Source organism: Enterococcus sp. DIV1421a (assembly GCF_051711025.1).
Classification (GTDB): domain Bacteria; phylum Bacillota; class Bacilli; order Lactobacillales; family Enterococcaceae; genus Enterococcus_B; species Enterococcus_B hirae.
In genome coordinates this window covers 1,855,074-1,912,744 of record NZ_JBIOLU010000001.1, presented here as the reverse complement: position 1 = coordinate 1,912,744, position 57,671 = coordinate 1,855,074, and the positions used below count along the sequence as shown (strand labels likewise).

Annotated in this window: 50 protein-coding genes, 1 other RNA gene and 6 pseudogenes (2 of these 57 cut by a window edge); 42 read left to right on the top strand and 15 right to left on the bottom strand. The window is 34.5% G+C overall.

Going from position 1 to position 57,671, the window contains the following annotated elements; genetic code table 11:
- Positions 1-1,178, top strand: the final stretch of a protein-coding gene (locus IGK21_RS08640; protein ID WP_274456562.1) for a sensor histidine kinase. 1,405 nt of this gene lie to the left of the window's left edge; 1,178 of the gene's 2,583 nt are visible here — the last part of the coding sequence; its start codon lies beyond the left edge, outside the window; its stop codon occupies positions 1,176-1,178.
- 10 nt (positions 1,179-1,188) lie between these two features.
- Entirely contained in the window at positions 1,189-1,875 is a 687-nt protein-coding gene (locus tag IGK21_RS08635) for a response regulator transcription factor (RefSeq protein ID WP_010718443.1), read from the top strand.
- Between the two features lie 176 nt (positions 1,876-2,051).
- Here IGK21_RS08635 and IGK21_RS08630 read toward each other — a convergent pair whose 3' ends face one another.
- The gene (locus IGK21_RS08630) at positions 2,052-2,609 is read right to left on the bottom strand and encodes a pentapeptide repeat-containing protein (protein WP_232622377.1); all 558 of its coding nucleotides are present in this window, start codon (positions 2,607-2,609) and stop codon (positions 2,052-2,054) included.
- A gap of 260 nt (positions 2,610-2,869) precedes the next feature.
- On the opposite strand from IGK21_RS08630, the gene IGK21_RS08625 reads away from it, so the two are divergent.
- From IGK21_RS08625 to IGK21_RS08615, 3 genes are all read left to right on the top strand, one after another.
- Positions 2,870-3,631, top strand: a complete 762-nt coding sequence (locus IGK21_RS08625) for a DeoR/GlpR family DNA-binding transcription regulator (protein ID WP_034700802.1) — start codon at positions 2,870-2,872, stop codon at positions 3,629-3,631.
- 10 nt (positions 3,632-3,641) lie between these two features.
- On the top strand, positions 3,642-5,048 hold the full coding sequence (locus tag IGK21_RS08620; protein WP_034700800.1) for a M24 family metallopeptidase: 1,407 nt from the start codon (positions 3,642-3,644) through the stop codon (positions 5,046-5,048).
- 266 nt (positions 5,049-5,314) lie between these two features.
- The gene (locus IGK21_RS08615) at positions 5,315-5,674 is read left to right on the top strand and encodes a MerR family transcriptional regulator (RefSeq protein WP_010718439.1); all 360 of its coding nucleotides are present in this window, start codon (positions 5,315-5,317) and stop codon (positions 5,672-5,674) included.
- Positions 5,675-5,910: 236 nt separating this feature from the next.
- On the opposite strand, the gene IGK21_RS08610 is transcribed toward IGK21_RS08615, so the two are convergent.
- Positions 5,911-7,050 (bottom strand): trans-sulfuration enzyme family protein, encoded by a 1,140-nt coding sequence (locus tag IGK21_RS08610; RefSeq protein ID WP_034700797.1) that lies wholly within the window; start codon positions 7,048-7,050, stop codon positions 5,911-5,913.
- 266 nt (positions 7,051-7,316) lie between these two features.
- Here IGK21_RS08610 and IGK21_RS08605 point away from each other — a divergent pair, with 266 nt between their 5' ends.
- The 3 genes from IGK21_RS08605 to IGK21_RS08595 are packed head-to-tail and all read left to right on the top strand — an operon-like array spanning position 7,317 to position 10,449.
- Entirely contained in the window at positions 7,317-7,670 is a 354-nt protein-coding gene (locus IGK21_RS08605) for a Rid family detoxifying hydrolase (protein WP_010718437.1), read from the top strand.
- Positions 7,671-7,687: 17 nt separating this feature from the next.
- A complete protein-coding gene (locus IGK21_RS08600; RefSeq protein ID WP_034700795.1) occupies positions 7,688-9,016 on the top strand; it encodes a CoA-disulfide reductase in 1,329 nt (442 codons plus the stop codon).
- Positions 9,017-9,030: 14 nt separating this feature from the next.
- The gene (locus tag IGK21_RS08595) at positions 9,031-10,449 is read left to right on the top strand and encodes a cation:dicarboxylate symporter family transporter (protein WP_034700793.1); all 1,419 of its coding nucleotides are present in this window, start codon (positions 9,031-9,033) and stop codon (positions 10,447-10,449) included.
- Between the two features lie 254 nt (positions 10,450-10,703).
- Here the strand turns inward: IGK21_RS08595 and IGK21_RS08590 are convergent, their stop codons facing one another.
- A complete protein-coding gene (locus IGK21_RS08590; protein WP_034700791.1) occupies positions 10,704-11,369 on the bottom strand; it encodes a helix-turn-helix transcriptional regulator in 666 nt (221 codons plus the stop codon).
- 203 nt (positions 11,370-11,572) lie between these two features.
- Between IGK21_RS08590 and IGK21_RS08585 the strand changes: the two genes are divergently transcribed.
- The 9 genes and pseudogenes from IGK21_RS08585 (at position 11,573) to IGK21_RS08545 (ending at position 19,010) form a co-directional block, all read left to right on the top strand.
- Entirely contained in the window at positions 11,573-11,686 is a 114-nt protein-coding gene (locus tag IGK21_RS08585) for a putative metal homeostasis protein (RefSeq protein WP_010718433.1), read from the top strand.
- A 116-nt stretch (positions 11,687-11,802) separates the two neighbouring features.
- Positions 11,803-12,297: a GNAT family N-acetyltransferase gene (locus IGK21_RS08580; RefSeq protein WP_034700789.1), complete on the top strand. Its 495-nt coding sequence runs from the start codon at positions 11,803-11,805 to the stop codon at positions 12,295-12,297.
- A gap of 170 nt (positions 12,298-12,467) precedes the next feature.
- A complete protein-coding gene (alsS, locus tag IGK21_RS08575; protein WP_034700787.1) occupies positions 12,468-14,132 on the top strand; it encodes an acetolactate synthase AlsS in 1,665 nt (554 codons plus the stop codon).
- A gap of 12 nt (positions 14,133-14,144) precedes the next feature.
- Positions 14,145-14,855: an acetolactate decarboxylase gene (gene budA / locus IGK21_RS08570; RefSeq protein WP_034700785.1), complete on the top strand. Its 711-nt coding sequence runs from the start codon at positions 14,145-14,147 to the stop codon at positions 14,853-14,855.
- Positions 14,856-15,017: 162 nt separating this feature from the next.
- Entirely contained in the window at positions 15,018-15,503 is a 486-nt protein-coding gene (locus tag IGK21_RS08565) for a GAF domain-containing protein (protein ID WP_025480112.1), read from the top strand.
- Between the two features lie 158 nt (positions 15,504-15,661).
- Positions 15,662-15,925, top strand: coding sequence for a hypothetical protein (locus IGK21_RS08560; RefSeq protein WP_010718428.1), 264 nt, complete (start codon positions 15,662-15,664; stop codon positions 15,923-15,925).
- 150 nt (positions 15,926-16,075) lie between these two features.
- A pseudogene (locus IGK21_RS08555) lies at positions 16,076-16,617 on the top strand (DNA cytosine methyltransferase); the annotation flags it as partial.
- A 108-nt stretch (positions 16,618-16,725) separates the two neighbouring features.
- Positions 16,726-16,864 (top strand): annotated as a pseudogene (locus IGK21_RS08550) (putative holin-like toxin).
- 622 nt (positions 16,865-17,486) lie between these two features.
- On the top strand, positions 17,487-19,010 hold the full coding sequence (locus tag IGK21_RS08545; RefSeq protein ID WP_181918606.1) for a DNA/RNA helicase domain-containing protein: 1,524 nt from the start codon (positions 17,487-17,489) through the stop codon (positions 19,008-19,010).
- Here the strand turns inward: IGK21_RS08545 and IGK21_RS08540 are convergent.
- Positions 19,005-19,547 (bottom strand): recombinase family protein, encoded by a 543-nt coding sequence (locus IGK21_RS08540; RefSeq protein ID WP_220381023.1) that lies wholly within the window; start codon positions 19,545-19,547, stop codon positions 19,005-19,007. The two genes, IGK21_RS08545 and IGK21_RS08540, sit on opposite strands and share 6 nt — an antisense overlap.
- 242 nt (positions 19,548-19,789) lie before the next feature.
- Here IGK21_RS08540 and IGK21_RS08535 point away from each other — a divergent pair, with 242 nt between their 5' ends.
- Both IGK21_RS08535 and IGK21_RS08530 read left to right on the top strand, forming a co-directional pair.
- Positions 19,790-21,205 (top strand): ATP-binding protein, encoded by a 1,416-nt coding sequence (locus IGK21_RS08535; RefSeq protein WP_181918605.1) that lies wholly within the window; start codon positions 19,790-19,792, stop codon positions 21,203-21,205.
- 81 nt (positions 21,206-21,286) lie between these two features.
- The gene (locus tag IGK21_RS08530; RefSeq protein ID WP_181918604.1) at positions 21,287-22,477 is read left to right on the top strand and encodes a hypothetical protein; all 1,191 of its coding nucleotides are present in this window, start codon (positions 21,287-21,289) and stop codon (positions 22,475-22,477) included.
- 45 nt (positions 22,478-22,522) lie between these two features.
- Here IGK21_RS08530 and IGK21_RS08525 read toward each other — a convergent pair whose 3' ends face one another.
- Entirely contained in the window at positions 22,523-23,269 is a 747-nt protein-coding gene (locus IGK21_RS08525; protein ID WP_258925202.1) for a recombinase family protein, read from the bottom strand.
- Between the two features lie 835 nt (positions 23,270-24,104).
- On the opposite strand from IGK21_RS08525, the gene IGK21_RS08520 reads away from it, so the two are divergent.
- Positions 24,105-29,231: a Cna B-type domain-containing protein gene (locus IGK21_RS08520; protein ID WP_438719226.1), complete on the top strand. Its 5,127-nt coding sequence runs from the start codon at positions 24,105-24,107 to the stop codon at positions 29,229-29,231.
- Between the two features lie 250 nt (positions 29,232-29,481).
- On the opposite strand, the gene IGK21_RS08515 is transcribed toward IGK21_RS08520, so the two are convergent.
- From IGK21_RS08515 to IGK21_RS08500, 4 genes are all read right to left on the bottom strand, one after another.
- Positions 29,482-29,748: a bacteriocin immunity protein gene (locus IGK21_RS08515; protein ID WP_207432527.1), complete on the bottom strand. Its 267-nt coding sequence runs from the start codon at positions 29,746-29,748 to the stop codon at positions 29,482-29,484.
- Between the two features lie 4 nt (positions 29,749-29,752).
- Positions 29,753-29,917, bottom strand: a complete 165-nt coding sequence (locus IGK21_RS08510) for a leucocin A/sakacin P family class II bacteriocin (protein ID WP_207432557.1) — start codon at positions 29,915-29,917, stop codon at positions 29,753-29,755.
- A 92-nt stretch (positions 29,918-30,009) separates the two neighbouring features.
- Positions 30,010-30,207 carry a hypothetical protein gene (locus tag IGK21_RS08505; RefSeq protein ID WP_438719224.1) on the bottom strand — a complete coding sequence of 66 codons (198 nt, stop codon included), beginning with the start codon at positions 30,205-30,207 and terminating at the stop codon, positions 30,010-30,012.
- A 1,134-nt stretch (positions 30,208-31,341) separates the two neighbouring features.
- Positions 31,342-32,016 carry a dihydrodipicolinate synthase family protein gene (locus IGK21_RS08500; RefSeq protein ID WP_438719222.1) on the bottom strand — a complete coding sequence of 225 codons (675 nt, stop codon included), beginning with the start codon at positions 32,014-32,016 and terminating at the stop codon, positions 31,342-31,344.
- A gap of 381 nt (positions 32,017-32,397) precedes the next feature.
- On the opposite strand from IGK21_RS08500, the gene IGK21_RS08495 reads away from it, so the two are divergent.
- The 6 genes from IGK21_RS08495 to IGK21_RS08470 all read left to right on the top strand — a co-directional run bounded on the left by IGK21_RS08495 (position 32,398) and on the right by IGK21_RS08470 (position 36,818).
- Positions 32,398-32,817 carry a MerR family transcriptional regulator gene (locus IGK21_RS08495; RefSeq protein WP_002332330.1) on the top strand — a complete coding sequence of 140 codons (420 nt, stop codon included), beginning with the start codon at positions 32,398-32,400 and terminating at the stop codon, positions 32,815-32,817.
- A 76-nt stretch (positions 32,818-32,893) separates the two neighbouring features.
- Entirely contained in the window at positions 32,894-33,760 is an 867-nt protein-coding gene (locus IGK21_RS08490) for an aldo/keto reductase (protein WP_438719221.1), read from the top strand.
- Entirely contained in the window at positions 33,757-34,380 is a 624-nt protein-coding gene (locus IGK21_RS08485) for an NAD(P)H-binding protein (RefSeq protein WP_438719219.1), read from the top strand. Before IGK21_RS08490 ends, IGK21_RS08485 begins: the two co-directional genes overlap by 4 nt.
- A 229-nt stretch (positions 34,381-34,609) precedes the next feature.
- Positions 34,610-35,128 (top strand): flavodoxin family protein, encoded by a 519-nt coding sequence (locus tag IGK21_RS08480; RefSeq protein WP_368016339.1) that lies wholly within the window; start codon positions 34,610-34,612, stop codon positions 35,126-35,128.
- 24 nt (positions 35,129-35,152) lie between these two features.
- On the top strand, positions 35,153-36,451 hold the full coding sequence (locus tag IGK21_RS08475; RefSeq protein ID WP_438719217.1) for an MFS transporter: 1,299 nt from the start codon (positions 35,153-35,155) through the stop codon (positions 36,449-36,451).
- A 244-nt stretch (positions 36,452-36,695) separates the two neighbouring features.
- Positions 36,696-36,818: a hypothetical protein gene (locus IGK21_RS08470; protein ID WP_278250207.1), complete on the top strand. Its 123-nt coding sequence runs from the start codon at positions 36,696-36,698 to the stop codon at positions 36,816-36,818.
- 46 nt (positions 36,819-36,864) lie between these two features.
- On the opposite strand, the gene IGK21_RS08465 is transcribed toward IGK21_RS08470, so the two are convergent.
- The gene (locus IGK21_RS08465) at positions 36,865-37,302 is read right to left on the bottom strand and encodes a MerR family transcriptional regulator (RefSeq protein WP_207494146.1); all 438 of its coding nucleotides are present in this window, start codon (positions 37,300-37,302) and stop codon (positions 36,865-36,867) included.
- 107 nt (positions 37,303-37,409) lie between these two features.
- On the opposite strand from IGK21_RS08465, the gene IGK21_RS08460 reads away from it, so the two are divergent.
- The 4 genes and pseudogenes from IGK21_RS08460 to IGK21_RS08445 form a co-directional block, all read left to right on the top strand.
- A complete protein-coding gene (locus IGK21_RS08460) occupies positions 37,410-38,387 on the top strand; it encodes an alpha/beta hydrolase (RefSeq protein ID WP_368016338.1) in 978 nt (325 codons plus the stop codon).
- Between the two features lie 49 nt (positions 38,388-38,436).
- On the top strand, positions 38,437-39,177 hold the full coding sequence (locus tag IGK21_RS08455; protein ID WP_368016337.1) for a carboxymuconolactone decarboxylase family protein: 741 nt from the start codon (positions 38,437-38,439) through the stop codon (positions 39,175-39,177).
- Between the two features lie 11 nt (positions 39,178-39,188).
- Entirely contained in the window at positions 39,189-39,773 is a 585-nt protein-coding gene (locus IGK21_RS08450; protein WP_438719214.1) for an acyltransferase, read from the top strand.
- A gap of 351 nt (positions 39,774-40,124) precedes the next feature.
- Positions 40,125-40,379, top strand: a pseudogene (locus tag IGK21_RS08445) (hypothetical protein); the annotation flags it as partial.
- Between the two features lie 145 nt (positions 40,380-40,524).
- Here the strand turns inward: IGK21_RS08445 and IGK21_RS08440 are convergent.
- Positions 40,525-40,911: a hypothetical protein gene (locus IGK21_RS08440; protein WP_207413709.1), complete on the bottom strand. Its 387-nt coding sequence runs from the start codon at positions 40,909-40,911 to the stop codon at positions 40,525-40,527.
- 67 nt (positions 40,912-40,978) lie between these two features.
- On the opposite strand from IGK21_RS08440, the gene IGK21_RS08435 reads away from it, so the two are divergent.
- The 4 genes and pseudogenes from IGK21_RS08435 to IGK21_RS08420 form a co-directional block, all read left to right on the top strand.
- Positions 40,979-41,599, top strand: a complete 621-nt coding sequence (locus IGK21_RS08435) for a VanZ family protein (protein WP_438719212.1) — start codon at positions 40,979-40,981, stop codon at positions 41,597-41,599.
- A 212-nt stretch (positions 41,600-41,811) separates the two neighbouring features.
- Positions 41,812-42,060, top strand: a complete 249-nt coding sequence (locus IGK21_RS08430) for a hypothetical protein (RefSeq protein WP_207413714.1) — start codon at positions 41,812-41,814, stop codon at positions 42,058-42,060.
- A 546-nt stretch (positions 42,061-42,606) separates the two neighbouring features.
- Entirely contained in the window at positions 42,607-46,104 is a 3,498-nt protein-coding gene (locus IGK21_RS08425) for an immunoglobulin-like domain-containing protein (protein ID WP_438719210.1), read from the top strand.
- Between the two features lie 121 nt (positions 46,105-46,225).
- Positions 46,226-46,369 (top strand): annotated as a pseudogene (locus IGK21_RS08420) (WXG100 family type VII secretion target); the annotation flags it as partial.
- 89 nt (positions 46,370-46,458) lie between these two features.
- Here the strand turns inward: IGK21_RS08420 and IGK21_RS08415 are convergent.
- A pseudogene (locus tag IGK21_RS08415) lies at positions 46,459-47,321 on the bottom strand (transposase).
- A gap of 251 nt (positions 47,322-47,572) precedes the next feature.
- On the opposite strand from IGK21_RS08415, the gene IGK21_RS08410 reads away from it, so the two are divergent.
- The 4 genes from IGK21_RS08410 to IGK21_RS08395 all read left to right on the top strand — a co-directional run bounded on the left by IGK21_RS08410 (position 47,573) and on the right by IGK21_RS08395 (position 51,326).
- Positions 47,573-47,977 carry a MarR family winged helix-turn-helix transcriptional regulator gene (locus IGK21_RS08410; protein ID WP_010737892.1) on the top strand — a complete coding sequence of 135 codons (405 nt, stop codon included), beginning with the start codon at positions 47,573-47,575 and terminating at the stop codon, positions 47,975-47,977.
- Between the two features lie 27 nt (positions 47,978-48,004).
- Positions 48,005-48,643: a nitroreductase family protein gene (locus IGK21_RS08405; RefSeq protein ID WP_010718426.1), complete on the top strand. Its 639-nt coding sequence runs from the start codon at positions 48,005-48,007 to the stop codon at positions 48,641-48,643.
- 15 nt (positions 48,644-48,658) lie between these two features.
- On the top strand, positions 48,659-48,946 hold the full coding sequence (locus IGK21_RS08400; protein ID WP_010718425.1) for a putative quinol monooxygenase: 288 nt from the start codon (positions 48,659-48,661) through the stop codon (positions 48,944-48,946).
- Between the two features lie 490 nt (positions 48,947-49,436).
- On the top strand, positions 49,437-51,326 hold the full coding sequence (locus IGK21_RS08395) for a MucBP domain-containing protein (protein ID WP_252703141.1): 1,890 nt from the start codon (positions 49,437-49,439) through the stop codon (positions 51,324-51,326).
- 356 nt (positions 51,327-51,682) lie between these two features.
- Here IGK21_RS08395 and IGK21_RS08390 read toward each other — a convergent pair whose 3' ends face one another.
- Positions 51,683-52,162: a hypothetical protein gene (locus tag IGK21_RS08390; RefSeq protein ID WP_010718422.1), complete on the bottom strand. Its 480-nt coding sequence runs from the start codon at positions 52,160-52,162 to the stop codon at positions 51,683-51,685.
- 615 nt (positions 52,163-52,777) lie between these two features.
- Here IGK21_RS08390 and IGK21_RS08385 point away from each other — a divergent pair.
- Positions 52,778-52,999 (top strand): hypothetical protein, encoded by a 222-nt coding sequence (locus tag IGK21_RS08385; RefSeq protein WP_034700775.1) that lies wholly within the window; start codon positions 52,778-52,780, stop codon positions 52,997-52,999.
- Positions 53,000-53,847: 848 nt separating this feature from the next.
- Complete coding sequence (locus IGK21_RS08380; RefSeq protein ID WP_181915181.1) at positions 53,848-55,197, top strand: DUF3329 domain-containing protein; 1,350 nt, start codon at positions 53,848-53,850, stop codon at positions 55,195-55,197.
- 259 nt (positions 55,198-55,456) lie between these two features.
- On the opposite strand, the gene ssrA is transcribed toward IGK21_RS08380, so the two are convergent.
- Positions 55,457-55,824, bottom strand: a transfer-messenger RNA (tmRNA) gene (gene ssrA, locus IGK21_RS08375).
- 189 nt (positions 55,825-56,013) lie between these two features.
- Positions 56,014-56,787, bottom strand: coding sequence for a Cof-type HAD-IIB family hydrolase (locus IGK21_RS08370; RefSeq protein WP_010737850.1), 774 nt, complete (start codon positions 56,785-56,787; stop codon positions 56,014-56,016).
- 142 nt (positions 56,788-56,929) lie between these two features.
- Between IGK21_RS08370 and IGK21_RS08365 the strand changes: the two are divergent.
- A pseudogene (locus IGK21_RS08365) lies at positions 56,930-57,287 on the top strand (SdpI family protein).
- Positions 57,262-57,671, top strand: the 5' portion of a protein-coding gene (locus tag IGK21_RS08360; RefSeq protein ID WP_010718417.1) for a response regulator transcription factor. 307 nt of this gene lie beyond the right edge of the window; 410 of the gene's 717 nt are visible here — the first part of the coding sequence; its start codon is at positions 57,262-57,264; its stop codon lies beyond the right edge, outside the window. The pseudogene IGK21_RS08365 and the gene IGK21_RS08360 overlap by 26 nt, the downstream one beginning before the upstream one ends.

Genomic DNA, 57,671 nt, shown 5'->3' with positions numbered 1-57,671 from the left:
GTAACTTAATGGTGCGGTTAAAAAAACAAGCAGTTTATTCTATGGAAAAAGAGCATCAAATGGAAATTCTTTATGAATTGAATAAACAATATGTGTTAGCACAAGATCAACAACAAATTTTTGATATTACTGCGACGTATCTTTCACGTTTGTTAGATCGGGAAGTGGTTCTCTTTGATTCTGAAGGACAAGTGAAAAGTGTGCATCGTGTCGATCGGAAAAAATCAAGACTTAATATCAGTGAAGAAATTGCAGTAGCTGTTTGGACAGCAAAAAATCAACAGGAAGCAGGAAATGGAACCGATACCCTCGGAGGAGCAAAAGGATTCTACTTACCGATCCTTACTAATGGAAAAGTCGTAGCTGTTTTAGGAATGGAACGAAGTCATTCCCACGATTTACAAAATGATCAACTAAACTATTTAAAGTTGCTCATTACACAACTGGCAACGATTCTGGAACAAAATCAATTGAAAAATGAGAAAGAGCAAATCGAACTTGAGAATGAACGAGAAAGAGTCCGCAGTAATTTGCTCCGAGCGGTCTCACATGATTTGCGGACACCATTAACGGCAATTTCAGGGATTGCAGAGACATTAAACAATGAAAAAAGTGTATCGAAAGAAACCCAACAAAAATTATTGCAAGACATTCAAGATGAGTCCCAATGGTTGATTCGGATGGTGGAAAATTTATTATCGATTACACGGATCAATATGAATACAATGAAAGTGAATAAATCAGCGGAACCGATTGAAGAAATTATCGAAGCTGTGTATAGTCATTTGAAAAAAGTGTATCCAGATAGCCAATTAGATGTCGTATTACCAGAAAACATGCTATTCATCCAAGCAGATCCTATTTTAATTGAACAAGCTTTGTTCAATTTGATTGAGAATGCTTTGAGACACGGTGAAAAACAGCAACCTGTACGATTGACTGTGAGCCAAAATGGAGAAGAAACGAGGATTGAGATTAGAAATAAGGGTGAGATTCCTATCGAACAATTTCAAAAAATCCAAAATAATCTGACTCAACCAAATGAGGTGCCTGTTGATTCTAAAAACGGATTGGGAATTGGTTTAAGTATTGTCAACACGATCATTCGTGCTCATAACGGACAAATGGAGATGATTGCCGATAATGGGGAAACGATTGTCCGAATCTATTTAAAGTAAGGAGTTTTTTATGAATAAGATGATCTTATTGATTGAAGATGATCCCAATATTACCGACTTCATGGAAGTGGTTTTTGAGCGAGAACAATATAGATTAACGGTAGCAGCAAATGGGATGGAAGCTTTAACTGCTTTACAGGCAGAAACATTTGATGTCATTTTACTTGATCTAGGTTTACCGGATATTGATGGAATGGATCTCTTGAAAATATTGAGGAAACGGATGGATCTTCCGATCGTGGTGATCTCTGCACGAAAGGACGAAAATGAAAAAGTAGCCGCCCTTGATTTAGGAGCAGATGATTACGTCACCAAACCTTTCGGGACTAACGAACTTCTAGCTCGTATAAGAACAGCTTTACGCCATAAGAAAACCAAAGAAGAACAGACGTTGATCGTAGTAAATAATGCATTAAAAATCGATTTTGATAAGCAGTTGGTTTATAAAAATGACCAAGAAATCCATTTAACAAAAAATGAATATCGATTACTTAAATGTTTATTTGAGCAGATTGGTAAAGTAGTCACTTACCAAACATTAATGACCCAAGTATGGGGACCATACAGCGAAGATTCCCAAATTTTGCGAGTCAATATGTCAAATATCCGCAAAAAAATTGAAACAAATACGTTGAAGCCTGAATATATCATTACTGAAATTGGTGTTGGTTATCGTTTACGTGATTACCGCTCGTAAACATAAAGATGAAACAGTGAAGTCTGTTTAATAAGTATTAGATCCAAGAAAGATAGTTCAAAAAGGTCATGAAAGAAACAAATAGCTCCGAACAAACCAGAGCTTACTGTATCTTTCATGACCTTTTTATGGTGTTCATCATATTACTTCTAGGGAATTAAACCTAGGTTATTCACTTACTCTTTTATAATTAGACCTAACAATGTAGAGAATTTTAAGGCCTGGTAGGTTGAGACCTGGCAACCTTTTAATTCATTGATCGTAATGCTTAATGTTTCAAAATTAGAGGAGCTTAAATCAACGCCTTTTAAAGAGGTTTGCTGAAAATTCGCTTCGTTCAATTCGCAATTGTCAAAAATGATTCCTTTGAAGTGACAATGATAAAGATCGGCGTTTTCCAGTGAACAATGGCAAAATTGATTATTCTCCATTTTAGCATAGCCAAAAGCAGCTAGATTGATTAGACAATCTTTAAAAGTAACGTTTTTAATCGTTGATTCTTGAAAGGTTGTCCCAAGTAGTTTGCAATTGATAAATTCTACTCGGTGGATAGAGGCTTTTGTCATATTGACGTTGGAAAGATCACAATTTGTAAAGCGAACATCTACGAACTCGACCTGACTAAAATCGCTATTTGTAAATTGACAGTGATCAAATTCCATATTGTAAAAACGTGGACGATCGAAAAATGCTTCGATTGCTTCGTCATTGACTACTTTGCACATTTCAAGCATTGGTTCCTCTTCGGAATAGATTGTAGAAAAGGGCTTAAGTGGTAATGTGGGAGAAATTTTTGGAGGAACGATTTTCATAGATTCATCTACTTTCCTATATAAGATTTTTTCATATCAGTAACGGAATCATCGTTGTCTGCTTATTATAGCACAAATCATTTGATTGCATTTGGCGATTTTTTTGCGACAAAATGCGATAAATTGCAAAATATTGCAAAGTGTTGCAAACTGTAGTAAAGTGACTTAAGGGAGGCGGTTTCATGCTGAGGGAAATTCGTTTGAAAAAAATAATCAAAATCATGAAAGAAAAACAAAATGCTGCGATTGATGACTTAGCAGAACAGCTGGAAGTATCTAAAGACACGATCAGGCGTGATTTAATGAAGTTAGAAGAAAAAAATATAGTTCGCAGAACACACGGCGGAGCGATTTTATTAGAAAGAGAAGCAACTATTTTTGATTATGAGCAACGTTCAACTAAATTAAATGGAGTGAAACTTCAGTTAGGAAAAACCGCTGCAGCTATCATTAAAGACAATTCATCGGTTATTTTCGATTCCTCCACTACTGTAGAAAGTGTGATCAATCAAATAGGGATGAAACCTTTGACAGCTATCACTAATTCTTTGACTCATGCGATGCTGTTGGCAAAAAGGTCAGCAACTACGATTACGCTATTGCCGGGAAAATTGCACAAAACACAACTTTTTTTACATGGCGCAGATACTATTGAGAAATTAAAACAATACAGTGTAGACTATACATTTTTAGGTGTTTTTGCTTTATCGTCTGAGGGGATATTCATCCATACGGAAGAAGAAGGACTTGTCAAACGCCAAATGGTCAAACAGGCAAAAACGGTGGTTGCTTTAGCAGATCATACAAAAATGGATAAAACCGGTTTTTTTAAGGTTTGTGATTTAAAAGAGATTGATTTTCTAGTAACAGATCAACCTCCCAGCAAGCAGTTGCAACAAGCTTTGATAAATAATCAGGTGGAATGTCTTATATTAGATCAATAAAGGAGTAAGTATGGAAAAGAAAAATGTAATTTTAGATGTGTTGACTGAGCCGAAAACATTTGCAGATGTCTCACCGGTTTTTTTAACAGATGAAACGATTGAAATGAGAAAAAAACGAATGATACAAAGGATGAGAGAAGAAGCGATTGACACACTAATCATTTATGCAGATCGTGAGCATGGTAGCAATTTTGAATATTTTACGGGATTTATTCCACGGTTTGAAGAAGGATTATTTGTTATGGAAGATAGTGGAAAAAGTACCTTGATTTTGGGAAATGAAAATCTAAAACTATGTAAACATGCACGAATCCAATCAGAATTGGTTCATTATCCACCTTTTTCATTGCCGAATCAACCAATGGATCACGAACAACCTTTAGAACAATTATTTACCTCGTTAGGGTTCGTTGAAAAGAAAAAAATCGGGGTAGTTGGTTGGAAAATGTTTACTACACGGAAGAAAGAAGCGACCAAGCTATTCGATGTTCCTCACTTTATTATTGAAGCAATCGAAAAAGCAAAAGGTGAAACGACTGAACTACTAAATGCTAGTTCGCTGTTGATCGGGGAAAAAGGAATACGGAGAACAAATAATGCCAATGAGATCGCTCATTATGAATTTGGTGCCAATCTAGCTTCTAGTTGCATGTTACAAGCACTAAACAAGATTGAAGTAGGTGTAAAAGAGTCTGAAATTGGAGCATTGTTAAATGGAAAAGGACAACCGAACACGGTAGTAACAATTGCTGCGACAGGGCAACGTTTCGAATATGCTAATCTTTACCCAACCGATAAAACAATTAAGCTTGGCGATGCGTTGTCATTAACTACCGGGTTTAAAGGTGGTCTATCTAGCAGAACCGGGTTTGTCATCGAACATGAAAAACAACTTCCATCAGAGCAAGCGGATTATTTAGAAAAAGTGGCTAAACCTTATTTTCAAGCAATTGTTCATTGGTTAGAAACAATCAAAGTGGGGATGAGAGGCGAAGAAGTTTATCAACTAGTTGAGACTGTTTTACCAAAAAAACAGTTCCATTGGCATTTAAATCCTGGTCACTTGACAGCAGATGAAGAGTGGTTAGCTTCACCTATTTATCAAGAGTCGCAAGAAATACTTGAAAGTGGGATGATTTTTCAACTAGATATCATTCCTTCAGTTCCGGGTTATACAGGTGTTAGTGCGGAAGAATGTGTGGTACTAGCTGATGAGGCACTGCAAGGAAAAATCAAAGAAAAGTATCCAGAATTATGGCAACGCATTATGATTCGTCAAACGTATTTGAAAGAAGTGCTAAACATTGATTTAAGTAAAGACATTTTACCGCTTTCCAATACGGTTGCATACTTACGCCCGTTTTATTTAGCAAAGAATCAAGCATTTCGTGTACAAAGAATAAAATCCACATCTTGATGTACGAGTGAATGATAAGAGAAAATTCGTAGGAGTAACAGGAGCTGTATGGTTCGTTACTTCTCGAATTTTTTAGGTCTGCTAGCTTTTTTGAGAAAAATCCCTTATAGTGAGAGCCGAAAGACTAGATCATTTTTTGTACGTTGTTTCAAATGCGACGATGATCATGCATAAATCTCCATTCGTTTATTGGTTTTGGCCAAGCAGATAAATGTTAGGCTAGTCAATTATGAACGAGATGGAGCAGAAAAAAGGGGATATCAACTATGAACATCAAACAAGTGAGCGAAGCGAAAGGGATCTCGCCCGATACATTGCGTTATTATGAGAAAATTGGTCTCATTCCGCCTGTACATCGCACGAAAGGTGGAATCCGTGATTATACAGAAGAAGACCTCAACTGGGTAGATTTTACAATTTGTATGAGAAATGCTGGTTTATCCATTGAGTCGTTGATCGAATACAATAAATTGTGTAAGCAAGGAGACCAGACAATTGCTGCTAGGAAGCAATTATTGATGACAGAAAGACAGCATTTGATTCAAAAGATCGATGAGATGCAAGAGTGTTTAACACGATTACATAAGAAAATCGAGAATTACGATCGGTATTTATTAGAACAATAAGATATTAGTCCATGTTAGCCAACAGTTGGTTAAGAGAACTTTTACAGCCTAAATAAAACAGTTCTGAAATTTTTACCAATGATGGAATAAAAAAATTTGATGAAAAAGAAGGCATGTCGGAAGTGTCTAACTCTAAGAAATAAGCCGGATAATCCCAAATAGGAGGAACTATTTGGGGATTATCCGGCTTATTTTCGATGATAGAACTCACCATGAATATCAGATAGTGAGTGAAACTACATAGCATTTAACGCATCATCAAGATCAGCGATCAAATCTTCTACATCTTCGATCCCGCATGAAAGCCGAACTAAAGTTTCAGTGACACCCATCGCTAATCGATCCTTTTCAGGCATACTGGCATGAGACATCGCCCAAGGATAAGAAAGGATGGATTCCACACCTCCGAGACTGACAGCGACGATTGGTACACGACAGTGTGTGAATAAGGTTTCAATTTGCTTAACTGAATCTACTTCAAATGACAAAATAGCACCACAGTCTTCGCATTGTTTTTGATGGATCGAATGTCCAGCATGCTGTTCAAGACCAGGATAATAAACGTTTGTTACTTTCGGATGATTGACGAGAAAGTTAGCTAATTCACTAGCGTTTCGAACTGATTTTTCCATTCTTAACCCCAGCGTTTTAACGCCGCGCAATAGTAGCCAAGCATCTTCAGGACCCAAAATCCCGCCCAGTGCTTTTTGATGTTCCTTTAATTGCTGATACAGCTCCTCGTTATTTGTAGCGACCAAACCTGCAACAACGTCACTATGTCCATTGATAAACTTTGTTGCACTATGTATCACGATATCAACACCTAAATCTAAAGGATGTTGTGAAATGGGTGTCATAAATGTATTATCTGCAACTGTTAAGATCTGATACTCGTTAGCCAATTCAGTCACTTTCTTTATATCAGTGATTGTTAATAATGGATTGGAAGGAGTTTCAATGTAAAACATTTTTGTTTCTTTTTTAATCGCTTTTTGCCAAGAATCAATATCCGTTTCATCAACAAAAGTGCAATCGATCCCGAAACGAGCTAAGAAAAGATGGATGCTTTGGAAGGTTCCACCATAAATATTTTTACCTAGTACTAAATGATCTCCTTTGGATAAAAGGAACAGGACAGCGTTAATAGCAGCCATTCCTGATGAAAAGGCTAAACCGAACTGCGCGTTTTCTAATGAAGCAATACATTTTTCCGCCGCTTCGACAGTAGGGTTACCAAAACGAGTGTAACTAAAACCTGTGTGAGTGAAGACATTTTTTTGATGAAACGTGGAAGTTTGATATTTAGGTATCGACGATGCGCCTGTAACTGGGTCGATGACTGGGTAATCGTGTAGAATTTTTGTATTGATATTCATATGGGTTTCCTCCAAACCTACTTCATGTATCTCAAAAATAACACATTCATTTCCGTTATGTCAACGCTTTCTTGATAAAAAATTATCAATGAAATTAATTGCTTGCGTTAGATTTTAAATAACATTAGTTTTTATAATTTCATTTTAAATAAAAGAATTTTTGCGGTTTTTAAAAACTCTGAAAGTGGTTGACTGCCTTAAAAATATATGATAATTTTTTAGTGTAATTGTATTCTATGATAAAAAATTATTAAAGGAGGAAAAGAATGAGTAGCAACAAATTACCGTATGAAAAATACCGCGTGGCGGGAGACTTAATCTTTGTTTCTGGACAGTTACCAATCGATCCAACCACTGGTGAAATCGTTTCTGAAGAGATTAAAGCACAAACGAACCAAATCATGATCAATATATCACAAGTGTTGGAGGAGCTAGACTTGACCATGAATCAAGTGGTTAAAACGACTTGTTTTCTAACTGATATGAATCATTTTGAAGCATTTAATCAAGTGTACGCAGAACACTTTGGTGAACGTTTCCCAGCACGATCAGCTTTTCAAGTCGTTGCCTTACCAAAAGATGCTTTAATAGAAATCGAATGGGTTTTATCTAAAGCATAAGAAAAGAGGAAGAAAGAATGAAAATAATAATCATTGGTGGAATTGCTGCAGGAATGAGCGCAGCGGCCAAAGCAAAGAGAGTCAATCCAGATGCAGAAATCATCGTGATTGAACAAGAGGATTATATCTCTTTCGGCGCTTGTGGGCTTCCTTATTATTTAGGTGAAGAATTTAATGATGAACAAGAGATGTTTGCTCGAACGCCTGAACAAATCGAACGTTTAGGAATTAAATTATTGTTGCGCCATCGAGTAGAATCAATCGAATTTGCCACTAAAACGTTAGCTGTAAAAAATTTAAGTACAAATGAAGTAAGTCATGAAACTTATGATCGTCTGATGCTGGCTGTCGGTGCAAAGCCGTTTGTTCCTAACATTGCTGGTATTGATTCCAGTGATGTATATACGATTACAAAACTTAATGAAGTCAAACGACTACAGCAAGAATTATCAAATTATCAAAATATTGTCATCCTGGGTGGTGGATTTATTGGCATTGAAGTAGCTGATCAGTTAACGAAAGCAGGAAAAAATATTCATTTGATCGAGATGGCTCCTCACTTGATGAATCGTTCATTTGATCCGGAATTTTCTACTAAAATTAAAGAAGCTATTGAAGAAGAAAATGTAAGGGTTTCCTTGGAGGAGTCTGTTCTAGAGATCGAAAAAAAACATGAACAAGTGGTAGCTGTCAAAACGAATAGAGGAAGTTATCAGGCGGATGCGGTGATCGTTGCTGCTGGATTTGTTCCTAATACCAGCTTTTTGAATGATCAATTGGAATTGTTAGGAAATGGTGCAATTAAAATCGATACATACGGGAGAACGTCTCAAAAAGATGTATTTGCGGCAGGTGACTGTGCTTCGATTCCCCATCGAATCTTAGGGGATATTTACCTTCCTTTAGCGACTACAGCGAATAAAATGGGACGGATCGTTGGGGTCAATCTTAGCGGTGTACAGATGCAGGAATATTCAGGGACATTAGGCAGTAGTGCGATCAAAGTAGGAGAGTACGAGGCAGCAGCGACTGGTATCACTGAAAAAATGGCAAGAGAAAAAGGATTAGATATCAAAACGACTTGTATTGAGACAATGAATCACTCGAATTATTATGGAACTCAAGAAAAAATCATGATCAAACTGGTTTATGACCGACAAACAAAAGTGTTGTATGGTGCCCAACTATTCGGGAAAAATGAAACAGTTCTTCGTGCGACTGGCTTAGCTGTTGCGATACACGCTCAAATGACGACTGAAGAATTAGGATTTGTTGATTTTGCTTATGCACCACCTTTTTCTTCTACGTGGGAAGCACTAAATGTTGTAGCAAATACTGCAAAATAAAGGGGATGAATAAATTGATCGATGCACCTTTTTTTACTCAATTTCTGAAAGTAAGTAATTATTATACTGCGGGAGGAATCGCTTTGCTGATTCTCTCCCTTGGGGTAATGAAGTACCTCAAAGACAAACGGATTAATTTCTCAAAACGAATGATTTATGCTCTTATTCTTGGTTTGCTTTTAGGGGTTGTCATTGATTTGATTGGTTCCGATAGCGAAATTTATACCGAATTTGCTCGAACGGAAATCAATGCCTGGTATGCCTTAGTTGGTTCAGGATTCTTGAAGATGATCCAGTTGCTAGCTATTCCTGTCGTGTTCTTATCGATTATCAAAGTAGTGATTGATGTCAAAGGAGAACGGTTAAAATATTTGACGGGAAAAACTTTTGCAACATTACTAGGGACTACAGCTATCTCTGCGGCATTGGGGATTGCGGTTGTCAAACTCTATCGGCTTAACGGTGCAGAGTTTGCTGGAGACTTGGCAGCAGACAAAGCAGAAAGTATTAGTAATATTGCTTCGCAAAGTTTCCCGGAATTTTTCTTGAAACTGATACCTAACAATATAGTTAGTGTGATGGGGGATAATGGGAGTATTGTATCGGTTGTGATCATAGCGGCTATGTTTGCTGGAGCTATTCGCTTCTTACAAGTCAAAAAACCGGATCAAGTGGCACCTTTTGTTACGTTGTTGGACTCATTAAAAGTAACCGTCATTTCCGTTTTAACTAACGTGATCAAGTTGATGCCGTATGGGGTTGTTGCCTTAGTAAGTAATACAATTATTTCTAGAGGGATTCAAGCAATTATGGGAATGATCGGATTTATTGCAGCTCTATATACTGGTGTTCTTTTGATGTTGATCGTTTATGTCATTTTATTACTATTCATGGGTGTGAATCCAATTGTTTTTTACAAAAAAGCATTTACGACACTATTGTTTGCTTTTTCTTCCCGTTCAAGTGTAGGAACTTTACCTTATACTTTGAAAAATCTGGAAGAAGATCTAGGTGTGTCTCAAGAAACGGCAAATTTTGTTGCTACTTTAGGAACTTCGATTGGTATGAATGGATGTGCTGGTGTATTCCCTGCTATGCTTGGTGTTTTAATGGGATCAGCTGTTGGCGCGGAAATGGATCTATCCTTTTATTTCTTGGTGGTCGTTGTCGTTACGGTAGGATCCATCGGAATTGCTGGTGTGCCTGGTACGGCGACAGTTGCGGCGACAGTTACTCTTAATGGCTTAGGGTTTGGACACACGATCACAAGTATTGGAGCGATATTTGGTATCGATCCGATTGTTGATATGGGACGTACCATGTTGAACGTCGCAGGCTCAATGGTTTCTGCGATTATGGTAGATAAGTGGGAAGGAACATTTGATAAACAAGCGTTTTTGGCACCATTGAATAAAAAAAATGAAGAAGAGTAATAGACAATGGGAAAAGTTATGTGTTCAATTAGTGATCAAATGATATTTAGGTAATGAGTTGATACCAACTCGCTGATTAGATCGTTTTTACTATAGCTTTCGCCTGTTTCAAAAGTGAAACAACCAAGAAATAAGACGGCACGCCTTAGTGAAGAGGAGTGCCGTCTTTAGTTTCAAAGCCCATCGTGTCTGAGAAGCTGTTAAAAAATGCTTGCTTATTGTCATTGGAGGTAACCGATGCTTTCGCAATCTCTTTACTTTTCTCCTTCAGCAATCTTCAGGTAACGATAAACGCTGGGATCTGATATGTTGAGAATCTTAGCCACTTGTGAAACAGCGCCTTTGATTTGGAAGATTCCTTTTTCATTTAATTGGCGAATGATTTTAATTTTCAACTCTTTATTTAAAGGAGTCTGTTTGTCCAAGAGATCGGAGGGGACGATAGAGTAGATAATCCCTTCAATGGTTTCTTCCAAGATCTCAACGGATTCGGGGAGGTGATTTGTATCAAACACTGCAAGTGGTTGTTTTTCTGTTGATAAGCCAGCTAATGCGAGTATCTCCTTTGAGAGTGACTGATATTTGCTGATATCTTGATTAATGCAAAGTAATCCGACTATCTTCTGCTGATCATTGCGTATAAAAAAAGTGGCACCTCTTAATTTTTTCCCGTTGATTGTTTGTGCATCATAGTTGACTAAATAATCTTGTTTAAGATATTCCTTTGAGCGCACCATTTCTAAAGCGAAACCAGTAACAGGAGAATGGATATCTCGTCCACTTATATGATTGTTTTCAATGGCAGCGATATGAAAATGACCTTCTTCCAGATGATGAAGAACCACTTCATAGTTTTCCCCTAAAGCTTGTCCGAGGAATTTGACCAGGGATATATATAGCGTTAATTGAGTGTTATTCATTTTCTCACCTTGATAATTTTTTGTTACTTTATAATACCATCTTTGTTTGCTGTTTACATTATAAAATAATCGTTATTTCATTTTATTTTTTATTGACAAATTTTTTGGGTGAAGTTATATTGTTTGTATAAATCGTAATCATTACTATTTGAGTTCGTGAACGGTTTATTTGATAAAAATAGACTTGAAAAAGGGAGAAAGCAATGGAAAAACAAGACTTAGCGAGTGCTTATCGTCGGCTAAAGAGCCCCAATATCAAAACGAAAAAAAGAGCGTTAAAAATCATTCATCAATACAAACGTAATAAAAATAAGTAAAAACTATCATTTGCTAAAAAACGTGTTTGTTTTGATTAGTGATCCTATCAGTAGATTCTTGTCTTAAAAATTTGAACTGGTATAATAGTTTTTAAACAAAAAAAGGTGTGTACTATATGATCCGTTATTCTATAGCAGCTAAAGAAGATTTACCTCGCATTGTGGAGATTTACAATCAATCGATTTTAACGAAACAATCAACTGCCGATGTAACGCCCGTAACTATCGAGGATAAATTGGCATGGTTTGAAGCCCATGATCCTAAGAAACGCCCACTATGGATCATGCAAGAAGCAGGAGTAATCATTGGCTGGATCAGTTTGAGTGATTTTTATGGACGACCAGCATATGATCAAACGGTAGAAATCAGTATTTATATTGATGAGACCTATCAACATAGAGGTATTGGGCAGTATGCTATGGACTTTGTAGAAAAACAGCTCCCTGGCTTAGGTATTGAGACCGTGCTAGCCTTTATCTTCGATAGTAATCATGCGAGTCAACGTTTATTTGAAAAAAATGGTTATTGTTTATGGGGGCTACTGCCTGAAGTTGCGCAAATCGATGAGAGATTGCTTGGGTTAGCTATTTGGGGAAAATCGTATCGCTAATCAAATAAGCTGTAGTTTCATGAATTTTTCTGAAACTACAGCTTATTTTTCATATTACTACACAAATGAAAAAATTTGTGTTACACTCTTTTTGTGAAACAGTTTGTAAAACTGTACTAATAAAAAGCGTTTTTCGAGAGAATGTTTAATGAAAAGGGAGTAATATTGTAATGGATGATGAAATGAAACAAGGCTCTAGAGCTGTAGTAGAAAGTTTAGCAAATCACCAAGTCGAATATGTTTTTGGGATTCCAGGAGCAAAAATCGATGGGGTGTTTAATGAGTTAGAAGATCAAGGACCAGAATTAATCGTTACGAGACATGAACAAAATGCCGCTTTTATGGCTCAAGCAATTGGACGGATCACAGGCGAGCCAGGTGTCGTCATTGCTACTAGTGGTCCTGGAGCTAGTAATTTAGCAACTGGGCTAGTGACCGCTACGGCTGAAGGTGATCCGGTTCTTGCAATTGCAGGACAAGTCAAACGAAGCGATCTACTTAAATTAACTCATCAAAGCATGGACAATGCTGCTTTATTTCAGCCAATCACTAAATATAGTGCAGAAATTCAAGATCCAGAAACAATTTCAGAAGTGATTGCCAATGCTTATCGAATGGCTAAAAGTTCGAAAAAAGGAGCAAGCTTTATTAGTATCCCACAAGATGTGGTAGATGCGACTGTAAAAAATGAAGTCATCAAACCTCTAAAAGATCCACAATTAGGTTCTGCTTCTGCTGGCGATATCGATTATTTAGCGGAACGTATTCAAGAAGCGAAATTACCTGTTTTATTAATCGGGATGCGAGGTTCAAGTAAAAAAGAAACAGCAGCGATCCGTAGATTAGTAGAAAAAACAGGCTTGCCGGTGGTGGAAACTTTCCAAGCCGCTGGTGTGATTTCTAGAAAATTAGAAAACTATTTTTTTGGCAGAGTCGGTTTGTTTAGAAATCAACCAGGAGATATGTTATTGAAACGAAGTGATCTAGTGATTGCGATTGGGTATGATCCAATCGAATATGAAGCAAGAAACTGGAATGCTGAAAAAGATGCTCGAGTAATCGTTATTGATGAAACACCAGCTGAGATTGATTCTTACATGCAGCCAGAAAGAGAATTAATCGGGGATATCTCTGAAACATTGGATCTGTTGACGGATTCTTTAACACCGCATCAAGTGTCACGTGATGCGAAAGAATACTTAGCCTTTTTGCAAAATAAATTAACTGAGCGTGATATTGTGCCAACAAAAGACCGCGAAGGAATTTTACATCCTCTAGAAGTCATTAATACACTCCAAAATAAAGTGACAGATGAGATGACTGTTACTGTAGATGTAGGTAGTCACTACATTTGGATGGCACGTCATTTTAGAAGTTATGAAGCAAGACATCTATTATTTAGCAATGGGATGCAGACACTAGGCGTTGCTTTACCATGGGCAATCTCTGCTGCATTAGTACGTCCTAAGACACAAATCATTTCGGTATCTGGTGATGGTGGTTTCTTATTTTCTGCTCAAGATCTAGAAACAGCTGTTCGTAAAAATTTGAAAATCATTCATTTGATTTGGAACGATGGCCGTTACAATATGGTAGAATTTCAAGAAATCATGAAATATCAACGAGCTTCCGGTGTGGATTTTGGCCCGGTTGATTTTGTAAAATATGCAGAAGCTTTTGGTGCTAAGGGGCTTCGTGTGACCTCTGTCGCTGAGTTGGAACAAGCAATAGAAGAAGGATTTAAAACGCAAGGTCCAGTTATCATCGATATTCCAATCGACTACCGTGACAATGAAAAACTTGGTGAAACGATTTTACCAGATCAATTCTATTAAGGAGATGCTAAGATGAGTGAAAGAATACTTTTTCAACATGGAACACTAGGAGCATTGATGGCAGGACTAATGGATGGTACTGAGACGATTGAACAGATACTCAAACACGGGACTTTAGGTTTGGGAACGCTACATGGGTTAGATGGGGAAGTCATCTTCTTGGATGGCGAAGCTTATCAAGGGCGTTCCGATGGAGTAGTTGTTAAGCTGACAGGAAAAGAAACCACTCCTTATGCAGCAATCACCCCATTCATTGCAGATGGACGGTTTGAAGTCGAAAATCAAACAAAAGGCGAAGAATTAAAACAATCAATTTTAGCCAGTCAAGCAGGAAACAACTTATTCTTAGCGATAAAAATTACTGGGCTGTTTAAAACAGTCCACACACGTATTATGCCAAAACAAGAAAAGCCTTACCGAAGATTAGCAAAAATATCAGAGTCTCAACCTGAATTTCATGAAACAAATAGTCAAGGAACGTTAGTTGGATTTTATACGCCAGAACTGTTTCAAGGAGTAGCAGCTGCTGGATTTCATTTGCACTATATCGATGAAGCTAAACAATTCGGAGGGCATGTCATTGATTTTGAGCTAACAAAAGGCACTGTCGAAATCAGTAAAATCGAAACGCTTGTTCAACATTTTCCCAGCGATGATCCAACGTTTATTGGAACGACAATAGATTATGCAAACTTGGAACAAGAGATCCAGCAAGCAGAATAATTTTCTAATGAGTCCGTGCTAAAAATTAATAATGAAAGTATTTTATATTTGAAGGATGTTCTTTTCCCGTCTTTCTGTCTAGTAAGGTCAGTTTTTTCTCAATGACTAGTCAGCAAATCATTTCTAAGCTATAATTTTTTCATAGAAGGAGTGGTTGAGATGTTGTGGACAGAAAAGCAAAAAGAAGATGCCTATCAAATTTTATTATTACAGCAAAAAGGATTATTAGAGGCGGAAGATCATTGGCTAGCAAATTTAGCGAATTCTTCTGCTCTGTTGAACGAGACATTACCAGAAACAGTTTTTGCAGGTTATTACCTATATAATGGCGAAGAATTGATTTTAGGTCCATTTCAAGGTCGTGTTTCTTGTACTAGGATCACAATGGGAAAAGGGGTTTGTGGTGAGTCAGCACAAACAAAAACTACATTGATCGTTGATGACGTCAAGAAACATGAAAACTATATTTCTTGTGATTCTGCAGCTCAATCTGAAATCGTTGTGCCCATGATCAAAGAAGGACATCTGATTGGCGTTCTAGATATTGATTGTGGTGTAACAGGCGGGTATGATCATATTGATCAAGAATATCTTGAGAAATACGTAGAAATGCTTATTGATATCGTGCCTTTAGATGTTATTTCTTAAAAAATTCAATAACTTTAACAAGTGAAATCAAAAGAACGCTCGAAATAGTCGTTCTTTTGATTTTTTTCTAAAATTATAATGGTTTTCGGTTTTCATAATCTAATTTTAATGTTATTATCATTTTATAAAATGTTAGAACGATTAAAGGTGGATGAGATATGAATAACGAAGAAATCATTTTGGGACAAAAATATGCGTGTAAGCCAATCGGTTTAAAGCATGTAGTAGTAGGTGAAGTCATTAATAAATTAGAAAATTGTATCGTGTTATGTGTGGAAAAATACCAAGAAAGTGATCATGAAGAAATATTAGAAAAATGTGGGAAAGTGGTTGCGAAATATACGGATGTATATGATTTAACTACTATAGAAGCCATTTTTGAAACTTCTTCAAAAATTTATGAACCAGCGCTTGTCTCATAAATAAAAAATAGTTTAAAAGAGAGGCTCTTTGTCAAATGATGTTGGTAAAGAGAAATCTTAGAATAATTTGGGCAGAAAGAAGAAAAACTTCTTTCTGTTCTTTTTATTTGGTTAAAAAGATGTTGGTGAATTTCACCAACATCAAAAAGTATAGAGCCCTTTTTAGATTTATTTGCAGGTGTGGGTGGATTTCGTTTGGGGTTAGAGAAAGCAGCTCATAAATGTGTCGGGTTTTGCGAAATCGATGCGAAGGAGAGAGAGAGTTATAAGGCAATTCATAACACTGAAGGAGAGGTGGAAATGGATGACATCACAACAGTATCATATGGTTTATTCGATCAATTGGAAGTGTCGATGTTACCTGTGGAGGATTTCCGCGTCAGGCTTTCTCGATTGCAGGAAAACGGAAAGGCTTCGAAGATATTCGGGGAACTCTCTTCTTTGAAATTGCAAGGTTCGCATCTATTCTCAGAACACGCTATCTATTACTTGAAAATGTTAAAGGATTGCTCAACCATGAAAGAGGAGCTACGTTCGAGACAATTATACGAACCTTGGATGAATTGGGGGACGACATGGAATGACAATTGTTTAACAGCAAAAATTATGTCGCACAAAGTAGAGAACGTGTCTTTATTATCGGACGTTCTCGAAGACAATGTACCAAAAAAATATTTCCTATCACAGGAAAAGAAAAATCAATTATAGTTTATAATTAGAATGTTTATTACTAAAAGAAGTATGCTATACTATTTGCGTAGTAAGTTTATGACGGTGGCTACTCAGGGGGTGATGCTTATGTGCATTTTCCTACTTCGTAGAAGGGAGTAGCGTTTTTTGTCTGTTGCTGAAGCAATCGGATTAATGGTTCAGTTTGGATCATTTGTCATTGCTTTAGTTGCCTTAATGGTGACAATAAGCAAAAACAACAAAAAGTAAACCCGTCATAATCTTTGGCGAGAGATGACAGGTTTACAAAACTTATATAATCTGAGCCAACGTCTTAAACGGGCTACAACGGAGCTATGTTAGTGCATAGCTCCTTATTTATTTACAGTATAACTTATATGATAGAAAAATGGAAGACTGAGGAGTGACATGAAATTAAATTAAGTATCTGTTTTTGATTCAACAAAAAATATTATGTTGAATATCGAGCTATTTGAATTAGTAAAAGTCAATCATAAAGACTTTATTATGATATTTCTAACATTTGTAGATTTAGATTAAATCATTGGATTCAAAGTATCGTGTTATAATTAGCACAACAATTCTTAAAGGAAGTGTAAAATTTGATTGAAATACGTTCTTTAAGTGAATTCATAGAGAAAAATGTGCTTTATGAAAAAAGAACAAAAAATAAATTACTAACTCAGGAAATAGAAATCTGATTTTAAAGCCCAACAGAGTATACCTTGTTGGCTTTTTATTTAGCACATATATATTTGGTTCTATAATGGACAATTAAATTGAGCAATATTAAAAGTAGAATAGAATTATTAGTGAATTTAGGGTAACATACACATTGGGGGAGAAATCATTTAGAAGAAGGAGTTTGGCAATGAGTCATTCGTGCACGTTAGATTCATTTATTTCAATGTATAATTCTAAAAATCCAGATTTTAGAGATTCTTTTTTGAAATTAATAAATAATTCTGAAAAAAGTAGTATATCTAAAGAAGAAGTAAATGATTTTTTCAGCTTATTAAGCAATAAAAACCTTTTAAATTCATTAAATATAGAACAGTCCAAAGGCTATTATTTTAACTATACAATTCAAACAGGTATAAGAGAACAATTCGATATTTTAAGGTTTAGCCTTGATAAGGTATTAAATATAGAATTGAAGAGCCAATTACCTGCTAAAGGATTAGACCAAATCAAAAATCAGTTGGTACGACATAAATTTGTATTAAGTACTTTAAATAAAAAGATAGTTTGCTGTACTTATGTAACCACTGAAAACAAATTGTATTTATTAACAGAAGATAGTAAGCTAGAAGAGATTTCGTCTGAGACGTTGGCTAGCATGATACCTGATGATTATATCAATGAACTTGAAATTGAGCAGATAAATTTTTCTCACTTAATTATTTCTCCGTATTCACAACCTGAATTGTTTAAGGAACATAAATACTTTTTGACTAATGAACAATTTTCTATACGTACTGAAATTTTAAGTAGTCAAAATAGAGTTTTTCAAATTAAAGGTGGACCTGGAACTGGAAAAACAATGTTGCTCTTTGACCTTGCAAGAAAATATGTGAGTGAAAATAAGAAAGTAATAATTATATTCTCAGGCAATAAATATAATTGTGAAGAGTTGTCAACTATATTAAATATTGATATTAAACCTATTAAGGACGTTAAAATTCCTGAGTTAGAAGACTATGATGTTGTGTTGATAGATGAAGCACAGCGTCTATGGGAGGAAACTTTTATTGCCATTTTTGGGTTACAAAAACCTAGACTTATTTTTTCTACCGACCATAATCAAACATTAGCTTCTCATGAAAAAAAACGCAATATTCAAAAACGATTATCTGAAGATAAAAATGTTGAAACGAAAAAATTAAAAGAAAAAATTCGAACAGATCCAGCAATGAACTCATTTATACAAAAATTTCTAGACTTAAAAGCTAAAAGAGTCCAAAAATATGAATATTCTAAAGTAACAGCAGAATATTTTTCTACCAAGCAAATGGCAGAAAATTATATAAGAAGTTTAGTTGAAAATGAAAATTTTGTATCCATTGAAGTAACTGATTATACTACAAAATCAACGTCTGTAAAGAAAAGAGAAAAGGTGTACTGGGGATCTCAAACAGCTCATTCAGTTATTGGTGAAGAATACGATAATGTGCTAGTACCTTTAGATAACTATTTTTATTACGATGAAGATAGCAAGCTTGTTTCAAGATATGCTGACCAATTTTACTATCCGTATAATGAAGATAGTTGCATATTTGAAGCTTTAACTAGAACAAAAGATAGATTAGTATTAGTAATCATAAATAATCCTGACTTATTTATAAAAGTACAAAAAATATTGACATGGAAAAAAGATGACGAAAAAAATTCATAAATTGAATTCGTTTCTTATTCTGTAGACGGTTTGTCTGGTAACATTGTAATCTTTTGAAATTTTAGAAATAGCGACTCCATTCTCAAGATCCTGAACGATGCTTTTATAAACTAAGTGACGTTGAGGATTTTTTGTGTCTGCACCGTATAACTTAGGACGTCCCTTGTAGACACCATTCGCTTTAGCAACCTGGCGTCGTTTAGATTCTGTACGTTTCTGTTTGGCAATCATGGCCAAAACTTGAATGATTAAATCTTTAATGAATTTGTCTAATAAAAGATTATCAATTGCTTCAGCCATGATTGGTAAACTTGTAATGATGAGTTGTACATTTTTCTTTTTTAGATAATTAACAGACGCAATGATCTCATCATAATTCCTTCCTAAACGATCAATGGCTTCTACAATAAAAATATCTTGTTCACGGACAAAGTCTAAAGCTTCTTGGAAAATCGGTCGATGAGTAATTGTTGCTCCAGATTGTTTCTCGATGAAAATTTTTTCTGCGCCGAACTTTTTCATTTCTTCAATTTTCAAAATTTTGCCCTACTGTCACGTTTCTTTTTAAATGGCATTAAATTTTAATTTTATTTGGCATATTTTTAATTGGAAAATTTTTTGTCTATAAAGCTGTATTTTTAATAAATTAATTTCTCCTTATTTGCTAAAAATTTTTGAATAGTACTAAAATATAGAGCACAAATATAGATATTGTTATGTTTCAGGTCATGGTATTATATGAATAAGATTGAAGAATTACTAAAAGTGGAGATGAACAAATGAAAACAAATAGATCTGATTATATAGCTAATTTAATTAATAAAAATATTAAAAATTCTAATTACTCAGGCAAATTTAGAAAAACTGTTTTTCATGTGCATACTCCTGAATCTCATGACTATAAGTTAATAGATATTGATACACAAATAAAATTAGACATTAAGAAGGCCAAAGAAAAGAATAAAAACTCATGGCGAGAATTTACTTCTAAAGAATTAATTAAAATTGCTAAATATGTAGGCTTATTATTTGAAGATCACTTGATAACTGATATTAAAAAGTACATGGATGATGATTACTTTAATAGTGAAAATGAATTATTAGCATTTTTAATTCAGGGGCATATAATTTTAAAAGAAAAAATTGAAGTATGCTTAGTTTGTGATCATAACTCTACTAAAGGTTTTAAAAAGCTTCAACGAGCAATTTATATTTTAAGAAAAGAACGACCTGACTATGAAGTAAAACCAAGAATTGAACTAGGTATTGAAATCTCATGTTCTGACAAAAATCATGTAGTTGGTATTTTAAATCAAAATAATCAAGAACAGCTGAATAAATTCAATAAATGGATGAATAAAAATATTATATCTCCTTCTGAAGGAACTATTAGAACGACTTTTGATGTATTTGAAACATTTAAAAAATTAGGAATCATTGGTTATATTGCTCACATAAATACTTCACAAATTTTCAAACCTGAATTTTTAAGTGGGGCATATAAAAAAGAATTATTTAATTCTAATTTATTTAAAATTATTGGTGTGACTAATACTGATCAAATTAGCAATACGATAAATAGAATCCGAGCTTTTACGAAAAAAAACTTCAATTTTATCATCGATAATGATTCTCATGATATTAATGGATTAAGGACTAATTTTTTTTATATTAAAGGAAATAAAATGAACTTTAATTCTATTGAAGCCGCACTAAAAGATTTTAATCTATCGGTATCTTATGAAAAAATTACTGATCCTTCTAGATATATTAAAGCAGTATATATAGAAGGAAATGGATTTCTAAAAGGAGAAGCAGACCAACACATGATTTTAAACTTTTCTCCCAATTTTAATGCGATAATTGGTGGTCGTGGAACGGGTAAAAGCACAATTTTAAATACTATCGGTTATTTAACGTCTCAAATTTTTGAGAATAAGAATATTTTAACAAATATTTTAAATCAAGGGACTTGTTGTGTTGTGTATCATTTTAATGGAGTAGATTATTATATATTTTTGTTTTCTAGTGATGATATAAATAATGATATTTTTATAAATAATTACTTTGAAGAAAAATCTTGGAAAGTAATAAAAAAGAATGATGAATCTGAAACTGATAGAAGGAAACGTGCTATAAAGGACAGAATCCAAGTATTTACTTATGACGGAAAGAAAACTACTGAATTGAAATGAACTAAAAAAATACTAGATGACTTATTTACTAGAAAATTTACTATAAATGAATTAGTAAATATATCAAGTAATGAATCTTATTTGACACAATTTATACAATCAACAATATATGAATTTAAAAAAATAAAAAGAAAATATTATCGTTTTGAATTTAAAGAGGGGATTGAAGGAGTTGTTTCAAACTACAATAATATTCCCGAATTGTTAGAAAAAAGAATGAAGCGTATTTATCAAGTTCTTGAAAATTATAATCAAGAGAATTCGAAAAAATTAAGAATAAATTTTAGACAAAAAAAGCTAATCGAATTCCCAATAAATTGGTATTCTACATTAGGAATTAGTATCTATACAAGTGATAGATACTTTAATAATTATGCGATTACTTATGAAAATTTAACTGCTTATTTAGAAGCCTTAACTATCCAAATGTCTGATGGTATTGAAGTATGTCGTAATTTTTGGGAAAAAAATTATGAAACAATTTTACAATATGCAGATCCCATAAATTATTTTGAAGAACTAAAAATTTATACTGTAGATAATATGAAAAGAATTGTCGAAAATAAAAATGATAAAATTCAATTTTTAAAAGAAGTTAGAGAGTTATTAATGAAAAAATCTGCAGTAAATTACTTGCAAGTTTATTTAAAAAATTTTCTAGAAAATAGTGATTTATTTGAACTTGAATTTAATATTAACAATCGTGAATATATAAAAGATTCAAAATCTATCTTTAAAAACATAACCCAACTTTCAATGGGCCAAAAAGTTGTTGCTATACTTTCATTTGTGTTAACTTTTAGCGAATTTACAAATGATAATTCTCCATTTATTGTTGATCAACCTGAAGACAATTTAGATAATCAATATATTTATAAAAATCTTGTAGATGATTTGAAAACAATGAAACTTAAGCGACAAGTAATTTTAGCCTCTCATAATTCTACTATTGTGATGAATAGTGGAGCAGAACAAGTTATTGTTATGGATTCAGATAATGAACATGGTTGGCCAATGAGTAGCGGATATATGGCTGATCGATCAGTTGTTAATCATGTTATTAATATATTAGAAGGTGGAAAAGATGCATTTACAGATAAAGCATATTTTTATAATTATGGATTAAAAAAAGAAGCAAAAAATTTTATTAATCATGAAATCATTTCATGGAATGATGCTCTTGAAGATGTAGTATTAGAGATATTAAGAAAAATTGAAAATATGTCTGTAGACCAAATTCAAAATATATTGAACAATATTGAAAAAATATAGATACACAAGTAGTAATTATATTTCTAAATTTGAAAAAGAAAAATATTAATCATAGTTATTTCGAATACAAGTAGACATTTCATTTTTTATTCTATAAACTGTTTGTCTCGTAACATTGTAGTCTTTCGCAATCTTAGCAATTGCAACACCTTTTTTAAGATCCTCAACGATGTTTTTATAAACAAGACGACGTTGGGGATCTTTTGCGTCCACACTATATAGCTTAGGGCGTCCACTGTAAACTCCCTTCGCTTTAGCAATCTTAATTCCTTGTGCCTGGTGTCGTTTAAACACTGTACGTTCCTGCTCTGCAATCATAGCTAGAATCTGAATGATTAAATCTTTGATGAACTTATCTAGGAGAAGATCTCCGATTGCTTCAGCCATGATTGGTAAACTAGTGATTATTAGTTGTACATTTTTCTTTTTGAGGTAATTGACTGAGTCAATGATTTCGTCATAATTTCTGCCTAATCGATCGATGGTTTCGACAATAAAAATATCTTGTTCACGGACAAACTCTAAAGCTTCCTGGAAAATCGGTCGTTGAGTAATTGTTGCTCCAGATTGTTTCTCGATAAAGATTTTTTCTGCACCAAGTCTTTGTGTCGTCGCCTCTAGTGGGACGACACAGTGGCAATGAACACATTTTTCAGGTGAATAGCGAAGTATCCCACGATAAATCATGCAAATTTGGCCTTTGTACTTTTCTTTCGTTAAGCAATTTTCCTCAAAGTGGATATTTAGGTCTAGAATATTTAGAGTATCTTTGATAAGCTGAGTCTGAGACATCTTGAATCCTCCTTATGAATGGTTATGCCAAATCAATTCTAAAGGAGGATTCAAGGTGTCTTTTCTATTTTTTATCAATAAAAAAGATGTCAGTGGAATCCACCAACAGCAAAAAGTATAGAGCCGAAATTACACACTAGTTGGTAAGGTGAGGATAATCATGTAGAAACTTCAGTGAATCTTTCATCACGAAATTAGGCACAACTGTCGATCCCCAATATGAAATCGACTCATACGCAGAGAAAGGATTTTTGGAAGGTTAAGTTCACTCGATGTAACAAATCAAACTACGAATATTACCATGAGAATATAAGAACACGAATATTTTAAGATAAAAAAATGGAGAGACTTATGAAAAATATTCTTGGAAGCAAGTACAGTTGAAGGAGAAAATCCTAAATCATCAATATACATGTTTTACTATCAAAATCTACTGAAATCTATGTATTTAATTATAAAATTTAATTGGTGTTATATATAAGTACAGGAATATTTTTTAAATCTAATATTTTTAGGTATGCCATTGATATATATAACGTACGAAAATAAAATGATGGGGTGGCGAAATAACTTTCATAATATAAAATATATTATTAATATTAAGTATAAAATAATTTAAAAATAACAAATTTTAATTTCGTGTTACATAATTATACCTATATATATGTTCAGTTTTATCCAATGTTGACTATAAATAAAATATTTTGCTATATTATACAAATCAGGTATAATTTGCTTGTCTTGTTAAAACTAGAGATAGCTATGTTTGTTTTATGTTACGTTTTTAACGTGATTCTTTTCAGGTATGCCAATTATATAGTTAGGAGAATTAAGAATGAAAAAATTGAATAATCTACTAGTATTGACTTTATTTTTGTTATCCAATTTTTCTTCTCTTCTTCCGCAATTTGTATATGCAGAAGAGGGTAGAGATGTCAGTAGTAATGTTACCTCTTTAAGTGTTGATCCTAAAAATGTAAGAGATGGTGAGAATTTTACTGTTAGACTAGAATTTGACGAAAAATCTATAGACATTAAACCACAGGATTATATCAGGGTAAGTTGGAATAGTAATGGGGAAATTTTTGGAACAGGATATAATAAAAACATTGATTTACTTATTCAAGGTAAAAATGTTGGAACAATTTACGTAAAAAATGATAATGCTACAATTGTTTTCAATGAGAATATACGCAATTTGAATGATGTAGAAGGTTGGGCTCAATTTGAGATGCTAGCAAGAAACTTAACTAATACCAGTCAAGAAAATACAGGTGATTTGACAATAAGTAGTGGTAATAAGAATGCGGAAGTGTCTGTAACCAAACCAGCTTCAGGTAATAGCAGTGTATTTTATTATAAAACCGGTGATATGCTTCCAGAAGATACACAACATGTTCGTTGGTTTTTGAATATTAATAATAATAAAGCATATGTAGAAAAAGAGGTATATATAATAGATGAAATTCAACGAGGGCAAAGACTTGATCCAGATACTTTTGAAATCACAACAGAAATGAATGGTTATTCAAAGAATTACAGAGGCACAGAAGGAGTCGCTAAATTTTTAACGGAATATCCAGGATCAACATTCAACTATTCAGTAGATGATAATACTATTACTGTCATCTTACCTGCCAATATAGTAAATCTAACAACTTTTAGAATTGCATATAAGACGATTATTACTAATGATAATCAAGAGTCCTTTGTTAATAATTCTACAGCTTGGTTTAAAGAGTACAATCAACCAGCCGTTGAAGGCGAAGCTTTTAATCATTCAGTGAAAAATATAAATATTTCAGGCGGAATTACTGGAACAGTCAAAGGCGAATTAAAACTTGTGAAAAATATTCAAGGGACAGATATTGGGATTCCAAATGTTCAATTTGAGTTAAGAAGAGTAGATGGGCAGCTTATTCAAGGAAAAGATAGTGTCACTTTAAAAACAAATGAACAAGGAGTTGCAGTAATTAAAGGTTTAGCAGTAGGTGAATATGCTGTAAAAGAAATAAGTGCACCAGAATGGATTCATTTCGATCCATTAAATACACCTGAAATAAAATTTTCGATTAGTGAGACAGATACTAAAGGGATCGAATTAAATATAACTAATGAAAAGAAAAAAATAAATGTTACAGCAACGAAAAAATGGGAAGGTGGGGAATTACCTCGACCAACTATTTATTTTAAATTATTCCGCGCAATATCGACGGATAATAAACTAGAAGAGATTTCAAACATAAATCTAGGAGAAATTAAAGATGGACAAGATTCATTTACATGGAATGATTTAGATCAATATGATGATTATGGTAATGAATATAAATATAGTGTCAAAGAAGTTGATCAGAACGGAAATGATTTTGTTCCGAATGGATATAAAAAAATAGAAAATGGGCTTACAGTAACTAATCAAAATATTGAACAAGTTAATATCACAGGAACAAAAACATGGAATGACAATGAAGATCAAGATGGAAAACGACCAAAAAATATTACGGTGAACTTACTGGCAAATGGGAAGCAAGTACAAAGCAAAGAAGTAAGTGAAACCGACGGTTGGAAGTATGAGTTTATTAACTTACCAAAATACGAAAATGGACAAGAAATCACCTATACGTTGACGGAAAACCAAGTGCCAGAGTACAATACAGAAATCAAAGGATTCGATATCACCAACAGTTACACCCCTGGAAAAACCAGTGTAAGTGTAACAAAAACATGGAACGATAATAATAACCAAGATGGTCTACGTCCAAATAGTATCAAAGTCCAATTGTATGCCAATGGAGAAGCCAAAGGATCACCAATTGAGTTGACAGAAGGAAATCAATGGAACCATACATGGAATGATCTAGCCGAAAAAGCGAAGGGACAAACCATTGCCTATACAGTAAAAGAAGTAGACCAAGTGCCAGGTTACACGAGTCAAGTAGACGAGAGTGATTTAGGAAATGTGAAAATCACGAACACGCATAATCCGGAAACGACAGAAGTATCTGGTCAAAAAACATGGAATGACAATGAAGACCAAGATGGAAAACGACCAAAAAATATTACGGTGAACTTACTGGCAAATGGGAAGCAAGTACAAAGCAAAGAAGTAAGTGAAACCGACGGTTGGAAGTATGAGTTTACTAACTTACCAAAATACGAAAATGGACAAGAAATCACCTATACGGTGACGGAAAACCAAGTGCCAGAGTACAATACAGAAATCAAAGGATTCGATATCACCAACAGTTACACCCCTGGAAAAACCAGTGTAAGTGTAACAAAAACATGGAACGATAATAATAACCAAGATGGTCTACGTCCAAATAGTATCAAAGTCCAATTGTATGCCAATGGAGAAGCCAAAGGATCACCAATTGAGTTGACAGAAGGAAATCAATGGAACCATACATGGAATGATCTAGCCGAAAAAGCGAAGGGACAAACCATTGCCTATACAGTAAAAGAAGTAGACCAAGTGCCAGGTTACACGAGTCAAGTAGACGAGAGTGATTTAGGAAATGTGAAAATCACGAATACGCATAATCCGGAAACGACAGAAGTATCTGGTCAAAAAACATGGAATGACAATGAAGACCAAGATGGAAAACGACCAAAAAATATTACGGTGAACTTACTGGCAAATGGGAAGCAAGTACAAAGCAAAGAAGTAAGTGAAACCGACGGTTGGAAGTATGAGTTTACCAACTTACCAAAATACGAAAATGGACAAGAAATCACCTATACGGTGACGGAAAACCAAGTGCCAGAGTACAATACAGAAATCAAAGGATTCGATATCACCAACAGTTACACCCCTGGAAAAACCAGTGTAAGTGTAACAAAAACATGGAACGATAATAATAACCAAGATGGTCTACGTCCAAATAGTATCAAAGTCCAATTGTATGCCAATGGAGAAGCCAAAGGATCACCAATTGAGTTGACAGAAGGAAATCAATGGAACCATACATGGAATGATCTAGCCGAAAAAGCGAAGGGACAAACCATTGCCTATACAGTAAAAGAAGTAGACCAAGTGCCAGGTTACACGAGTCAAGTAGACGAGAGTGATTTAGGAAATGTGAAAATCACGAATACGCATAATCCGGAAACGACAGAAGTATCTGGTCAAAAAACATGGAATGACAATGAAGACCAAGATGGAAAACGACCAAAAAATATTACGGTGAACTTACTGGCAAATGGGAAGCAAGTACAAAGCAAAGAAGTAAGTGAAACCGACGGTTGGAAGTATGAGTTTACCAACTTACCAAAATACGAAAATGGACAAGAAATCACCTATACGGTGACGGAAAACCAAGTGCCAGAGTACAATACAGAAATCAAAGGATTCGATATCACCAACAGTTACACCCCTGGAAAAACCAGTGTAAGTGTAACAAAAACATGGAACGATAATAATAACCAAGATGGTCTACGTCCAAATAGTATCAAAGTCCAATTGTATGCCAATGGAGAAGCCAAAGGATCACCAATTGAGTTGACAGAAGGAAATCAATGGAACCATACATGGAATGATCTAGCCGAAAAAGCGAAGGGACAAACCATTGCCTATACAGTAAAAGAAGTAGACCAAGTGCCAGGTTACACGAGTCAAGTAGACGAGAGTGATTTAGGAAATGTGAAAATCACGAATACGCATAATCCGGAAACGACAGAAGTATCTGGTCAAAAAACATGGAATGACAATGAAGACCAAGATGGAAAACGACCAAAAAATATTACGGTGAACTTACTGGCAAATGGGAAGCAAGTACAAAGCAAAGAAGTAAGTGAAACCGACGGTTGGAAGTATGAGTTTACCAACTTACCAAAATACGAAAATGGACAAGAAATCACCTATACGGTGACGGAAAACCAAGTGCCAGAGTACAATACAGAAATCAAAGGATTCGATATCACCAACAGTTACACCCCTGGAAAAACCAGTGTAAGTGTAACAAAAACATGGAACGATAATAATAACCAAGATGGTCTACGTCCAAATAGTATCAAAGTCCAATTGTATGCCAATGGAGAAGCCAAAGGATCACCAATTGAGTTGACAGAAGGAAATCAATGGAACCATACATGGAATGATCTAGCCGAAAAAGCGAAGGGACAAACCATTGCCTATACAGTAAAAGAAGTAGACCAAGTGCCAGGTTACACGAGTCAAGTAGACGAGAGTGATTTAGGAAATGTGAAAATCACGAACACGCATAATCCGGAAACGACAGAAGTATCTGGTCAAAAAACATGGAATGACAATGAAGACCAAGATGGAAAACGACCAAAAAATATTACGGTGAACTTACTGGCAAATGGGAAGCAAGTACAAAGCAAAGAAGTAAGTGAAACCGACGGTTGGAAGTATGAGTTTACTAACTTACCAAAATACGAAAATGGACAAGAAATCACCTATACGGTGACGGAAAACCAAGTGCCAGAGTACAATACAGAAATCAAAGGATTCGATATCACCAACAGTTACACCCCTGGAAAAACCAGTGTAAGTGTAACAAAAACATGGAACGATAATAATAACCAAGACGGTCTACGTCCAAATAGTATCAAAGTCCAATTGTATGCCAATGGAAAAGAATTTGGAAACGTTGTGAAGTTGAGTGAAAATAATAGTTGGACTACAACGTGGAATAACCTATCGGAAAAATCTGAAGGTCAAACAGTTACGTTTACAGTAAAAGAAGTTGGAAAAGTAGATGGCTACACGAGCCAAGTAAATGAGAAAAATATGGGGAATATCGTGATTACAAACACTCATAAGGTTGATAAAAAAAGCACATTGATCAATAAAGAGAATAATAAAGTCAATAAGGATAATATTATTAAAAAATTCCTACCTAGAACAGGTAGTCATAAGTCAAATATATTCATACTTCTTGGTATATTAGTATTAGCAGTCAGCTTAATTTTGTGGATTAAGAAATATAAAAAGTGAGATCTTTATAATTATTGGAATTGGATCGATAGGTTTATTTAAAAACATCAAAGCTAGTAAAATTTTCGGCTCTTTTCTTTGTCAAACAATATTGGTGAAAAGAAACCCTAGAATGATTGGTGAACAGAAAGAACTATTTTTCTTTCTGTTCCTTCCAAATATATTGTAACATTTTAATTTCTATATTCCATATGTTCCTTAAAACTCAATTAGATACTTTTATAAAAAATAGAATGGCACTTATCATAACTCAAAGTCCCGACCATGCTTTGGGAGTTTTTACTTCAGCAAGTAACTCCAATAAAACTTTTGGTGTGGAAAAGCCGTTTCTAATAGTGAATCCACTAATTGCAGGTTGAAATTCTTTCTTGTAATCATAATAAAATTCACCTTTAGCAGCACTAGCTTTTACTTTTTCTAAAATTTCACATAGATTTTTATCTTTTTTAATTTCCGGGGTGGCTAATGCTGTTTCAGTTAATTCTAGAACTTTGTTGATAGATTTATTACTTTTCATAGTATTAATGTCCCATACCTGCCAAACCAGAAGCCCAGCCACTAATAATGATTCCTGCAATATTTTCTTTAGCTTCTTCCCAGTTAACCCAGCATTTACTATTATTACAATAAACAACATTACCATATGAACGCGTAGCTGCATCAACTTTTGTACCAAAATTTGTCACAGCTAACCCAAATGTTCCAATAAGAGCTAAACTAAATAATTTTTTTCTCATAAATCAATACCTTCTCTTTCTAAAATAATTATAAATGATTTTTAGAAAAATTTGATAATTATATCATAAACAGTTGTTTTGAAAGCATAATGGCAATAAAAAATCATTGTTAAAACTAATCTCATTTGTATTCTTCTGGGAATTAATTCATTCCCTCGAAAATCGAGTGTCACACAATAACGCGCATAATTTCCTACTTTTCTCAAATATTTTGCTACTTGATTTTCATATTCTTCCATTCCTGGAGTATACCCTATTGAGATCTAATTTTATATCTATCTGAACTTAATTAAATGAACTATTGAAAGAACGCTGAAATGAGGAATTAAAACAGGATCAAAACCTTAAAAGTTGTTGGCCCTTCTATAAAGCTATAGAATATTTTTCGAATTTTTGTGTGACAAATACTGAGAAAAATTTTTGCCATTTAAATAGAAAAGTGACAACTAGATTTTTCAATGATATGTCAGTGTCTATTTAGGGTACACTCTAAATAAACACTTAGTGGATTTTATAGACTATAAGGTCTATCATTATTTATAAGCTATATAGTGTATAAGAGGAGATTAATATATCAGAAAAGAAATATGATTTGCATGACAATGATTTGATGACTGCGACTGAAGCTAGTCTAAGATGGGGATATGATTCAGATTATGTAAGATTTAATGGGATGGGAATATAAAAATATATATTGTCGATCATATTATCTAAAATAAGTTAACTTATTTGGAGGTGAGAAAATTGTCAGAAAAAGATTTTTTAATTACTTAATTTTAGCTTTAAAAAATTTAGGAAGTTCTAAATCGCTCATTTACAATATTGAAAATGAAATAAAAAGATTAATGAAAGTTTATTCGCCAGATGAAATAGCACAGGAGAATGAAAACTTAAAGTAATTCAGAGAGAAAAACCACTTAATTTATGATAAAACTGTTTTGTTAGTACTAGGATTTTTCTAGTTTTTATTTTAAACAGATAGAACATAAATTTAAGTGGTTTTTCAAATTTCATAAAACAAAAGACTTAAATAAAACAAATAACAGTAGCGTATAAATAATTTGAATGATCGGGAGTAATGAATATATCTTCGTTTTAATTTGAATTTGTTTATTTTGACAAAATTTTTTTAAAAAAATATTATTCAATAAACACGTCAAATTTATGAGTATATAAAATATTATTGCAACTCGTAAATTATCAAAATTGCTGATTTTCTAGTAAAAATTAATTTCCAAGAGGTGTCCTGCATATGCCAAAATTGATGTTCTCAGTTTTAGAAATTTCATTTTTTATAAAGGGAAGTGGCGAATTTTCGAATATTTTGGCAATTTTCCCTTTTAAAGAATGATAATCCTGATTGGTTTCGTTTGCTAGTAATGAATCAAACCATTGCTTAACTTCATTTGGATATAGATTTCCAGCAATTGAAGATAAGCCATTGTACCCAAACTCGATTTTTTGTTCCAACTTTTTTCCCCACCAGCAAAATAATGAAGTGGTGTATCAGTTGCTTTGTTTAATTCTAAAACTTTTCTCGGATCCCCAGCCTCTTTTATCCCTGACACTAGATTATGATTAATTAAATCTTTGTATGATTCTATAGATAAATCAAAGCCAGTTCTTAAGGGATTATTATAGATAATCGCTTGTTTGTTAGCTGCTTCAATTATTGCATTTGTGTAGTGCAATGCTTCTTTCTGGGTCGGTAATACATACGGAGAATAGCCAATCAAAATAGCTGATATTTGAGGTATCTTGTTTATTTTTTTTGCCAGCTGTTGCGCCTCAACTTGTCTAATACTAGATACGCCAAAAATCAATTCAAAATCAGAGTCAACTTTTAAAAGCGACAAATGATCAATCAGTTCAAGTTTTTCGTTTAAACTTAATGAATGCTGTTTACCTGTGGAACCACAAACTAGCACAGAATGTATTCCAAGTTTATTTAAATGCTGAATGTGCTCAAGTGTTGCCTCGATGTTCAACTCTTCATTTTTGTGAAAAGCTGTTGGCACAGCGATATGGTAATTATTTGTTAATGTCATGTTGCTTTCTCCTCGTTAAAGTTAATGGCTGTCTTAATGGTTAGTATAACAAACGATAGAGTGACTGGAAATGATAAAGCTGTTTGATCATTTAGACTTTTCAATCAAGAAATTGGAAAGAAAAAGAACATGTTTGTTACTATGGGAAATTGTATTTTAAAAGCTCGAAATCAACAGAAAACGAAATGAATTCAAAAATCGATTTCTAATCTAGAGAATTATGAACACTTATTTTGAGATTAAAAAAAATATTTGATATGATTCTAGTTTTGAATAGTAACAAAAATAAAACGAGATTTTAAACTTTTTTACAATAGCTTGCCTTATAGTTCACTTTAGGGCTTATGATACTTATATAAAAAGATGTGGAGGTTAATTTTAATGAATATTAAAAAAGCAGCGGAAATGTTTGATTTAAGTGTAGACACACTACGCTATTATGAACGGGTTGGTGTCATACCACCTATTCACCGCAATGAGAGCGGCTATCGGGATTATACTACGAATGATCTTAATTGGATTTATCTAGCAAAAAACTTACGAAATGCGGGATTATCGATCGAATCACTCATTGAGTTTGCTCAATTGGCCCAATTACGTGAAACGCAGAATGTAGAAAAAGCTCAGAAGCAGATTTTATCTGATCAATTAGAAGAATTAGACAAAAAGTTAGCGGAAATGCAGGAAGTACGAGACTTACTTATTTATAAGATAGAAACGTATGATGATCACATCGCAAAATTTAAAGCAGGTGAATTGGAGCCTGATAAAGTCGAAAAACTATGGGAACGAAAAAAATAAAACTTTTTTCTTGCTATGGACTTAACTCCAAGGTTTAGGATAGAACATGTAAAGAAAATTAGAGGAGGAAAACCATATGCAAACAATTACTTTGAATAATGGCGTAGAAATGCCACAATTAGGATTTGGTGTTTATCAAATTCCATTGGAGGAAACATCTGAAGCAGTCTATCAAGCCATTAAAACAGGCTACCGTCTGATCGATACAGCTTCTATTTACGGAAATGAAAAAGAAACAGGTGAAGGAATCAAACGTGCCATCAATGAAGGCCTAGTCACTCGAGAAGAACTTTTTGTTACTTCTAAATTGTTTATTCTCCAAGCACCAGAAGAAAAAGCTGCGGAAACGATTGAATATTCTCTTAAAGTAATGGGGTTGGATTATCTGGATCTTTATCTTATTCATCAACCATACGGAGATATTTATGGTGCATGGCGATCAATGGTTGCTGCTCAAAAAGCAGGAAAATTACGTACCATTGGGATTTCAAATTTCAAATCGGCTAAGATGATCGAGTTTGTTGGTTTGAATGAGGTAAAACCTCAAATCAATCAAATCGAAGTAAATCCTTGGAATCAAAGAGTTGAAGATCAAGAATGGCATGAAAAATATGGCGTACAAGTGGAAGCTTGGGCACCATTTGCAGAAGGTCGTCACGAACTATTTACCAATCCTGTACTAGCAGAAATCGCTAAACAATACGGAAAAACAGTAGGACAAGTTGTATTACGTTGGTTAATGCAAAGAGGAATTGTTGCTTTAGCCAAATCTGTTCGTCCAGAACGAATGGCAGAAAATATTGCGATTTTTGATTTTGAGCTTTCAAAAGCAGATCTTGCGAAAATTGCAGCATTAGATATGAAAAAATCAGCCTTCTTTGATCATGATGCACCCCAACAAGTAGAATGGTTTATGAATCGGATGGTGGATACAGAAAAATGAGCAAAAATATCCTAATTATTGGTTCTGGTGGTCAGATTCCACAAGTTTTAATCCCCCTTTTACAAGAGCAACCTGAGTTACATTTGACTTTATTTGGGCGTCATGCCGCTGACTTGCCTTATACAAATGTAACAAAGGTTTCTGGAGATGCTAGAAATTTAACTGACTTGATCAAGGTTATGAAAAACCAAGAGGTCATTTATATGAATTTTGATAATAAAAAAGTAACAGAAATTGTGATTGATGCAATGTATAAAACGGGTGTGAAACGAATCATTCAAGCAGGTGTACTTAGCGTGTACGGTGAAGTTGCAGAACCGTTTGCCATATGGAATAGTCGCATGATGGGAGGGTCAGTCGCGCATAATCGGGGTGTAGAATCATTGGAAGTCAGTGATTTGGATTACACTTATATGCGTATGACTTGGCTCTATAATGGGAATCGAAAGGATTATATTGCTAGTCCTAAGAGAGAACCATTTTTAGGTGCTCAAATTACGAGACGTGCCATTGCTCAATTTATAATGGACAATATCACAGGAAAAAGAAATGACATACGAGCAAGCATTGGGTTGTGGGAACCTGGTTCAGAAAATAAATCAAAACCTGATTTTTATTGATAGAAGGATACCAGTTTAACCATTTAGCAAAGTAAAAGTGAATACTGTGTCATCAATCATGAGATAGTTGATGCCGCAGTATTTTTATGGGGAAATAATATGTAAAGAGGGCGATTGAGGTGTTTAAGAAACGAATTTCATACTTCTTAATAACGTTTATAAGCCTCATGATTATTGGATTTATTACTTTACCTAAATTGATAAGCAAAAATCAAGAGGATGAGAAACGATGAGAAATCCCAAAACATTGATTGTTTATTATTCACGAACTGGAAATACAAATGAAGTTGCTGAACTGATTCAAGAAAAGGTTGGTGGAGAACTTGTACAAATCGAAACAGAAGAAAAAAGACCAACAGATTATCAGAAGGAAGTCGAACAAAATGTACAAGAGCAGGAAAGAGAGGTCTTACCAGAATTAACAACGACCATTCCTGATTTTGACAAGTACGAACGGATTTTTTTGGGGACACCAACGTGGAATATGGCGTTGCCCCAAGCCGTTGTTTCTTTTTTAGATAGCTATGATTTCAATGGGAAAACAATCATACCTTTTAATACACATGGTGGTTACGGTGCGGGTTCAACCTTCAGCCAGATAAGTGCTAATACTAAAGGTGCCAATGTACTAGAAGGGTACACTGTAAAAGGTGGAGAAGAGACAAAGGGTCTCATGCTTATTATTAAAGATAAAAATAGAGAAAAAGTATCAAAAGAAATTGATACATGGTTAGAAACAATCAATTAAAGAAATAGAAAGAAGTTAGGAAATTTGAACAGAGAAAAATTTGGTGTCATTTTACCAATTACATTATTAGCTTATTTTTTGATATTAATGGATAATTCAATCATTTTTACAAGTTCTGTGCAGATAGGTGAAAGTTTAGGGTTATCTGCTGCGGCACTTTCATGGGTATCAAGTGCGTACACACTCACTTTTGGAGGTTTTTTGTTATTAAATGGACGTCTTTCTGATCTATTAGGGAGAAAACGTATTTTTTTGATAGGATTACTTATTTTTGGTCTCAGTTCTTTAGTGATTGGGCTATCGCAAACAGCTAAAATGGTCATTATGATGCGCGCGGTACAAGGAATTGGTAGTTCCATTATCGCACCGACAACTTTGGCATTGATTATGGATGCTTATCAAAATAATATGAGGCAACGGGCGATTTCTTATTATGGAGCAACCGCTGGAATTGGCTCAAGTATTGGTTTATTAGTCGGTGGTGGACTGACTAGCTTGATTTCATGGCGTGCAGGATTTTTAATAAATGTTCCATTTACTCTGGTATTATTTATCTTAACATTGAAGTATGTGAATCCTTCAGCACCTCGAAAAGAAAATATCGACTATTTAGGTAGTTTACTTTCCGTACTGGGTTTGGTTGGTATTATCTATGGTTTTACAGAAGGAATACTTAGCTTCGTATTAATAGGAATTATCTGTATATGTTTGTTTATTTTATGGGAGCGAAAGACTTCTTCTCCTATTCTCCCTTTAGCACTTTTTCAAAATAAGATTCGTTCTGGTGCTTATGTGACTCGTCTCTTATTTATGATGGCTATGTTGCCATTTTGGTTCTTCTTGCCACAGATGATGCAAAGTCAATATGGTTTTTCAGCGCTAGAATCCGGTTTCGCTTTTTTACCACTGACAATTGTTAATTTTATGATTGCGATGCAATTACCGAAGTTAACTTCAAAATTTGGAAACAATAAGATATTACTGATTGGAGAAATCACATTATCTATAGGGTTGATTTTACTTGCAATTTCAAATCCAGAAAATGGCTATTGGCAGACTGTTTTTGTACCTATGATCATACTTGGATTAGGGCAAGGTTTAATTTTAGCTCCAGTTACATCTGCGGGTGTTTATGAAGCACCTGATGAATTGGCTGGTATTGCAAGTGGGGTTACAAATACAATGCATCAAATTGGCGGTCCTATCGGATTGTCATTGATTGTCGCAACAACAACTAATTTTCAAACTGAAATCTGGATGATGACAGCATTTATACTTATCTCTATATTGGTGGTTGCTCTCTTTGTTAATAATATAAAATAGGTGTTTTCTATTAATATTCATCCAAAATGAAAACTGAGATCTAAGATTTGATGAGCAATCAATCTTTTAGATCTCAGTTTTTATAACTAATTCTTATATTTATCATTTATTACTGAAAAATTTTGCCATTTAAACAGAAAAGTGACAAACGTTCGACAAAACCAACAACCAACTTGATGAAGTCAAAGAGCAAATTCCTGAACGGCAAGCACGAGGACAACAAATCAAGGTGTTCTTGAAATAATTGGAGCAGGTTGATGTGGTCGATCAATTCGATGATTTGTTTATTGGACTGGTTGGTAGTATTCAGGTTTCGGGGGATAAAGCTGTGGTGCGATTCAAGGATGAGGCTGAGGTGGAAGGTTAGGATAAAGAATGTCGCATGATCGTTTATCGAATCCCAAGCGACTTTCTTAATGTGAGTTGTCATAACTGATCTTGACCTCTTGAGGTAAGTCATCAGGAATTTGTGCTTGAACAGCGTTCTCATCCCCTTGTTTAATTGCCTCATCGTAGTACCAGCATTTGAATTTAATCATATCAAGCACTTTTTGCATCTGCTGAATTTCATTTTCAATCGTTGCTTTTTGACGTTCAAATAACTCTTTTCGCGTCTCAAAGGTTTCAGCTCCGAGTTTTGTCCACTCCATAAATTGTTTGATATCCTTTATTTCTAGTCCGGATTTTTTCAAACAGTCAATGACACGTAGTGCTTCAATTTCATTTTCCGAAAATTTGCGGATTCCTGAAACTCGTTCGATTGTGGGGAATAATCCTTCTCTATCATAGTAACGAAGTGTAGAAATAGGAATATTGAACATTTTTGATATTTCACCAATTGAATAAGTCATAATACCTCCAAAATAATTTCAATGTAGTCCTTGACCTAAAGTCAAGTTTAGGTAGTAGGATTATATTACCTTACAAATGCAATGTCAATTTCAAGGAGGAAATCAACATGAAAGAAGAATTGAACATCACTCAAGAATGGGATAAAGTTTTCCCTCAAAGTAGTCAAGTAAATCATCGCAAAGTAACCTTCCCTAATCGCTTTGGGATTACATTGGTTGCTGATTTGTATGAACCCAAAGTCCAAACAGGTAAGCTTCCGGCGATTGCAATTAGTGGGCCATTTGGTGCAGTCAAAGAACAATCATCAGGTCTTTATGCTCAAACGATGGCTGAACGAGGATTTTTAACAATTGCTTTCGATCCATCATTTACTGGAGAAAGCGGTGGCTTCCCTCGCAACGTTGCATCAGGTGATATTAATACGGAGGACTTTCAAGCAGCAGTTGATTTCTTATCTGTACAAGAAAATGTTGACCCAGAAAAGATTGGTTTGATTGGTATCTGCGGCTGGGGTGGCATGGCACTCAACGCAGCAGCAATTGATACCCGAGTGAAAGCTACAGTTGCTTCAACGATGTATGATATGTCCCGAGTGACTGCTAATGGTTATTTTGACTCAGTTGATGCCGATGGACGATATAAACTCCGTCAACAACTCAATGCCCAACGCATCGAAGATTTCAAAAATGGAGATTTTGCTCGAGCAGGTGGTGTCGTAGAGCCATTGCCAGAGGATGCACCTTACTTCGTCAAAGATTATTTTGACTACTATAAAACAGATCGCGGCTATCACAAACGCTCATTGAACTCGAATGAAGGTTGGAATGTCACATCTTCGCTTTCATTGCTGAATACCAAGTTGTTAGCCTACAGTGATGAAATCCGTAACGCTGTGTTAATTATCCATGGTGAGAAAGCTCACTCACGCTATTTTGGAGAGGATGCTTTCAAGAAGTTGCAAGGCGGTAACAAGGAATTGATGATTATTCCGGGAGCATCACATACTGACCTTTATGATCAGGTGGGCATTATCCCATTTGACAAAATGACTGAATTCTTTAACCAATATTTGAAAGTGAGATAGAATAAAGGTAAATAGGTAAGGGCGTAAAAAAGAATGGAGGGAACGATAAGTGGTTGAAAAACAAACGGCAGGAAGAGATGCTTTAAGTGAATTTGCACCAAAATTTGCAGAATTGAATGATGATGTATTGTTTGGAGAAGTTTGGTCGAGAGAGGATAAGCTTTCCTTAAAGACTCGGTCCATTGTAACGATTACGTCCCTGATTTCTAAAGGGATTGTCGATTCATCTTTGATTTATCACTTGGAAACAGCTCGGAAAAATGGTGTGACACAAACAGAAATGGCTGAGATTTTAACCCACCTTGCTTTTTATGCAGGGTGGCCTAATGCTTGGGCAGCCTTTCGCTTGGCAAAAGAAGTCTATGCGGATGATTTGAATGAAGAAGAGCACGGTGGCTTTTTTGGACAAGGCAAACCTAATACGGCTTATGCGCAATATTTCATTGGTCAAAGCTATTTGAAGACACTGACTAATCCTGAAGAGACAGTTTTTATCGCCAATGTTACATTTGAGCCTGCTTGTCGCAATAATTGGCATATCCATCATGCCAAATCTGGTGGAGGTCAAATCTTGATTTGTGTAGATGGTGAAGGTTGGTATCAAGAAGAAGGGAAACTTGCTCAAAGTTTGAAACCAGGAGATGTTGTGACAATTCCGGCAGGTGTCAAACATTGGCATGGTGCTAAGAAAGACTCTTGGTTTAGTCATCTAGCTGTTGAAGTACCTGGTGATGAAACATCAAATGAGTGGCTGGAACCGGTAACTGACGAAATGTATGACAACCTTTAGGAGTGATTTAATTGGAAGTTAGAATTCAGGATATCATTCAAGCATATGGAACTAAGGATGAGACCTCACCAAATATAGCAGCATATGCGAATGAGCTGTATCAAGAAGCAATCAAAATTGGCATGGAAATGAATACCACATACCATACGCCGGAAGAACTTCGTGAGATTATGAGTCGCTTAATCGGAAAAGAAATAGATGAAAGTTTTCGAGTTTTCCCACCGTTCTATACAGATTTTGGGAAAAATATCACGCTTGGTAAGAATGTCTTTATCAACTCTGGAACTCATTTTCAAGACCAAGGAGGCATTGTGATAGGAGATGGTGCCTTCATAGGGCACAACGTGGTGCTCGCTACAATCAATCACGACTTATACCCCAAGAATAATCGCAAAAACCATTATGCGCCCATTGTTTTGAAGGATAATGTCTGGATTGGTTCAAACGCTACGATTACTTCTGGTGTGACAATTGGCGAGTGGTCAATAGTCGCAGCAGGTGCAGTCGTAACAAAAGATGTGACACCATGTAGTGTTGTTGGTGGTGTACCTGCAAGAGTCTTAAAGACAATTGATCCAGAGGGAGACAACGACTAATAAACCAAAAAGGAATCGACCTTACATCCTCGCATGCAGGAACGATTCCTTTTTTCGTACTCAGAAATACGCATCAACCCACAACCATCGCTAAACTTTTACAAACTCCCTATCACTTTGTAAAAGTGCAACAAGACAAAATGTAATTGTATTGCTAAGAACGTCTAAATAGAAGCACTGTTTATATGAACCGTACGCACAGTATTGTTGGGATATGCTACTAATGGCTCTTTTTTTACATGATTCAGACAATAGAATATTACTTACGATGAATATACCTGACTATAATAGGTGATCTTTAAATTGAATAATTGTAATGAAGTTTTGGACAAACTTTAATTCGATTTGACAATCTTGGAATACAAATGGGCAGATTTAGGGGTTGATATCAAGTTAGAAGATTTTTCTGATTATGAAGCTATCACAACTATCATTAAAATCACAAAAGTAAATTTCCGACTTATTCATCGTTTGGTTGCACAGATTGATCGTATTTTAAGAATCAATCAAATGGATAAAATTACTATAGAAGTTGTGGAGGCAACTAGAGATAGTTTAGTAACAGGTATTAAAAAGCTATCAAGAAAAATTAGTATTCACTTTTGAAATAATTTATAAATCATGCTTATTTGTAAGAATAAAATAAGAGCAATAGGGTATATACTCAAAAAACCAGAGAAATGAACGAAATTCCGTTCTTTCACTGGTCTTTTTTATTTATTTCATGAACTCTTTTATGAAATAAAACCTATTAATAGGTGACACTTCCGTTTATATCAAATGTTTTTGCTCGTTCATTACTTTCGAAACGAAGAAAATATGTTCCAGAAGATAATGAGCTTGTCAAGGTTCCACTACTATTTCCAGAAAAATTCTTAGAAGAAACAACAGATGAACCGATCAAATTCTGTTTTACAATGGCAACATTTAAAATAGTTGATGCCCCAGCACTTCTTCTAGTTTGATTATGTCTTACAGTATGCGAACGCGTACTCGAAGTAGTCCAACTATTTACGGATCTCCATGACCAAATTCCAGTTCCATTATAAGTCATTGCTGTGGTTGCGCTTACAAAAGTTGTAGAAAAGAAACTAAGGATTAAAAGAGTAACTGATAATTTTTTACACATATTTTTCATAATAAATAACTCCTTACGTTTTATTTTGTTATAATAATATTAACAAAATAAAAAGGAGAAGTCTATCATGAATAATAAAAAGAATAAAATTAACATGTTATTTTTTAATGCTGCTTTACTCTGTGTATCGTTTTTATTTTCAAGATGGTTTTATATGAAATATCTTTATTTTTACTCAATCTCTATTTTTCCTTTTAGTGGTGAGGTAGATTTTTGGATACCATTTATTCAGATAATCATTATTACTTTTTTTCTCTATATTTTTTTACTCAGTCTATTTACAAAGAAAATTTATAAGGAAATAATTTTAATATTTTATATCATTTATTTTTTATTATTAACCTACCTACTTCTTTTTAAAAATATTGGCATACAAGGATTAGAAATTAATCCTCTATCATTTATCAAAGATTTCATAAATGGTGACGCTATAATCGTTCTGTTGAATATAATTATGTTTATACCACTTGGTTGGCTGCTACCATTAAATAAAAAAAATTTAGGTATAGTAGTTTTAGGTATTTTTTTAATTGAAGTAGCACAATATATTTTTCATTTAGGAATATTCGATGTGGGAGATATTGTTGCTAATACAGCTGGTTTTGTTGTAGGTACAGTAATAAAAGAATCTGTGATCAATAAACTTTCATACAAAATAGTAACTTTTAATATATATCACAAATCTTAAAAAAATATAGTTATTTTTTTAGATGACAAAACTCTAAATAAATAACGTATTTTAAATAATATATTTATTTTATTTAATAACGATTTATTTAAATGGAAAATAATGAAGGTATTTTAAAATGAAAGCAATAATCCAATGGTCGAACGAATGATAAAAAGTTGAGACAATAGTTTAGTTTAAAAAACTGTAGTAACAGGGGTAGCAGCCGGAATTTGACATTTTTGTTTTGTATTGGTCAATTTCAACAAAACAAAATTTATCACGCCTGGATCGAATTTCAAGACAAAGATTATTGCTTTGATACCACACTGCAAGCTTTTTATCAAAAAGAAAAATATTATGAATATCGAAAAATAAAAAAATTATATACAAGAAAGGTTAATGAAATTATTTTTCTGGCAATCAAATATGAATTATTCGGTTTGTATCCTGAAGATTATGAAATTCTAGACTCGCTTTAGTTAAGCGTTATCCTGTAAATTGAATCTATAGTATAGGAAGCTATGTAAAATGGATCATACGACGATGCTAAAGTCATTTAGAATCAATTAGTTGTATCGTTTAGTCGAACAAGATGAATGAGAAACCCTTAGAGTAGTAAATTTAGTTGAGTAAATAAAAGTCAGACATTTTTGTCTGACTTTTTTCTTTTACCTATTAACCTTTACATAAAGCGTAACATGTAGGTGAAATATTTCTTCAGATGATAAGTAGTAGAAGAAGCTTGATTGATTTCCTCGATCAATGAAAGAAATATATACAAAAAAACGTTATGGTAAACGCTCAAAATTCAAGAATATTAATTGGGAATATTGAGCGTTTATGCTTGCTTAGAACAAGTAAAATAAATGCTGCAGGGGAGATGATCCATACGATTTTGTCAGCTTCGGTAACAAAATGGACATTGGAAAGAGACATCAATTGAAAACAGGGGAAACACCTAAAGCTGATGAAGTGGTATTGACGAGAAAATAATGATCAAAAATAAGAGCAAAAAAGGAGTAAATATGAGTAAGAAAAAATTAACAGCAAAACGTAAAAAACAGCTATTAACGATGTTTGCGGTGGCTGGGGTGATGGGAAATACTGGGATTGCACCAACGATGGCATTAGCGGATACTTTGTCACCAACAGCTGAAACTGCTACTGAACAAACACAGGCGAATGAAGCAAAAGAAGTCATCGATCAAACGATACAAAACGTCACAGATCCGTTAGTAAACCCAACGGATTCAACCACTACAGCTAGTGATTCATTAGCACCAACGGATGAAGCAACGGATGAAACAACGGATGACGCCCAAGAACAAGCAACAGAACAAGAACAAGCAACAGCAGCGACTGCTGAAAGTGAAGGGAATGCAACTAATCCAACAGCTGAAGCGCCAAAAGTAGCGCAAAAAGCGAACGTGGCAGCAGCTTCTAAGATAACTGGCACGTGGGGTACCAGTCCGTATACTTTTGATGAAAACACAGGAGTATTGACAATCGGAGCAGGCGAATTAAGTGGCTATGAAGAATCACCATGGAACAGCGGAACAGTGGATCTTGAAGCAATCAAGAAAATTGTTTTGTCTGGAAAAGTAGTGGCTCCAGAAAATTCAAACTACTTATTTAGTACAAGTACCGGTGGTAAGGATCTTACGAATGTAACTGAAATCGAAGGGTTAAGTCAACTGGATACCAGTAACGTAACAACTATGAGTCATATGTTTTACGGTATGAGTAGCGTAACAAGTCTAGATTTAAGCAACTTTGACACTAGCAAAGTAACATCTATGTATAATATGTGTACTGGTACTCCACTTAAGAAATTAACACTAGGAGACACATTTAAATTTGTTAATGGACAAGGAGGTCTTACTTCTGCTTGGAAGCGAGAAGATGGCAAAGGGACGTTTTATTCAGCAGCAGATTTCATGAAAAACTATGGCACTGGTGATTTGACTGCTGGCACGTACGTTTCTGCTACAGGATGGTGGGGTACCAGTCCGTATAATTTTGATAAAAACACAGGGACATTGACGATCGAAGCAGGCGAATTAAGTGGCTATGAAGAATCACCATGGAACAGCAGAACAGTGGATCTTGAAGCAATCAAGAAAATTGTTTTGTCTGGAAAAGTAGTGGCTCCAGAAAATTCAAACTACTTATTTAGTACAAGTACCGGTGGTAAGGATCTTACGAATGTAACTGAAATCGAAGGGTTAAGTCAACTGGATACCAGTAATGTAACAGATATGAGTTATATGTTTTATGGTATGAGCAGTGTAACAAGTCTAGATTTAAGCAACTTTGACACTAGCGAAGTAATAACGATGAATTATATGTTTTATAATACTCCACTTAAGAAATTAACACTAGGAGACACATTTAAATTTGTTAATGGACAAGGAGGTCTTACTTCTGCTTGGAAGCGAGAAGATGGCAAAGGGACGTTTTATTCAGCAAAAGATTTCATGAAAAACTATGGAACGGGTGATTTGACTGCTGGCACGTATGTTTCCGTTAAAACAGACACGTGGGGTACTAGTCTGTATATGTTTGATGAAGATACAGGAACGTTAACAATCGGAGCAGGTGAGTTAAGTAGCTCTGCAGAATCACCATGGAACAGCGACAAGGTAGATGTTAAAGCCATCAAGAAAATTGTCTTGGCTGGAAAAGTAGTTGCTCCAGAAAATGCTAATTTATTATTTACTGGAAGTAGCATTAACCTTACGAATGTAACTGAAATCGAAGGGTTAAGTCAACTGGATACCAGCAACGTAAGAAAGATGGCTTCTATGTTTGACGGTATGAGCAGCGTAACAAGTTTAGATGTAAGTGGTTTTGATACCAGTAACGTAACAACTATGGGTAATATGTTTTACAATATGAAGAGTCTAACAAGTTTAGATTTAAGTAGTTTTGATACCAGTAACGTAACAACTATGAGTAATATGTTTTACGGTATGAGTAACATAACAAGTTTAGATGTAAGTGGTTTTGATACCAGTAACGTAACAGCTATGGGTTCTATGTTTAACGGTATGGGTAGCGTAACAAGTTTAGATGTAAGTGGCTTTGATACCAGTAACGTAACAGCTATGGGTTCTATGTTTAACGGTATGGGTAGCGTAACAAGTTTAGATGTAAGTGGCTTTGACACTAGCAAAGTAACAGATATGACTTCTATGTTTAAAGGCATGAGCAGCGTAACAAGTCTAGATGTAAGTGGTTTTGATACTAGTAACGTAACAACTATGCAGGATATGTTTAAGGACACACCTCTTGCTAAATTAACACTAGGCGATCACTTTAAAGCGGTTGGAGACACTGGTTTATCAGCACCGAAAGCATTGAACGATGGAGATCAGCTGACAGGAAATTGGATTCGTGAAGATGGTCAGTCCAAAGGCTATTCACCTGCTGACTTTATGACAAATTACGGAACTGGGGATTTAACGGCAGGAACTTATGTGGCAGAACAAGTGAAAAGTGAGTTGAAACCACAAGAATATCATGTAGGAGATGTCAATATTACTGGAACCTACACAGGGGATATGTCTCTCGGACGATTAACCGTTAATGGCAAAGTTGTTAGCTGGGGCGGTAGCTTCAAAGATGGTCAGTTCAGCTATTATGTCGGTGTTGGAAAATTAAAAGTCGGCGACAAAATCGTATTAGATGGCTACAACAAAGAGAAGGAATTGATAGATTCCAAAGAGATTGAAGTGATTTCCGAATCTTCAGGATCAATTGATCAGGTGGACACTTATAAGCTAGGTGATTCAACCATTACTGGAACTTACACGGGGGATATCCATAAAGGAAAACTAGTAGTGAATGGGGAAGTAATCAGCTGGGGCGGAACCTATAAAGATGGTAAGTTTAGCTATTATGTGAACTCTCAAATCATCAAAGCAGGAGATCAAGCAACGATTCAAGGCTACGATAAATTTGATACACCACTAGGGGACCCACAACCAGTGACTATAGGAGAACAACTGGGTCAATTAACAGAAGCCCATCGTGTGGGAATCAGTACAGTGATCGAAGGAAACTACACAGGCGATGTTTACCAAGGAATCTTGTTGGTCAATGGCGAAAAAGTTAGTCAAGGCGGCAGCTTCAAAGATGGCAAGTTCAGTTATTATGTAGGAAACCTCAAAGTGTCAGAAGATGATCAAGTAGTCTTGATGGGTGCCAACAATCGAGGACAGCAAATTCCAGGATCAGAGATTGATGTCACTATTCAAACACCAACAGCTGAAATCAACGAATTGACTTATAAACTTGGCACACAAACGATCAAAGGAGCCTATGGTTCTGATACCCAAGTTCACCAAGGGCACTTGTTTGTCAATGGTAAACTGATCAGTAAAGGTGGGAGCTTTAAGGATGGGGCAATCAGTTATTATGTGAAGCCAGATCTAATCAAAGCTGATGACCAAGTGACAATGAATTTCTATGATGGCAGTGGCAACTTATTGGCTGAAAACCAAACAGTTTCTGTAAACTAAGGAAAAATAAATTTATGTAAGGATAGAATTGTTTTATTCCCATTTTTTTAAAAACTCAAAAAAGATTAGAATAAAACACGAAAACTGAATCAAATACATTCGTTATTTATAGTAAAGTTAAGCTTATCTAGAACAATATAATCAATTAGAAGGTAATGTCAAACAGCTGGAACAATTATTGGAAAGTATTAACCAACAATTGAACAAATATGCAGAGACTGTAGCAGAACGTGACCGTCAAGATGCGGGATCTTTCGGATTCTAATTAGTAAAGGCTCTTTGTCAAATGATGTTGGTAAAGAGAAATCTTAGAATAATTTGGGCAGAAAGAAGAAAAACTTCTTTCTGTTCTTTTTATTTGGTTAAAATGGTTTTACCGTGTCGAATCATGATCCGACGTTTGAAATGATAAAAATTTCGAAACCCATAAGCATTGCATTTTAATACTTTAATAGGGTTGTTTAAACATTCTAGTGGTCCGTTTGAATAACTGTAGCGGAGGGCATTTCGGATCTGTGGCAGAAACTTTTTAAATGTTCGCAAAGTTGTCGCATAAGTTTCAGGTAGCTGGCTGACTTCTCTGGATACACAGTCCTCAAATAGTGAATGATCTCTTTTCTTTACTGCATAAAGAAAAACTTGGTATAACTGATAGCCTTGTCGTAGATTGGTACAAGTAGCTAACAATCGGTCGACAATCTCACTTTCAGTTAAGTAATCTTTGAAACTGGCACGCCAAACCCGTTTTTCATAGTTCAACTTTGCTTCTTCTTTTTGTAGGAGTTTCCAATAACGTTTCATTTTTTTACCAAGCCCACGTTGGTATTGAGAAGTACTTTTAAGTCGTGCATTGGTTTCCTTCACTCGGTGGTTTAAAAAAGTTTTTCCTATATGTTGGACAATATGGAAACGATCAATAATCAACTGAGCATTGGGAAAAGCTTTTTAACCAATGAAACATAAGGCGCATACCTATCAATAACAATGAATTCAACAGCTTTTCGAGTCGCTAAGGACAATCGAGAAAACAGCTTTCTAAATAAGGCAATCGTCGGTTTGAGACAATGTGGACACTCTTCGGGCGTGTATTGAAGAGTACCTTTGTAAATCAAGCAAATTTGCCCTTTATATCTTTCTTTGGTTAAACAATTTTCCTCGAAATAGATAGTTAGGTCTAGAATATTTAGGGTATCTTTGATAAGTTGAGTATAAGACATCTTGAATCCTCCTATGAATTGGTTCGTCAAATTAATTCTAAAGGATTTCATGGTGTCTTTTCTATGTTTTTACATCATAAAAAAGACATTGGTGAATTTCACCAACATCAAAAAGTTTAGAGCCAAAAGAGAAAGAGGAATAGCTTTCTCTTTTTTTTTGTTATTCAAACTTTTATGCTTTACAAGTCTCACTAAAACATTTATATTATTGATAAGTCAATAATTGACAAGTCAACGGAAGGAGGATGGAGATGGATTTAAGAAAACTCAGTCAGTTACTCTATAAAATCAAAATTATCAGTCAAGAAGGATCAGCTTTGTTCGAGAAAGAAACTGGATTCAGTTTGACGAGATATGAAATGCTGATGTTTTTATGGGAAAAAGGCAAATGTTTACAAAATCAAATTCAAACAGATCTGAAAATAGACAATGCAGCTATCTCTAGACATTTGAAGATATTGGAAGAAAAAGGCTATGTTTCACGAAAACGCAATCCAGCGAATAATCGTGAAGTATTTGTTCTACTGACGGATACAGCCAAACGAGAACTGGCTAAGTGTGAAAATAATCATCAACAGTCCGCTGACTCTTTGTGCATTTCGTTGACCGATGAAGAAATCACCGAACTAACAAAATTATTGAATAAACTTTATTAACTACATTAGGAGAAAGAAGAGAGAGAAATGAGCAAAGAATTAGTAAACAATGATTTTTCAAGTGTTGTATTTGGAAGAAAATCCGTTCGTGTATATGATGAAACGGTTAAGATTTCTCATGAAGAAATGTTAGAAATGATACAAGAAACAACAACAGCACCATCTTCAGTTAATATGCAACCATGGCGTTTTGTGGTGGCAGAAAGTGAAGAAGCAAAAGCAAAATTGAAACCATTGATCCGTTTTAATACGAGACAAAATGATACTTCATCAGCTATGGTCATGATCTTTGGAGATATGAACTGCTACGAATATGGGGAAGAAATCTATGATCAAGCAGTAGCAGAAGGTAAGATGCCGGCAGAAGTCCGAGACCAACAACTTGCTGCGATCCTTCCTTATTACCAAAACTTTACACGTGAACAAATGAATGACGTTGTGAAAATTGATGCTAGTTTAGCTGCAATGCAATTCATGCTAGTTGCTCGTAGTCACGGCTATGAAACAAATCCAATCGGGGGATTCGAAGCAGACCAATTGGCTGAAGCTTTTGATCTCGACAAAGAACGTTATGTTCCAGTGATGATCTTATCTGTTGGGAAAGCAGTAGAAGAAGGGTATGAATCTGTTCGATTGGCTCCAGAAAAAATTACAACTTTTAAATAAAGCGAGTGTGGAAAAATGATCGTAATTAATGCAAAATTTTCAATCAAACCAGAAAAAAGAAATGAATTTCTTGCGGAAGTCAATGAACTTGTTGCAAGTACAAGAAAAGAAGACGGGTGCTTAAGCTATCAATTGTACGAATCAATCGATATTGAAAATGAATTTGTCATGGTTGAAAATTGGCGTGATCAAGCAGCGATTGAAGGACACAATCAAAGTCCGTTACTTCAACAATTATTTAAAAATATGAGTCAGTATAGTAGTAAGAAGACAGAAATAAATGTTTCTCAAACAGTAAACTAATTTTTTGATTAAAGAAGTTATGTGTTAAATCTATTTTTTAAAATGTATCTAAATAATTTCCAGTTCGTCATGGTAAAATGATTAATCATTTACCGTGACGGGCTTTTTTTGTTAATCAATCATTTTTACTAAATAAACAGAATCGGATTTTAAATAACATTTGTGAATTTTTTTAAGAATGTAAAAATCATAATTTTAATTCCTTAACTAGATGTTTTTTTATTTTAACACACAGAAAACCTTGGTTTAATAATAAAATAATCTTGCAAATCTTATATGTTACAGGTAACATTAATATGTAGGTTAAACTACTACTGTTTATTTTAAATAACGTTTTTTAAGGAGGCGGATAATCGGATTCAAATACATAAATAAAAGTAACCAACCTTAGAATAAAGTAAGAAAAAGCTAGGTTAGCGAAATTTCAAATATAACTGGGGGAGCAGATAAATTAAATGACGAAAAGAAAGCAAAATAAAAAAATAAAAAAATGAAAACAATTATGAACTCAGCATTGCTGATGACCACTGTAGTGGGGTTGCTAGCACCTAACGTATTGGCAGCATCCAACGCAGTAAGTGAAATCGAAATAATTGATGAGGTGCAACCACCACATGATTCAGGAACATTGGACCTATCCATGCCTGAACCGGAAATAGGACGGGTATCTGTCATTGGGGTAGATGTAGATACACAAAAAGCACTTTGGTTTTCAGAGGAATTCGGTTTTGTCGGAAACAATGTAACCTTATTCGCTGAAATTGTAGAAGGGTATGAATTGATCTCTCCAGATAGAGTGATTATTTATATGGAAACGCCAGAGATGTATCACAATTTTTATTATAAAAAAATTGAAGATAGTCCTGAAGAAAGCTTCTCATCAGTCACTGTGCAGTATTTACATAATGAAACTGGTCAACCGATTGCCGAACCTACGGTAATTAATGATTTAGAGATTGGAACAGAATACATAGGAAATGCACTGGTGATTGATGGCTACACGATCGTAGGGCCTGAAACTTATACAATCAATGTTTCCGAGGATCCAAATAGCAATATCATTACTTTCCGTTATGATGAAAATCCAGTGACTAAAGAAAAAGCAGCTGTAACTGTTAAGTATATTAATGAGAAGGGGGAATCGATTGCTGAAGATAAAATAATAAGTGACCTGGAAGTCGGCTCTACACATACAGAAGAAGCGTTACTTATCGAAGGATACGAATTGCTGAGTACCAAAGTCCAAACGATAGAAATACAAAGCGAAGGCAATATCATTACATTTATATATGAAACTAAGGAAACAACGCCGCCGGAAAATGAAAAAGCCGATTTGACTGTGAAATATATTGATGAGCAAGGTCAAACGATTGCTAATGATAAAATAATCCAAGACTTAGAAGTCGGCTCTACATATACGGAAGAAGCGTTACTTATCGAAGGATACGAATTGCTGAGTGCCAAAGTCCAAACGATAGAAGTACAAAGTGAAGGCAACACCATTACATTTATATATAAAACCAAAGAAACATCACCGTCAGAAAATGAAAAAGCCGATCTGACTGTCCGATATATCGATGAGCAAGGTCAATCAATTGCGGAGAAAAAAGTAATAACTGATTTAGAGATTGGGAAGCTTCACAAAGAAGAAGCGTTGCTAATCAAAGGATATGAACTAGTTAATCCGAAGTTAGCGATACAAGAAGTCATGATTGAAAAGGGAACAAACACGATCACGTTTATCTATAAGAAAATCAAAACAACAGTAGCGTTAGCAGAAAACGTTGCTTTCATTTATGGTACAGAAGGAAAACAAATGACGGCGGTTATTCCAGGAGGAACAACGATGTACGTTGTTTTGAACGGGGAAATCATCGGAAAAGCCAAACAAGAAAAGGTCAATTCTTCTCGTTTAGTAGATGTAAAAGTAGAAGAACCGACGACGATTTATTTATCTAAAGCTGTAGCAAATGGGGAAACAGTTCAATACTATACAGAAAATGAAGCCGGAGAAAAATCAGGCATCTCAGAAATTACACGCCAAGAAAAGACGGATCAAACAAATAAACCAAATAAACCAACTGAGAATGACGACAACAAACAAGATCAAAGTAAAGTGGATACCACAACTGAAACGAATAAAAATAAAGAAAGTACCGAAAAAAAAGAATCAAATCAAACGTCAACTTCAAAAAATGGTAGCACCACAAAAAATAATTCTACAGGTACGACCAAAACCACCGTATCTGGAAAAGCTACTTTACCAAAAACAGGAGAGCAACAAAATCGCTTATTACGCAGTTTAGGAATGGCACTTTTAGTAACGGTAATGGGGATCAGTTACATATTAAAGAGAAAAAATAGAATAAAACAAGATTAAAAATCATTCAATGAAAAATAACAAAAAAACACAGACCTCCAGAAGTATCTAGATACCTCCGGGGGCCTGTGTTTTTGTTTTCGCTTCCTGTTTACTAGCAGTGATAGCGGACAGGATACTTATTTTTTCGGGATCGGATAAAACCGTCAATTCTTTATTGATCTATGTGAGTAAACTTTGTCATAATGACTGAGAAATAACCAAAATCTAACTAATTCAAGGTTGCTTATTGTTCAAATTATGCGCTTTATATGTATCAGTCAGCAGGGAATGCTTAGATTCAATCGTTAGTATAGGAAAATGTTCAGAATCATTCAATCTTATAATGAGACTAGATAATAAAATTTTATCTTTCATTACTTGGTATTTTTTTTGTAAGGGATAAGCACGAGATTTTTTGTCTCCGTAGTTTCTTCCTCGCTTAAAGGAGTGAGAATAATCGTTTCATTCTTCTTACTGACTTTGTAAGACATGATGTCACTTTTAGACCAAAGTTCCTTCCAAGTCATTATATCTCCTTTAATCGTATAACGAAACTCTTCTTTTATATGCTTACTGAATTGTTTGATAAATTTCTTCATATGTACACTATTGGATTCATCGTCTACAGAGTAATCGATACTTGAAAAATCTAAGTTAAAACTAGCTTTACGGTTAGAAAAGGTAAGGGTCATTTTGGGATCATCAGTAGAGTCCGTCCCTTCAATTACCCATGCATTTGCTTTTAGATCCTTAACTAAACGATTTGCTTGCTCGTCTTTTTTCCTTTGACACCCACATGCGCTAAGTAACAACAATGTGAATAAAACCAATAAACGAACGCTCTTTTTTTTCACTTGCTTTCCTCCTTTCTATTTTCTTTAGTGTTCAAGAGAAGAAGACTTGCCCTCTAAGCAAATAAAGAGTTGCGAGTGCTTAAATTAGATAAATAATCTCCCGCTTTTTAGATAATTTATAAAAATTGAAAACGTGGGCTCCTTTCGTTCAGGATCAAATTATTCTTCTCTTATCAGAAATAACGCAACCATTCAAAGATGAAACATGTTTCTCGTTGTGAATATCTCTAAGTTAAGTTTAAAGCTTATCTGATTTCATGACAATCAGAAATTGAAGAGAGAGAATTGATCTTGCTCAGTGACCAATCCAAACCAAACTTGAGAAGATAATGTAAAGCGTATTTCAATTTCTGAAAACAAAAAAATGATTCATTCAAAGAAATAATTATAAAAAAAGGAAAAAAATTTGTATATTTTTGGTTAAACTATTGGAAAATAAAAAGGTATTGAATGATGTACTGAGCATTGAAATGACGTAAACAAGTTTTAAAATATCTTTTAGTTAGAAAGTCGTGGGTTAGCATTGAGGAGTTGATTTTTAATATCGCTGATTTTCTTTGGTAGTAGGCCAGTTCCTATCTTTTATAATCAATTATCAAATGAGGAGGGGTATGTATGTTTCTAATATTTATGTTTATCTTTTTTATTTCCGCATTCTTACTCTTGATGTATGGCGTAATTAAAAGGCGAAAAGTTACTGTTCCATTTTTTCTGCTACTTTTTTTGGGAACTTATTGTTTCTTCAATGTAGCTAAAGATGTACTAGACGAACTGGATTTGGGAAGCAAAACGTCTTTCAATCAATTAGATGATGATATTTTTGAAATTGACGATTGATGAGATAATCATAAAATGCAGTGAAATTTTTAGCATTACCAACGATATACTATTAGTAGCTATTTCTCAAAAGTGTAGGTGAATCACCAGAGCAATCTTTATACGACTAGCAGTAACGTAATCTTTTTCTGTGCTATGGAAAAAAATAGGACTAGATTTTCCAAGTAATTGAATAAAAAATTGTTGTGTATATGTTTTGATAGCGGTGAATCTTACTAACATCAAAAGTATAGAGTCAACTTTTATCAACAGTTCGAATTCTGGTCAACTTTCTAGAACAATAAAAAAACTTGCTAAATCATTAATCGATGAAGTAAGTTTTTTTATTGAGAGGGTACAAGAGATAGTGCATTGACATTCGCAGCATGTCGTTTATTACTTTATCAAACGACTAGTAAAATTTTTGTAGCAGATATATTTTTTACTATATCCATTTAAGGAATTGTGTTATTTAAAACGATGAAGGATTGTATGCAATGAAAATATATTGGATGTTGTATTTGCAAATTCTAAACAAAGCATTTTGTAGTTCTGTTCATTGGACTGATGATTTGTAATGAGTCAGAACAATGTACAGGAGAAGCATCAAGGTATTATCGACAAATCAATAAATGTTATGAGCGACGTAGAGACAGTCAAATGCACTGTAGTAAAAATGAGAAGAGAGTCGGGGAAACAGAACATTTAGCTGTTGAAAGTCATTTGAAGGATAGCGCTACTTGATTTGAGCAGTAGGATAAATGATTGGTTAGGATATTAATTCTGTATCTCTTAATTTGGCACAACCACTATTAAATCTGTGTTATACTAAGTTATATTTCGAGATAAAGAGGAGTTAATTGGGTGGTATGATTAAAAAAATTAAGAGCAACAGACATTTATTTATTGTTTTATTTTGTATTTTTGGTTTTATGCTTCTTTTAAATAGTATGTCTCCTTTGGTACACGACGATTATTACTATTTTGTAAAGACCTCAAGCATAAAAACAATTTTGTTTGATGAGTATCAACAATATATGACTTGGACTGGGAGATCGGTAGTCCATATTATTTTTCGTTTTTTTACTAAACTTCCAAAAATATATTTTAATGTGTATAATTCTTGCATGTTTTCCCTATTGGTTTATCAAATTATTATGTTTTCTTCCATAGTAAAAGAGCGAACTACTAAGAATGTTTATCTAAAAGCGTTTATCATCTTTGCATTAATGTGGACATTTACCCCAGCTTTCAATAATGTTTACTTATGGTTGGCTGGTTCTGTAAATTATCTCACTGCAATGGTGATTATGTTATCTTTTATTCTGGTTTATCATCGATATATAGCAGAATCTGAAGAACAAAATAATAGTCTTTTTAAAACAATAGGCATGCTTCTTTTAGGTATAGTAGCTGGTTGGTGTAACGAAAATACCTCCGGAGGAACGTTGTTCATTGTTATAGCATATACTGTTCTTTCCTATTTTTATAAGAAGAAAAAAATTGAAAAATGGATGATCGCAGGTATTGTTGGAAATATTGTAGGTTTTCTTTTTATGGTTATGGCACCTGGGAACGATATCAGAGCGACTTATTTTCATAGAAGTACGCTTTCAACTGCTTGGAAAATTCTTGATGCAATCCCTGCAATCAGTCATGCGTTACAGGATAATGCCATGTTCCCTCTAACGATAGGATTAGCTTTGCTTGTTTTATCATACTTAAATAGTAGTTTTACACTTAGTAATATTCTAAGTTCGTTATTTTTCGTGGGAGGTATATTGACAATAGGAGTGCTTGCAATTTCTCCAACTGCATTATCTTGGTCTAGATCTTATTTTGGAGGAGTTATTTTTCTTTTCATATCTATAGTAATTAGTCTTTTTGAATTATTAACAAATTTTGATAGAAGCAATAAAGTTGTTTTTTCTATGATTTTCAGTTATTTACTAGTTAGTTTTTTATTATTGTTTTTCAATGGAACTGCAGACATCTATAAAAATTATGTAAGTTATAGTCGCCAAACTGAATCCATTAAAAAGCAAATGAAGAGTGGTGAAATGGATATAGTTATTCCACCATTAAATTATAAGACACAAACAATTTATCCAGTTCACAATGATGGTGATATTACTATGGATAAGAATAACGAGAGAAATAGAAGCGTTGCTGCATATTGGGGAGTAAACAGTATTCGACTAGAAGAAAAAACAGAATAGTAGATTTAAGTATTTTTCTTTTCATATATGAATGTTCGGACACGATTTAGGTCGTGTCTTTTTGTTTCCATATAATTTTAGTATGAATCAAAAAAAAGTTGAGTGGGACCCAATGAAAAATCAGCGTGAGAGATGAATCTTTCGGACTTGAAAATGAGCTTGAATAAATTTCATTTAACGAAAACTACCGAAAATAAAAAATGCCTAAATCCTTTTAAAATAAGGATTTAGGCATTTAGTGAAATCTACCGAAATCTCACAATGGAGACGGCGGGAGTCGAACCCGCGTCCAAACACATCGCCACTTAAAAATCTACGTTCATAGTCAACTCATTTGTGGTTTCGCTTTACAGCTTGCCGAGTGACAGGCATTCTGTATCGCTAGTCTGATGATCTCTTTAACAACTTACAGACGGAAAGTTGTCACGTATCCCACTAAATTTGAGACCCTTACTCGAGCACATGGGCGATGCCGAGAGGATCTACGCTAACTGTTTTTAGGCAGCTAAAGCGTAAGAGTTGTTTTCGTTTTTAGCAGTTATATTTAACTGTAACGTTTTAACGTAGACGTAACCTACGAAACGCAATTCAAGCTCAAACTGTGCCTGTCGAATCCGTAACGTCCCCGTTATAAACAAGGGTTACGTGTATTTTTCATACAATTTATATTATAGCACAAAATTGAATTTTTTCAACGAGAAACGATTACGGAAAAAGCAAATCGTCCGAAGTATCAAGAGATGATTCTCAATAGCTAATACTGTAAAAAATCATCTCTCAGTTACTCGGAAATATACATCGTATTTCGATTAAAAATCAAATCAAGTCAAAATGTTTGAGCGCATGAACGATTCCGCCCTCAGTGTTTTTCTTTGTAATAAAAGTGGATAGTTCTTTGAGATCATTGTAAGCATTGCCCATCGCGATCTTGTTGTCACATGCTTCTAACAGTGCAAAGTCATTTGGTCCATCACCAAATCCAAATGTAGGCACATCAACAAGGTTTAATTCTTGTTTTAGACGTTTCACTCCTGCGCCTTTCGAGATTCCTTTTTTGACCGTGTCAATCGAGTAAGGACCATTTCGATAAAAAGTCAGATCAGGAAATTGTTCATGATAATATTCATCCCCAGATTGAGAGAGGATAAGTAACATATTGATTGGATGATCCAAATAAGCTTGCGGATTGATTTCTGGTACATTTGAATGGATAAAGTTATAGGCATCAATCATCGTTTGTGTGTGTGCAGTACACCAAATATGTTGATGGTTATAAAATGAGAGCTGGTGCCCTTGTATTTGGACATGTTCGAGCATCTTTTGACAGTCTTCAGTTGCGATTATTTCAGAATGAACTTCTTGACCATCCACGCTGATGTAAGAACCATTCATCGTAACTGCAGAGGAAATACCAGCATCTGACATGATATGTTTGATTTCAGCTTCAGTTCGTCCAGTTGCTATGACTGGCAGGACGTTATTTGCCTGTAGTGCTTGCATTGCTTCGGCCACTTCTGGTGTGATTTTTGATTGAGCATCTAACAGTGTTCCATCAAGATCAAAAAAAGTAATTGCACGATAATTTGACACAAAAAAAACCCCTTTTTTATTCGATTACCCCTATCTTAACAAAGAATGAACAAAAGACAAACCTTTCGTGAAGAATTACCGAATATATTGGTTCAAGTTAATTTTTAGAGTATACTAGAAAGAGAGATTTAGGAGGGATCATATGATTTTTTTAGTTGTCGGAGTATTTTTGACTATCCTAGGTTGCTTGTTTCTTTTTATCCCTTCTAAAGGGAATCTGCCTTTTTATGGTTACCACTCACCGCGTGCCACAAAATCCGATGTTCACTGGCGGTTAGCACAAAAAACAAGTGGAAAATATTTTTTTATTTTCGGTTTATTGATGGCCTTGATCGGCTATTTACTAAAATTAACTGGACAGACAAACTATTTTATAATCGAGATGTTGGTTTTAGTTTTTCCAATTATGCCGATTTTTATCTTAACTGAAAAAAAATTACAAGAACTCGATGATAGTATTGGAGGAAATAAAAAATGAATATTTTAATGATAGAAGATAATCAATCCGTATCTGAAATGATGCAGATGTTTTTTTTGAATGAAGGATGGGAAGCAACTTTTAAATATGACGGAAAAGAAGGTCTAGATGCTTTTTTAGAAAGACCGAATTACTGGGACATGATCACTTTAGACCTGAACTTGCCAACGATGGATGGTATGCTTGTTGGAAGAGAAATTCGGAAAGTCTCTAGTACAGTTCCGATCATTATGTTAACAGCTCGTGATTCTGAAAGTGACCAGGTTATTGGATTAGAGATGGGCGCAGATGACTACGTGACCAAACCTTTTAGCCCACTAACTTTGATTGCCCGAATGAAAGCTTTACACCGTCGTAGTGAATTGGTAGAGGTAAAAGAAGAAACAAACAACTCGGACGATCACTT

Excerpts from the sequence above, each read along its gene's own strand:
- IGK21_RS08635 (WP_010718443.1), top strand. The coding sequence starts at position 1,189 with ATGAATAAGATGATCTTATTGATTGAAGATGATCCCAATATTACCGAC.
- IGK21_RS08630 (WP_232622377.1), bottom strand. The coding sequence starts at position 2,609 with ATGCTTGAAATGTGCAAAGTAGTCAATGACGAAGCAATCGAAGCATTT.
- IGK21_RS08625 (WP_034700802.1), top strand. The coding sequence starts at position 2,870 with ATGCTGAGGGAAATTCGTTTGAAAAAAATAATCAAAATCATGAAAGAA.
- IGK21_RS08620 (WP_034700800.1), top strand. The coding sequence starts at position 3,642 with ATGGAAAAGAAAAATGTAATTTTAGATGTGTTGACTGAGCCGAAAACA.
- IGK21_RS08615 (WP_010718439.1), top strand. The coding sequence starts at position 5,315 with ATGAACATCAAACAAGTGAGCGAAGCGAAAGGGATCTCGCCCGATACA.
- IGK21_RS08610 (WP_034700797.1), bottom strand. The coding sequence starts at position 7,050 with ATGAATATCAATACAAAAATTCTACACGATTACCCAGTCATCGACCCA.
- IGK21_RS08605 (WP_010718437.1), top strand. The coding sequence starts at position 7,317 with ATGAGTAGCAACAAATTACCGTATGAAAAATACCGCGTGGCGGGAGAC.
- IGK21_RS08600 (WP_034700795.1), top strand. The coding sequence starts at position 7,688 with ATGAAAATAATAATCATTGGTGGAATTGCTGCAGGAATGAGCGCAGCG.
- IGK21_RS08590 (WP_034700791.1), bottom strand. The coding sequence starts at position 11,369 with ATGAATAACACTCAATTAACGCTATATATATCCCTGGTCAAATTCCTC.
- IGK21_RS08585 (WP_010718433.1), top strand. The coding sequence starts at position 11,573 with ATGGAAAAACAAGACTTAGCGAGTGCTTATCGTCGGCTAAAGAGCCCC.
- IGK21_RS08580 (WP_034700789.1), top strand. The coding sequence starts at position 11,803 with ATGATCCGTTATTCTATAGCAGCTAAAGAAGATTTACCTCGCATTGTG.
- alsS (WP_034700787.1), top strand. The coding sequence starts at position 12,468 with ATGGATGATGAAATGAAACAAGGCTCTAGAGCTGTAGTAGAAAGTTTA.
- budA (WP_034700785.1), top strand. The coding sequence starts at position 14,145 with ATGAGTGAAAGAATACTTTTTCAACATGGAACACTAGGAGCATTGATG.
- IGK21_RS08560 (WP_010718428.1), top strand. The coding sequence starts at position 15,662 with ATGAATAACGAAGAAATCATTTTGGGACAAAAATATGCGTGTAAGCCA.
- IGK21_RS08545 (WP_181918606.1), top strand. The coding sequence starts at position 17,487 with ATGAGTCATTCGTGCACGTTAGATTCATTTATTTCAATGTATAATTCT.
- IGK21_RS08535 (WP_181918605.1), top strand. The coding sequence starts at position 19,790 with ATGAAAACAAATAGATCTGATTATATAGCTAATTTAATTAATAAAAAT.
- IGK21_RS08525 (WP_258925202.1), bottom strand. The coding sequence starts at position 23,269 with ATGTCTCAGACTCAGCTTATCAAAGATACTCTAAATATTCTAGACCTA.
- IGK21_RS08520 (WP_438719226.1), top strand. The coding sequence starts at position 24,105 with ATGAAAAAATTGAATAATCTACTAGTATTGACTTTATTTTTGTTATCC.
- IGK21_RS08515 (WP_207432527.1), bottom strand. The coding sequence starts at position 29,748 with ATGAAAAGTAATAAATCTATCAACAAAGTTCTAGAATTAACTGAAACA.
- IGK21_RS08505 (WP_438719224.1), bottom strand. The coding sequence starts at position 30,207 with ATGGAAGAATATGAAAATCAAGTAGCAAAATATTTGAGAAAAGTAGGA.
- IGK21_RS08500 (WP_438719222.1), bottom strand. The coding sequence starts at position 32,016 with ATGACATTAACAAATAATTACCATATCGCTGTGCCAACAGCTTTTCAC.
- IGK21_RS08495 (WP_002332330.1), top strand. The coding sequence starts at position 32,398 with ATGAATATTAAAAAAGCAGCGGAAATGTTTGATTTAAGTGTAGACACA.
- IGK21_RS08490 (WP_438719221.1), top strand. The coding sequence starts at position 32,894 with ATGCAAACAATTACTTTGAATAATGGCGTAGAAATGCCACAATTAGGA.
- IGK21_RS08485 (WP_438719219.1), top strand. The coding sequence starts at position 33,757 with ATGAGCAAAAATATCCTAATTATTGGTTCTGGTGGTCAGATTCCACAA.
- IGK21_RS08480 (WP_368016339.1), top strand. The coding sequence starts at position 34,610 with ATGAGAAATCCCAAAACATTGATTGTTTATTATTCACGAACTGGAAAT.
- IGK21_RS08465 (WP_207494146.1), bottom strand. The coding sequence starts at position 37,302 with ATGACTTATTCAATTGGTGAAATATCAAAAATGTTCAATATTCCTATT.
- IGK21_RS08460 (WP_368016338.1), top strand. The coding sequence starts at position 37,410 with ATGAAAGAAGAATTGAACATCACTCAAGAATGGGATAAAGTTTTCCCT.
- IGK21_RS08440 (WP_207413709.1), bottom strand. The coding sequence starts at position 40,911 with ATGAAAAATATGTGTAAAAAATTATCAGTTACTCTTTTAATCCTTAGT.
- IGK21_RS08435 (WP_438719212.1), top strand. The coding sequence starts at position 40,979 with ATGAATAATAAAAAGAATAAAATTAACATGTTATTTTTTAATGCTGCT.
- IGK21_RS08425 (WP_438719210.1), top strand. The coding sequence starts at position 42,607 with ATGAGTAAGAAAAAATTAACAGCAAAACGTAAAAAACAGCTATTAACG.
- IGK21_RS08410 (WP_010737892.1), top strand. The coding sequence starts at position 47,573 with ATGGATTTAAGAAAACTCAGTCAGTTACTCTATAAAATCAAAATTATC.
- IGK21_RS08405 (WP_010718426.1), top strand. The coding sequence starts at position 48,005 with ATGAGCAAAGAATTAGTAAACAATGATTTTTCAAGTGTTGTATTTGGA.
- IGK21_RS08400 (WP_010718425.1), top strand. The coding sequence starts at position 48,659 with ATGATCGTAATTAATGCAAAATTTTCAATCAAACCAGAAAAAAGAAAT.
- IGK21_RS08395 (WP_252703141.1), top strand. The coding sequence starts at position 49,437 with ATGAAAACAATTATGAACTCAGCATTGCTGATGACCACTGTAGTGGGG.
- IGK21_RS08385 (WP_034700775.1), top strand. The coding sequence starts at position 52,778 with ATGTTTCTAATATTTATGTTTATCTTTTTTATTTCCGCATTCTTACTC.
- IGK21_RS08380 (WP_181915181.1), top strand. The coding sequence starts at position 53,848 with ATGATTAAAAAAATTAAGAGCAACAGACATTTATTTATTGTTTTATTT.